This window comes from Haloechinothrix alba, from assembly GCF_900188115.1.
In the GTDB taxonomy this organism is placed as follows: Bacteria; Actinomycetota; Actinomycetes; order Mycobacteriales; family Pseudonocardiaceae; genus Haloechinothrix; species Haloechinothrix alba.
On sequence record NZ_FZNW01000005.1, the window covers coordinates 1 to 57,671 of the forward strand.

Here is a 57,671-nt window from a genome sequence, read left to right on the forward strand (position 1 = left end):
GAGATCTACGCCAACCTGCCGAAGCCAACCGCAGACCAGCCACGGCTGACACGCGTTCAAGATGCGGCTTGACGAACATAGGAGCATCGAACGCTACCAACACACCCTCGCCCGCGAGTGGGCATACCAGCGAGCCTGGTCCAGCAACGCCGAACGCGCCACCGCCCTCCCAGCATTCGTCGACCGCTACAACTACGCTCGACCCCACACCGCGCTCAACGGCAGACCCCCGGCCAGTCGCCTACCCGCCACCGTCACCAACCTCGCGGCATAGAACACCTAGTTGCGTCGCGGGCCGACAGCGAGCACGACCTGCCGCACCGCGTCGAGCACGAACAGCGCGCTCCCGGTCGCCAGCGCGACAGCGAACCCGATCCAGTTTCCGTGGTAGCGGGTGACGGTGCCGTCCGCGCCCGTGATCGGTGCGGTCTCCATCACCGCCACACCCCGTGACCAGGCAGCCCACGCCGCCCACAGCAGCGCCGCGGCGAGCAGCACCTCAAGCACGGCGACCAGCGCGCGTCGCGGCCGGTGCACCCCGGCGGTGCCGCTTCGCCCCGGTGCGACCCGGGTATCCACTCGCTGCGTTGCCGTATCGCCCACGTGCTCACCCTACTCAACCGGGAGGCTCACCGGGACAGGACGTCACGCAGCGCGGACTCCAGCCGGGCAGCGTCCCTGGCCCAGGCCAGCACGAGCGTGCCGTCGTCGAGGCGGAGCAACAACTCCTCGTACTTGCGTGGCGGCGTCATACCGCCGCCGAGCACCCGGGTACCTGCCGGGCCGAGGCTGGGACGCTCGCCGCTGTCCGCATCGGCGCCTGCCTCGATCCGGTCGATCCGGTCAACGGGCACACGCTCGTCCGCCTGGCACAGCTCAGCGGCGGTCAGCCGCACCTGGAGGAACCGGCGTCGTGCGTATACCCACAGCGCGGTGAACAGCATCAGGACCGCGCCCGCGAGCGTCCATCCCATGACGTGCGGGCGCAGACCGAGCAACAGGTCGAAACCCATCCCGGCGACCGCGAGGCCCGGAGCCCAGACGAGCGGCCACCAGGTCGCGCCGATCTCCTCGTAGAGCACCGTCCCGCTGCGGTCGGCCGCCCCCGGGGTCCCCTCGCTCACGGCGTGTCCCGCCATCGCCGGACCGTCCGCGGCAGCTTCGGGAAGTAGTCCCCGACGCCCGGCAGGAAGGTCAGCACGATCGCCACGCACGCGAGCACGACCGCGAGCGTGGTGACGGGGTTGACGAACGGGTCGAGCGGAAGGATGTGGAATGCGACCATCACCAGGGTCAGCGCGATGAGCACCGACCGCGCCGAGCGGGTTCCCTCCCGCATCTTGTACGCGAAGAGCAGCGACAGCACCCCGAAGGCCACCCCTGCCATCGCGAACATCCACAGCACGGTGGGTAGCCCAGCGGCGATGTCCTCCGCGCTCGCCCCGCCCGGGTCGGCCTCGACGAGCTCGGCGACGATCTCGTCCTGCCGCGCGGGCAGCAGCAGGAAACCGACGATCAGTCCGGCCGAGGCGGCCACCCAGATCCAGAACGACAGCCGCACCTGCGCCGGCGGACCGCTCTCCGGGGTACGTCGCGCACCCGAACGGGGCGAGAAGCCCGCCGCCTCGCGCTCGAGCTCCGACTCGTTCTCGGGTTCGTCCTGTTCCGACACGCCACCGCTCCCGGGGTCAGTCGAGCCAGCCGGCCGCGTCGGCCGCCCAGTACGTCAGCACCATGTCCGCCCCGGCCCGGCGCAACGCGGTCAGCGACTCCAGGACGGTGCGCTCACGCTCCAGCCAGCCATTGGCCACGGCGGCCTCGATCATCGCGTACTCACCGGAGACCTGGTACGCCGCGACCGGCACACTGGACAGCTCCGCCGCGTCGGAGAGCACGTCGAGGTACGACATCGCCGGCTTGATCATCACCGCGTCGGCGCCCTCGGCGATGTCGAGCTCGATCTCGCGCAGCGCCTCTCGCGCGTTTCCCGGGTCCTGCTGGTAGCTCTTGCGGTCGCCGGACAGCTGCGAGTCGACGGCCTCCCGGAACGGGCCGTAGAACGCGCTCGCGTACTTGGCCGAGTAGGCCAGGATCCCGACGTCGGTCCGGCGCGCCTCGTCCAGCGCCTCGCGGATGGCGCCCACCTGGCCGTCCATCATGCCGCTCGGGCCGAGCACGTGCGCGCCGGCGTCGGCCTGGGCGACGGCCATCTCCGCGTACCTGCTCAGCGTGGCGTCGTTGTCCACGTTGCCCCGCGCGTCGAGCACACCGCAGTGTCCGTGATCGGTGAACTCGTCCAGGCAGGTATCGGCCATCAGGACCGTGTCGTCGCCGACCTCCGCGCGCAGATCGCGCAGCGCGGAGTTGAGTACACCGTCGGGATCGGTCGCGCCGGACCCGTGCGCGTCGTGCACGCGGGGGACGCCGAAGAGCATCAACCCCCCGACGCCGGCCTGCACCGCCGCCACGGCTGCCTTGCGTAGCGAGTCCCGTGTGTGCTGCACGACTCCGGGCATGCTCGAGATCGCGCGGGGCTCGGTGTTGCCTTCGGCGACGAACATCGGCAGCACGAGGTGCCGCGGCCGCAGCGTGGTCTCACTGACAAGGCGGCGAAGCGCGGGCGTACCGCGCAACCGGCGTGGTCGGTGCTCGGGAAACACGCCACTGACGGTACTCGGACGGCGGTGGTGGACACGAGAGCCCCCCACCGCCGTCCGGGTCGGCGTGTCAGGACGAAGTCGAGCTGCGGCGGGTGCGCTTGGCCTTGCGCGGCGGCGGCAGGGCGCCCTCGGCACGCAGCTTCGCCGCGTGCTCGGCGAGCTCGTCGACGAGCACGGTCGCCAGCTGCTTGGAGGCCTGCACGTCGACGCGCAGGCCGAACTCCGCGGCGGTCTCCGCGGTCTTCGGCCCGATGCAGGCCACCAGCGTGCGCTGGTGCGGCTTACCCGCGATACCCACCAGGTTGCGCACGGTCGATGCCGAGGTGAAGCACACCGCGTCGAAACCGCCTGTCTTGATCATCTCGCGGGTCTCGGCCGGTGGCGGCGCGGCACGCACCGTGCGGTACGCCGTGACGTCGTCGACTTCCCAGCCACGTTCGGTCAGGCCTGCCGAGAGCGTCTCGGTCGCGATGTCGGCCCGCGGCAACAACACCCTGTTGACCGGGTCGAACACGTCGTCGTAGGGGTCGAACTCCGCCAGCAGGCCCTCGCTGGACTGGTCACCGGAGGGCACGAGGTCCGGGACGATCCCGAACGCGCGCACCTTCGCGGCCGTGGCCTCCCCCACGCAGGCGATCTTCACTCCGGAGAACGCGCGAGCGTCCAGCCCGAACTCGCTGAACTTCTCCCACACCGCACGCACGGCGTTGGCCGAGGTGAACACCACCCACTGGTAGCGACCGTCGACGAGTCCCTTGACGGAACGCTCCATCTGGGCGGGGCTGCGCGGCGGCTCCACCGAGATCGTCGGCACCTCGTGCGGGGTGGATCCGTGCCCGACCAGGCGGTCCGTCATGTCGCGTGCCTGCTCCTTGGTACGCGGGACCAGCACCTTCCACCCGTACAGGGCACGCGACTCCCACCACGACAGGTGCGCGCGGTCGCCTGCGACCTCGCCGATGGTGACCACCAGCGGGCCGACCGTCTCACCCACGTCCGCGGCGAGCGCGGACAGCGTCGTGTCGATGGTGCGTTGCGTGTTGATGGTCCCGTTCGCGGTCACCGCGACCGGCGTCTCCGGCTTGCGCCCGTACTCGGTGAGCGCGGAGGCCACCTCGGCCAGGTGGGCCGAGGTTCCGTGCAGCACAAGGGTGCCCGGCGCGCTCGCGAGCGCGGCCCAGTCGACCTCGTTGCGCAGGTCGATCTCGGTGTAGTCGCCGCCGAGGGCGATGCCCGCGTAGGCAGGCACCGCCACGCCGGGTGAGACGCCGGGGACGATGTCGAACACCGCGTCGGTGCGCGCGACGGCGTGCGCCTCGCCGACCACGGCCTGCTGCGTCAGCGGGTCGCCCGCCACAAGGCGGATCACGAGCCTCCCCGCGTCCGCCTCGTTGGCGAGGTCCTTGGCGACCTCGCCTGGCTCGCCCACGGCAGGCCGCACCTCGGACTCGTCGCCGGCATAGGCGAGGGCCGTCGACGGCACGTCCGGGTTCGTCACGACCAGATCGGCCGAGCCGAGCAGCTCCTTGGCCCGCACCGTCAGCAGCCCGGAGTCACCCGGCCCGGAGCCCACGAATGCGACACGCCCTGGGGACTTCTCTGCGGGGGTCATCGTCTGCGCTACTCCTTGATTTCTCGTTCTCGCTTGCGCGCGGCCGGGCTTCGCGCGGGCACGGCGCGAGCGTCTCCGCTCGCGTACCCGCGTCGTCCTCCTACCGCTCGGTCACACCGGTTATTCGGTCACATGCCCAGGGACTTCGACGCTCCCGCGCCGAGATCGAGCAGCTCCGCGGCCACCTTCTTGCCGAGGAACTCGGCCTCGGACAGGTCCCCCGTCGCGGACGCCCGCAACACCTCGCCGCCGTCCGACTCGCCGGACGCCGCCACACCGCGCAGCAGGATACGCATCACCGTGTGCGCCACACCGTCCGTATCGTCGATATCGGACACCACGTCGGCCAGTGCCCCGACCGGCGCACTACAGCCGGCCTCGAGCGTGGCCAGCACAGCGCGCTCGGCGACCACCGCGGCACGCGCCGAGGAGTCCTCGGCGCTGTCCCGCAGCAGCTGCTCCAGCTCGACATCGGCCGAGCGACACTCGACTGCCAGCGCCCCCTGAGCCGGGGCGGGCAGCATCTGTATCGGGTCGATCGTCTCCGTCGCCTCGTCGAGCCTGCCCACCCGTGCCAGTCCGGCACGCGCGAGCACGACCCCGTCCATCTCCCCGTCAGCGACCTTGCGCATCCGGGTGTCGATGTTGCCGCGTATCCCGGTCACCTCGAGGCCGAGCCCCAGTGCCCGGAGCTGGCATGCCCTGCGCGGCGACCCGGTGCCGACGACGGCACCGGCGGGCAGCTCGCCCAGGGTCAACCCGTCCCTGGCGACCAGCACGTCCCTGGGGTCCTCCCGCTCCGGGACGGCGGCGACGACCAGGCCCGGTTCCTCGGCCGTCGGCAGGTCCTTGTACGAGTGCACCGCGACATCGATGTCCCCGGCGTGCAAGGCCTCGCGCAGCGCGGAGGTGAACACGCCGACGCCGATCTCGGTGACCGGTGCGCCGGACCGGTCACCCGAGGTGGAGATCCGCACGGTCTCAACGGTATGGCCCGCGCTCTCGAGCTTGTCGGCGATCGTGCGAGCCTGCGCCAGCGCGAGCGTGCTCGCCCTGGTCCCGATCCTGATCGTGCCTGTCACCGTGCAGACCCCCCTTCGGGGTCCGCCGTCCCGTCCTGCTCGACGCGGTCGTGCTCGCCGAGCGGCCGGCTCGGTCGGCTGAGCGTGGCAGGGGCCGCGGGATCGAGTCCGAACAGCTCGCGCAACGCCCCGGCGTAGTCGGTGCTGCTCTCGGTGTCCTCGGAGGCCAGTTGCTTGACCCGCACGGTCGGCGCGTGCAGCAGCTTGTCCACGACGCGACGCACCGTCCGCGTCACCTCGTCCTTTGTCTGCTCGTCCATCCCGGGCAGCCGCCTGTCCAGCCGCAGCAACTCGGCATCGACGACCTCGGAGGCCTGCCTGCGCAGCGCGGTAACCGTGGGCGTGACCGCGGCGCTGCGCTGGCCGGCCAGGTACTCGCGGACCTCGGCACGCACGATCTCCGCGGCATGCTCGGTGTGCGCCCGCACGCTGTGCTCGTCGACCTGGTGTCGCACTGTCTCCAGGTCCACGATGCGCACGCCTGCGACGTCGCCCACAGCCGGGTCGACGTCGCGCGGCAACCCGAGGTCACAGATCACCAGTCCGTCCTCGCGGGTGCGTTCCGGCAGCACGTCGGCGGTGAGTACCGTGTCCTGCGCACCGGTGCAGCACACCACGAGGTCCGCGCCTGCCAGGATGTCCGGAAGCTCACCGAGCCCCACCGCCCGGGACGGGATGCCGTGCTCGGTGAACGAGGAGACCAGCCGCGAGGCGTTGTCCACGGTCCTGTTGGCGACGGTGACGTCGGCGACGCCGTGCTCGCGTAGCTGCGCCGCGGCGAGGGCGCCCATCGATCCCGCTCCGATGATCACCGCGGAGCGGCCCGCCAACGCCGCGGTGCCGCCCACGGCCGCCTCGAGTGCCTCGGACACGACGGACGCGCCGAGCGCGCCGAGCTCGGTCTCGGTGTGCACGCGCTTGCCTGCTCGCAAGGTGCTCTGGATGAGATCGTGCAGCGTGCTGCCGACCGTGCCCGCCTCCCGGGCCGCCGCGTAGGCCGCCCGGACCTGTCCGAGGATCTGGGTCTCGCCGACCACCATCGAGTCGAGGCCGCACGCGACGGTGAACAGGTGCTCGGCCGCGGCACCGGCATAGTGCACGTACATGCTGTCGTACAGGCCGGCCACGTCCACGCCCGCCATCCGGGCGAGCACCGACGACACCCCGGACAGGCCTCCGTGGAAGCTCTCCACCACCGCGTAGATCTCCACGCGGTTACACGTCGACACCAGCATGACCTCGCTGACGTCCTGCGCGTTCTGCAGCTCGTGCAAGGCCTTGGGTACCTCGTCCTGCGGTACCGTGACTCGCTCGAGGGTGCGCAGTTCAGCGGTGCGGTGCGACAGCCCGACAGCCAGCACGCTCACTCATACCACCTCACCATTGGATGATGCCCGGGAAAGCACGCCCGTACCAGCGGATGTGACTGAGACCGGTCCGTCGTCTGCCGGATTCCCGGCGTCGCGGGACGCCACATGGAACGACAGCATCTGCAGTTCCACGGCGAGGTCGACCTTACGCACCTGGACGTGATCCGGGGCGTGCAGGACCACAGGCGCGAAGTTGAGGATGCACTCCACCCCACCGGCGACCAGCCGGTCACACACCACCTGCGCCGCCCCTGGCGGGGTCGCGATGACGCCGATCGAGACCTGCCGCTCGGCACACACCGCGGGGATGTCGTCCAGGTGGGAGACGGCGATACCGCCCACCGGGACACCGATCAGGTCGGGGTCGACGTCGAACAGGGCGGCGACGGGGAAGCCGCGCCCCGGGAAGCCCCCGTAGTTGGCCAGCGCGTGCCCGAGGTTCCCGATCCCGGCCACGGCCACCTTGTGCTGGCGGGTGAGCCCCAGGATCCGCTCGATCTCCTCGGTGAGCACCCCGACCTCGTAGCCCACCCCGCGGACGCCGTAGGAGCCCAGGTACGACAGGTCCTTGCGGAGCTTCGCCGAGTTGACCCCCGCCGCAGCCGAGAGCTCCTCGCTGGAGACGGTCACCGCGCCCTGCTCGGCCATGGTGGTCAGCACGCGCAGGTACACGGCCAGCCGCGCCACCGCCGCTTCGGGAACGGCGCGCGCCTTGCCTGCCTCCCCGTCCGGCGCCGAACCATCCGGCCCGGACCCGTTGTCGGTCACCGCAGGCATCTCCGCCGTAGGCGCGCTGTCCGCATCGGCGGCGCGACGTGCGCGCTTCGGCCGCGCGCGCCGTGCCGCCGGTGCGTCGCCGTTGTTGCCCGCGGATCCGGTGGACTTGGCTGTGGCCTGATTGCCGGCCCGGCTACCGGTACCGCCGTCTCGGCTCCGCCGTCCGACCACGCTGCTTCTCCTTGCAGATAACTCAACTCACACGAGGGATACACACCAACGCTTGACGCACTGCCCGCCACGGTGTTGAATGCATCTTCCGCGAGCGGTGTAGGGCTAACGGTAACCGCTTGTGAAGGTGTGCACAAAATCCTCGATTGCTCAGGAGCTTGCTCCGGGCCTGCGCGCGGTCGGGACCGCCTCGCAGGGGTCCGGCAACCGCCTACCCGACCGGCCGTCCAGGCAGCTGCCTCCCGGCCTGCCGTCAGCCGCGCAACGCGCCGCGCAACCGGTCCTCCTCCACGGCCCAGTACCCGTGCTCCTGCCCGTCCACCAGGAAAACCGGAACCCGGTCGCCGTACTCGGCGCGCAGCTCCGGATCGCTGTCGACATCGGTAACCGACCAGCTCGCGCCCAGCTCGGTGCAGATCCGCTCGACCGCGCGCTCACCCTCGGCGCACAACGTGCAACTCTGCCTGCTCAGAACCGTGACATGACCCATAAACACCCATCATGCCCGCGTCCGCCCGCAGCGGGACCCGCAGGGCGTGCAGCACACCCGTATACACGGTGAACGCGGTTTGACGTACGGCTACTCATCACACCTTGGAGTGACTCGCGTCATAGACCGAACGGATGGGCGTCTCCGAATTGCAACCCGGGAAAGACTACCTACTGACGGGTAATACGACGTATGCTTCCCTAGCCCGGGTTATAGCGGCCAGAACGCTGCGACTTGGAGTGACGGACGCCAGCACGACGAGGAGACCCCGTGTCATACCGCCTCGCCGATCGATCCGGCGACAGCATCGCCGCTGGTGTTCGTCGGCACACCGGTACCCGTGCGCCGCGCGCGTACACCGGCGAGCTCCCAGGAGGGCTGCTTGGATGACCTTGCACCTCGCCTTCTCCGCTACGGCTCCGCCCGCCGGCGCTCCCGCCGAACGGGCCGGATCCCGCCCATCGGGCACCGCGTCGAGCCCCGTCGCTCCGGTGGCGCGGGACGCCCCCGCCATCCATGCCCCTGAGGGGGACCGGCCGGGCACCCGCGACGACGCGCGTACCGCCCACGGCGAGGCTCGCGCGGACACCCAGAAGGACCAGGACACCCAGGACATCAAGGACACCCAGGACGCTGCCGCCGCGGCGGCCACAGCCGAGGCATGGGAGCTGGTGCACGCGGCCCAGGCAGGCGACACGGACGCGTTCGGCAGGCTCTACGACAGCTACGTCGACACGGTCTTCCGTTACGTGCTGTTCCGTGTCGGCGACCGCGAGCTGGCCGAGGACGTGACCAGCGAGACCTTCCTGCGCGCGCTCCGCAGGATCTCGTCGGTCAGCTATCAGGGCCGCGACGTCGGCGCGTGGTTCATCACCATCGCCAGGAACCTCGTTCTCGATCACGTGAAGTCGAGCAGGGCGAAGCGCGAGGTCGTGACCTCGGAGCTGGCGGAGTCGGGACCCGTCGCGTTCGTCGGCACCGACCGTGCCGAGGACTCCGGACCCGAACAGCAGGTCCTGGCTTCGGCGACCAAGAGCGAGCTGTTCCGGTGCATCGACACGCTCGGCGGTGACCAGCGCGACTGCATCGTGCTGCGCTTCATCCAGGGCCTGTCCGTAGCGGAGACGGCACAGATCATGCAGCGCAACGAGGGCGCCATCAAGGCCCTCCAGCACCGCGCGGTGCGCAGGCTCGCGCACCTCCTTCCCCCCGGGTTCCACTGAGCGCACCGACCGGCAGGCGTAGCCGCCTTCATACGTTTGTGCGTATTACCCGCTGCGCCGTAACCCTCGAGGTCACGAGTCGTTACTCCGGGAACGAAGCACTACTCGTCAACGACGTCGAGTACGTGCCGCTCCGCGCGGCACTTCAGCGGCGGTCGACGCACTTGGAGGCGAAGCAAGCGGTGAACCAGCCCGTGTGGTACCGGCGCAGCCGGGAAAGGAGCGAACGCTTCGCCCGGGCGATCGACGACGATGACCACACCGGGACCCAGGAGTTCACCAGGGAGCTGGCCGTGGTGTCCGCTCTACGCACACTGGGAACCGAGGAAGGCGTCGACCGGCATACCCGCCTGCGTATGCGGGAACGCGTACTCGAGGCCGATGCGCAGCCCGGGACCGTCGCGGGCGCGACGGCCGGCTCACCGGGCGCCGGCACGAGCCGGCCCCGGCGCCCGCGCGTGAGCACGATGCTCGCCGCCGCGGTCGCCGCCGTCTTCGCGCTCGCGTTCGTCGGAGCCGACGTCGCAGAGGACGCGTTGCCTGGCGAGATGCTCTACGAGGTCAAGCGCAGCACGGAGGCCCTCGAACTCGAGACAGCGGTGGGCGACGCCGCGCGCGGCGCCAAGCACCTGGAGCTGGCCTCGACCCGCGTCGCCGAGCTCGAATCGCTTGCCGAGGACCGCGACACCGGCCGGGCGCACTCCGTCCACCGGGACCTACTCACCAACCTCGAGACCCACGCTGCGGCCGGCTCGCAGCTGGTCACCACCACGGCCACGCGGTCAGGGGGCGACCGTCTCGAAGCCCTCGGCGACTGGGCCGCCGAGCACGCCGACCGGATGCGCGACGTCGAGGCCGCCGTACCCATGGAGGTGCGCACGCGGGCACGGGCCGGTGTCGAGCTGCTCACCGCGATCGAGGACCGCGCGAACGCGCTCGCCGAGCGCATGACCTGTTACCCGATCACAACGGGCCGCACGGACGAGCTCGGGGCCATCCCGGCGACGGGCTCCTGTGCGAGCTCCGCGGCAGCGAGCACGGGCCTGCAGCAGGGTGGGCCGGACGCGGGTTCCGCGTCGCCGGGCGGGCGGACGGCGTCCGGCCCCGAGTCCGGCGCTGCGTCCGGCCCCGAGTCCGGCCCCGAGTCCGGCCCTGCGTCCGGCCCTGCGTCCGGCCCTGCGTCCGGCACCGCTGCAGACCCCGCGGAGGCAGGCACCCCGTCCGGCACCCCCCACGTACAGGAACCCGTCGACACGCCTGGCGCACCGGCAGCGACCGACGAGCCGCCTGCGCCGGGCACCGGGGTGGACGTGCCCGATTCACCACAGGCCCCCTCGCCGGAGACGAGCGCCGAGGCAGGCATCTCGGACGGTACCGAGCTGACCGACTCCGAGCTCGACGAGCTCGACGATGCCGACCTCACGGACGGGTCCGGCTGACCGGGCCCCCGACTCTCGCGCCTGGACCCGGTAGCCCGCTCGCCGCCGGGCAGGCCACCGGAGAGGGTTCCTCCCGCGCGGGAGGGAGGGAACCTTGTCACGCCGCGGGCGGAGCAACAGCGACAGCGCTACGCGAGCGCGCAGGCGTAATGGCTACGCTGTGGCCCAGCACTCCATTCATATCCGTGACGGGAGGCGGTGCGCGTGTCGCTGTGGCGCCGGAAGGCCAAACGCCACGAGCTGGAACGGCTGGCCACGCTGGCTGGGGAGGCCTCGGCCGAGGCAGCCAGCAGGATGGATCTCGCCGCGCAGCGCGAGGGCGACGAGCCGGAAGGCCACGCCGAGCGTTCCGCGACGGCCGGGCCACCCGCTCCGCCGGATCTCACCGCGGCGGCCTTCTTCGACGTCGACAACACGATGATGATGGGCGCGTCGATCTTCCACTTCGCCCGGGGGCTGGCCGCGCGCAAGTACTTCACCACATCGGATCTCGCCGGGTTCGCGTGGCGGCAGGCGAGGTTCCGGATCGGCGGCAAGGAGACCAAGGACACGGTCTCCTCGAGCAGGGAGCAGGCACTGTCGTTCGTGGCGGGACGCAGCGTCGAGGAGCTCAACACGGTCGGCGAGGAGATCTACGACGAGCTGATGGCCGACAAGATCTGGTCGGGCACACGCGCCCTCGCCCAGATGCACCTGGACGCCGGTCAACGCGTCTGGCTGGTCACGGCGACCCCTGTAGAGCTCGCCGCGATCATCGCACGCCGGTTGGGCCTGACGGGTGCGCTCGGGACCGTAGCCGAGACCGATGACGGGGTGTACACCGGCAAGCTCGTCGGCGACCTGCTGCACGGGCGGGCGAAGGCGCACGCGGTGCGCGCGCTGGCGGCGAAGGAGGGCCTGAACCTCAAGCGGTGCACGGCGTACTCGGACTCGCAGAACGACGTACCGATGCTGTCGGTGACCGGAACCGCGGTGGCGATCAACCCGGACGCGGGCCTGCGCGAGGTCGCCCGCCAACGCCAGTGGGAGATCCGCGACTTCCGTACCGGCCGCAAGGCCGCGAAGATCGGGGTACCCTCGGTGCTCGGTGCAGGCGCGCTCGCAGGCGCCGTGGCAGCGGGCGTCGCCTTCCGCAAGCGTTAGAGCTTGCCTGCCGCGCCCGGGAGCCCCGGGTGCGGGGAACACCTACCCGCCGAACACTCCGCGGCGCCGCTCCAGGCGCTGGTAGAGCATCTGCTGGATCGCCTCACGCACCTGGTCGGTGAGGTTGAACGCCTCCATCGGGTCACCGTCGCTCGCGCAGCCGTCCACCGCGATCGGCTCGCCGAACTCGATGGTCCACTTGGTCGGCAACGGGACGGCGCCGAGCGGTCCGAGCAGCGGGAAGAACGGTGTCACCGGGAAGTACGGCAGGCCGAGCAGCCGCGCGAGCGGCTTGATGTCCCCGAGCTTGGGGTAGATCTCCTCGGCGCCGACGATCGCGCACGGGACGATCGGCACCCCGGCGCGTATCGCAGCCGAAGCGAAGCCTCCCCTGCCGAATCGTTGCAGCTTGTAACGGGCGGAGAAGGGCTTGCCGACGCCTTTGAATCCCTCCGGGAAGACCCCGACGAACTCGCCTCGGCCGAGCAGGCGCTCGGCGTCGGACGAGCAGGCCAGCGTCTGCCCGGTCTTCCTGGCGAGCGAACCGAGCACCGGAATCTGGAACACGAGGTCGGCGCCGAGAATGCGCAGGAAACGGTCTCCGGGGTGGTTGTCGTGTACCGCGAGCGCGGTCATCGCGGCGTCCAGCGGCAACGTTCCCGAATGATTGGCCACCAGTAGGGCCCCGCCCCGCTCCGGGAGGTGTTCGGCGCCGCGCACATCGACCCTGAACCACTTCTCGTACAGCACGCGCAGCGCGGGCGCGATCACCTGCTCGGTCAGGTCGGCATCGAACCCGAACTCGTCGACGGTGTACTCACCGGTGAGCCGGTTCGCCAGGAACGCGACGGCCTCGGCGAGCGCATCCGGCAGGCCGTCGGGCAGGGTCTCGGCCCTGCCGTCCGGGCCGGCGTGGGTTCCGCTCTCCTCGGCAGCGGCGGCACCGGGAAAGCGCACGACAGCCGCGCCGTCCGACCGCGGGGGCTTCCCGGTCCGGGAGTGCTCACCGGACCCGCCGCGCGGCGTCGTCGTGCCGGGCTCCACGCCGGTGCCGGTCCCGCGCGAACGGTCGTGGCTGTCCGGATCGCCTGCCGAATCCGGTTCCCCGGCAGGCCCCCGTTCCGGCCGGGGCAACCGCAGGACCGTGGCCTGCTCGGGAATCAGCGGCCCCTTGGCCACGCCGTCCCGGCGTCCGCGACCGTTTCCGGAGAGACGGGCGCCGTTGACATGATCCCTGTCGGTCATGGTGATGTCCCTCCGTTGTCCTCACCGTGTCTGGAGGTGGGCAATGCCGTGTCACCGCCGTGTCACCGCCGTGTCACCGCCGTGTCACCGCAGTGTCCCCGCCTGGGTCACCGGGGTTGTGCTCGTCCGGATGTCTGGCCCGACACGGCCGATGTCGCGACCTTCCCGGCAAGGGCCGCCAACGACTCCCTGTCCACCACCGGGCCGAGAGCCCTGCCGCGAACGTAGTCGTCGAAGGCCTCGCGCGTCGTCCACCGCGGCGCGTAGCCGAACTCCTGCTCGAGCTTGGTCGTGTCGACCACGCGGCCGTAGGTGAGTAGCTGGATCTGGTCGGGTGAGAAGTCGACGAGCTTCGCACCGCGCAGGATCGGGGCGACCGTCGGTAACGCCGAGCTCGGAACCGGCAGCTCCACTCGTCCGGCGAGTCTGATCGCCTGCGACAGCATGATGACGCCGTCAGCGGCCACGTTGAACGTTCCGGGAATGTCGCGCATCGTGGCCTGCTCCAGCACGGCCAGCGCGTCGGCCGAGTGCACGAACTGCATGCGCGCGTCGTAACCGAAGATCGTCGGCACGACTGGTAGCGCGAAGTACCTGGTCAGCACCGTGTCCACTGCCGGCCCCATCAGGTTGGCAAAACGGGCCGTCGTCACGGTCAGATCCGGCCGCCTGCGCCGCAACCCCCGGATATAGCCTTCCATATCGATCGCGTCGGAGACATAACCGCGGGAGGATGCCGGTTTGAGCGGGGAGTCCTCGGTGAACACGGCCTGCGATCGCGGCCCCGCTCCGTACACCGCGGCGGTCGACTTGACCACGAGCTTGCGCACCCGCGGCGAGCGTTGGCACGCGGCGAACAGCCGCATCGTCCCGATGATGTTGGTGTCCTTGACCGCCACCCGCGGCTCGGGCCCCGCCGGGTGCGCGGTCATCGAGGCGTGCACCACGGTGTCCACGCCTGCGTCGGCGATGATCCGTTCGATGAGCGGGTTACGAATATCGGCCCGCACGAACTCCGCCCGACCCATACGGTCGACCAACCACTGGGACGGTGGCACGGTATCGACACCGATCACTCGCTCCAGCTGCTCGTTGGAACCCAGCCGCGCGAGGAGCTTCCCGCCCAGCTCGCCCCCGACGCCGGTCACGAGCACTACATTCGACGGCATCGATACCCCTCATGGATACATTCAGTCTGCGTGTGTACCGCAGCGCGGTCGATCGTCCCGGCGAAGACGGTCACACGCTTGGTGGTGGCGATACTATCGCGGCCCGCGCGCCAGGAGATAGACGTATGGACGGGCGTTCACCTGGTGGTAACAGGCTCGACCACCCGCAGGCGATCCGCAGTCCCGAGCAGCCTCGGCGTGTGGGCCGGTGGTGTCGAGCCTACTTGCAGCCTACTTGCAGCCTACTTACCCTGCCTGCGTTGCATCCGGGTGCGGCGCAACAACTTGCGGTGCTTCTTCTTCGACATGCGCTTACGGCGCTTCTTGACCACGGAGCCCACGGACGTCACCTCACGTTCACCGGTGCCGGCACGGGCCACGTCCACCACCTCACGCGCCCGGGTCCCGCGCGTGGCACCCGTGGCCGCGCGGGCTCACCACGCATCCTGCGTTGCGCTGCCTCGCGCGGCCACGGTGCCCGAGCGCGCCACCGCACCATCACCCCGCGTCGAAGTAGGCGCCCTCGAGGTAATCGTGCACGGACTTCTCCGGCACCCGGAAAGACTTGCCGACCCGGACCGCAGGCAGCTCGCCGGAGTGCACGAGGCGGTACACGGTCATCTTCGACACCCGCATCAGCGTCGCGACCTCGGCCACCGTCAGGAATTGCACCTGCTTGTGCGACGGCGAGTCATCCTTCTTCGGCGGCATACGTCACCGTGCCCTTCGCGCCAGCCGGTCGGCTGACGACATTGACACCATTCTCAACGGGTCCTGTTCACCTGTCCGGCCACCAGCTGCCCGCGGGCACACCTGCCGTGTCCGTCCACGGCCAGCATCCTCACGACCGAGCCTAGCGGTACAGGCGAGGCTCATGCGACACCTGCGACCAAGTTGCAACGATCGTAGGCGTGTCGATACCGAACAGACGCAGCCATTCGTGTTAATAAGCCTTACCCACGGCTGTGTCGTGTGCGCCTGTGGGTGACTTGACTCCGTATCGATACGGCAGCGCGTTATGCGCGGTCAGGAGTCTTCATGAGCTTTGCCCAGTTCCACCGAGCGGTCCCGCGCCGCCTCGATCGCCGAGAGGAACGCGGCACGCACCCCGTGGTTCTCCAGCTCCCGGATCGCGTTGATCGTGGTACCGCCCGGCGATGTGACAGCCTCCCGCAAGGTGACCGGGTGCTCTCCGGTCTCGGCGAGCATCTTCGTCGCCCCGTAGGTGGACTGGATGATCAGCTTCTCCGCCACGTTGCGCGGCAGGCCCAGCAGGATTCCCGCGTCGATCATGGCCTCGACCAGGAAGAACACGTAGGCGGGGCCGGACCCGGACAGGGCCGTCACCGCGTCCTGCTTCTCCTCGGGGATCGAGACCACCTCGCCGACGCTGGAGAGCAACTGCTCGACCAGCTTCACATGCGCGTCCGTTGCGTGGCTGCCCGGCGAGATGGCGCACATCGCCTCGCCGATGACCATCGGGGTGTTCGGCATGACACGCACGACCGGGCACGCACCACCGAGGCGACGCTCGAACAACGAGGTCGGCAACCCCGCGCACAGCGACACCAGCAGTGTCCGGCCGTCGATGAGGCCTGCCAGCCTCTCCAGCAGCGGGTCGATGTCCTGCGGCTTGACCGCGACCACGAGAACGTCGGCGGTGGCTGCGGCCTCGTCGAGCTCGACGTGCCGTGCGGCGAGCCTCTCGGCCAGCTCGGCCGCCCGTTCCGGATGGCGTTCGGTGAACAGCAGCTCCTCGGGCCGGTACCCGCTGTGCAGCAGTCCGGACATCAACGCCTCGCCGATCTTGCCTGCCCCCAGCACAGCAACGACGGGGTTCGCCGGGGCGGAGGATGTGCCGGCCTCGGGCACGGAGTCACGGTCGGTCATGCCCTAAGCCTGCCAGAACCGGTGCGGGCACCGCGTAGGACGGTCGGCTGTCCGCCGGTCGGGCTGCTCACCACAGCCCCCCGCTGCGCACAACGGCTTACAACACGGCTTGCAACGCCGCAGTCACCGGGTACGTCACAGCAGGCCCGGCCCGTTCCGCGGTTACGCCGGGCCCGGGGTGATGGCCAGCTGCCGCGACTGGCAGATCAGCTGCCCCGCCGAGTCCAGCACGGTGGCGCTGGAGTCGAACCAGTTGCCGTACACCGCCTCGCAGTCCACCTGGATCCGCATCCATCCCGGCGCCGGTGTGGTGCGCAGGTAGGAGGTCATCTGCACGGTCGGTGACCACCCCTTGCGTCCCAGGTTGAACGGGACCGGTGGGTTGATGTCGCCTGCGAGCAGCGCGAAGTACACATCCACGTCCGCGCTGCGCGGCCGCGCCCACAGCCGCATGCGCAGCGACGAGCTCGGGTCGGCGCTCCCGGCCGGTCGCCCCTTCTTGCCCGTCAGGAACCCCGCGGTGCTGGCGTCGATGCGCACCTCGCAGTCCTGAGCGAGCCGGAACACGCCATCGCCGAGATGGTCGGCCAGCGTGATCGCGTTCGCGGGGGGCTCGGCAGGAAGGACGGGTAGCTCCGCCGAGGTCGCGCGCTGCTCGGGCAACCGTCCCAGCAGCACGTGCGCCTCGACACAGCTGCGCCCTCGCTGCTCGAGGCGCACTCCCACGACGGTCGTCCGCCGTCCCACCTTGCGCAGCTCGGTGCGCAGCAGTACCGGCCCGAGCTCGGTGGCGCGCAGGAACTCGGCACTGACGGCGAGCGGGTCACCGCCGAGCTCGTTGTGTCCCGACAGCACGGACGTCGCCGTCCTGGCAAGCAGCGCCGTGATGAAACCCCCGTGCGGATGCCCTCCGATGGACCACTCGGACCGCAGGGTGGCGGTGAACGTGCCGTCCCCCAGCGAGCGCGGGTGGCGCGCCTCGGCGAACGCAACCGGGGTGTCTGCGGTGGTCATGTGGCACAGCCCCGTTCGTCGTCACGCGGTGTTCTCGGCCGGTCCACCGCATCAGCGGTGGCACGTGAGGTCAGCAGGGACACGGGAGAACCCTACGTGGCAGCTCGGGCGTGGCGACACACGGTTCGTGTCAGTCCCGCTCCGTTCCGGTAACCACAGGGCCGTGAGCACCCGGCGGGCAGTGTCGCTACCACCGGGTCCATCGCGCCGACCGCGGCGCACGACGCCGTTGGCAGCGGCGGCTACTGGCCGAGGTACAACCGGGCGAACAGGAGCGCCTCCGTCAACTCGCTCACACGGCGCGCCTGGCTCCGGGCCGCGCGCGTGTTCAGCTCGATCACCACCTGACCGTCGAAGCCGGTAGCGGCCAGCTTCTCCAGCATCTCCGCGCACGGTTGCGACCCGCGGCCCGGCATCAGGTGCTCGTCCTTGGGCTGCCCCGTCCCGTCGGCCAGGTGCAGGTGGGTCAACCCGGTACCCATCCGGTCGGCCAGCGCGAAGGCATCCATCCCGGCCGCGGCCGTGTGCGACAGGTCAAGCGTGTAGTGCGCATGGCCCACGTCGGTGGGGTCGACCGAGGGGCGGAACGCCGACACTCGCCGTTCCTTACCCCCAGGAGGCCGAACCTTGAACATGTTCTCGACGGCGATCTCGACACCGCTGGACTCCTCGAGTTCGGCGACCAGCTCGCCGAAGCCATCGGCGTAGCGGCGCTGCCAGCGAAAGGGCGGATGCACCACGACCGTGCGCGCCCCGAGCTCCAGCGCGGCGTCCACCGTCCTGCGCAGCCGCTCCTCCGGGTCCGGTGACCAGATGCGTTGCGTGATGAGCAAGGAAGGCGAATGGACGGACAGCACCGGAACGCCGGTGCTCTGGGACAGCCATTTCAGCGCGGAGACATCCTGGCTGATCGGATCGGGCCAGACCATCACCTCGACCCCGTCGTAGCCGATATCCGCAGCCAGCTCGAACGCGGTGTTCGCGCGCGACGGCCACACCGACGCGGTGGACAGCCCTACCGGTATGTGCCCGGCACCGCGCCCGGTGGCAGCGGAACCGGCATACCTGCCCGCTTCGTGATGTCCAGCACGACCTGCACTATCACCGACGTTCTCAGCGTGGTTCACCCAACGGTCCTATCGGGAAAGCAACAGCATCGCGGCGGGGGACACGGTCACCATGAGCCCAACCAGCACCGCGAGCACGGTGGTCTGCATATCCTCTGCCCGACGAATCTTACGCACCAGCCACACGAGGCCGACGATCACCGCGAGCGCGGCTATCAGAGCGGCGGCCGGGGTCTGTATCCACAGCCAGTTGAACGACAACCACACGGCGGCTCCGCCGAGCACGCCGAGCACGAGCTGACCGGCCATGACGAGCCACTGCCTGACGGGCGAGCGCTCCTCGAGCTCGCCGTCGGGATACGCGTCGGCGTACTCGCTGTCGCCGGCATCACCGTCCCCACCGAGAAGATCCGCGTCCGCGTACGAGCCGTCGCCTGCCACGCCGGTTCCGTCGTAGTCAGGGGCGTAGGCGGGTGCGTCGACGTCGACGTCCGGCTCCTCGACGGCGATGCCCGCCTGGTGCACATCCTCCTCGTGCCCGGGCAGCTCACCGGCATTCTGGTCGGCGACGTCGCCGGAGCCGCCGGGGGCGACATCGGCCTGCGGGCCCACACCCGGCTGCCGGCCGGGGGCCTCGCCTGCGATCCGGGCGAACTCGTCGGTATCGGCCTCGCGCGACGGCTCGGTACGCACGGTCGTCGCGGCCTGCCACGGGTCCGGGTACGCGTCCCCGCCCCACGCCTGGGCGAGGTCCTCGTCCTGCGCTGGGTGCTGCCCGCCGCGCGGATCGGCATCCGTGCCTGCGGCAGGCTCCCCGTCCAGTTGCCTGCGATGTTGCTGGACCGACTGCGAGTAGCCCGACCCGGGGTGTGCCTGCCTGGGCGGCGGCGGGTAGGGAGCCGCCGAACGCGGTGCCTGTGCCGGTCGAGGGGGCTGCTGCGGTTGCCCCGCGTGTCGCGGCTCGGCAGGATCCACGTGGTTCGGCCGTGAGTCGGCCGTCCCGTGCCTGGCCCCCTCGGAGGGGGCGGTTCCGCCCCCGGGCGGCGGGGGTCCGCCCGACCCGTTCACCGACTCGTGCCGCGGCGTCGCGTGCGGGTGCCCGTTACGGCCTTCCCCCTCGGTGCCGCCGGTCTCGGAACGGATCCGCTCGATGATCGCCTGTGGCGCCGTCGTCGCGATATCGGCCTCGGCGGGCGCGCCGTCATCGCCGTCGTCGTCCGCACGACGGCGATGACGGCGGCGCGAACCACTCTCCACGCTCCCGCCGTGCTGTGCCAGCAGCTCAGCTACCGTGCGCTGAGACTGTTGACTATCACGATTTCGGCTCATCTCTGTCACCGTGCCCGAGCTCAGCCAACCAAGTCCAGTTCACATCGGTCCTGCCCCTCAGGACAGGATCTCAACCCCGCGCCGAGCCTGTGTCAGCGGCTCGACGTGATGGTCGCCGTTCGTATGATCCAGGCGCCGCAGGATGACTCCCTCCCGCAACGCCCACGGGCAAATCTCCACCTCAGAGCAGGACAGCGCCCGCATCGACGCCTGCGCGACAAGTGCGCCGCCCACCAGCTGGTGGGCCCTGCTCGCCGTGACTCCCTCGAGCTCGGCGAGATCGGCCGCGGTCATCCGTGTGATGAACGACAGCAGCTGACGCAGTCCGGTATCGGTCAGCGTCCTGCGCACGCGCGGACCGGCCGAGGACGGAGCCGCGCCGGTGAGCCGCGCGAGCGAGCGGAACGTCTTCGAGGTGGCCACGACCCGATCGGGGCTGCCGAACATCTCCAGCTCCCGTGGCAGGTCGGACAGCTCGTGCTCGAGCCACGCCGCGGTGTCGACCACCTCGGAGCGTGTCGGCGGGTCGTGGGAGAAACGCGTCCGCGTGACACGGCCCGCTCCGAGGGGAAAGGACTCGGCCAGGTCAGGAGCCTCATCGATCCCCATGGCGAGCTCGAGAGAACCACCACCGATGTCGAGCACCAGCAACCGCCCCGCCGACCAGCCGAACCACCGGCGAGCGGCAAGGAAGGTGAGCCGTGCTTCCTCGTCACCGGAGAGCACGTGGAGCTCCACCCCGGTGTGCTCGGCCACGGTGCGCAACACATCGCTCGCGTTTCCTGCCTCCCGCACAGCCGAGGTCGCGAACGCGAGCATCTCCTCGCACTGCAACCGCGCCGCGGAGTCCTTCGCCGCCTGCACAGCACGGATCAGATCCTCGGTGCCGACGTCACTGAGATCACCCGAAGGGGTCAGCCGTTCCGCCAGCTTCAGGGACGTCTTCTCCTTGTGCATCGGCGTCGGGTGCCCGCCGCGGTACGCATCCACCACAAGCAGGTGCGTTGTGTTGGATCCCACGTCAAGCACTCCGAGTCGCACAGTCGCTCACGGTACCCGCTTTGTCGTCCCACTGTGCAGTATCGAGAGACGAGACACGTCCGTGCCGCGCCGGGCGGTCCCGCACGACGCAGGGAGTCCCCGCCTCGCAGGACCGGTCGGCATGCGCGGCTGATACGGCTCGCGCGGTTCGTCCCGGCCTGTCCGCCCTCCGGCGCGGTGCCCGTTACGTCTCGAACTTGTACCCGAGGCCCCGCACCGTCACGAGGTACTGCGGTGCTGCGGGGTCGTTCTCGATCTTCGCGCGCAGCCGCTTGATGTGCACGTCCAGGGTCTTGGTGTCGCCGACGTAGTCGGCTCCCCACACCCTGTCGATCAGCTGTGCCCTTGTGAGCACCTTGCCCACATTGCGCAGCAAGTACTCGAGCAGGTCGAACTCCTTGAGCGGCAAGGTGGCTTCGGCCCCGTCCACGGTGACCACGTGCCGTTCCACATCCATCCGCACCGGCCCCGCGGCGAGCACCGGCTGCTCCTCACCGTCCGGGGCCGGGTCGCCCCGCCGCCGCAGCACGGCACGCACGCGCGCGATCAGCTCACGCGCGGAGTACGGCTTGGTCACGTAGTCGTCCGCGCCGATCTCCAGACCGACCACCTTGTCGATCTCGCTGTCCCGCGCCGTCACCATGATCACCGGTACGGCGGCACGCTGCCGCAGCTGCTTGCACACGTCCGTGCCGCTCATCCCTGGCAGCATCAGGTCGAGCAGCACGATATCCGCGCCGTTGCGGTCGAACTCGTCCAGCGCCTGCTTGCCTTCCGTCGCGACGGCCGCGGTGAAACCTTCCTTCCGCAGCATGAACGCCAGCGGTTCGGCGAAGGACTCCTCGTCTTCGACGATCAGTACCCTTGTCACGCGGCTCCTCCAAGCCTTGTCAACTATCCGAACCGGACTCGCCAGTATCGTTCGGACGACTGTCTCCTCCGGTCACGCCTCGCTGGGACCGGCGCTGGACGATCGCGTCCTGGTCTTCCTCCTGCGCCGTCCGGTGTTCACCCGCGCCCTCCCCCTGCTGGCCTGCCGGCAGGCACAGGGTGAACGTGGAGCCGGTACCCGGGCGGCTCCACAACCGCACCTCACCACCGTGATTGGCAGCGACGTGCTTGACGATGGCCAGCCCGAGGCCGGTGCCACCGGTCATCCGGGAGCGGGCCTTGTCGACCCGGTAGAACCGCTCGAACACGCGCTGCTTGTCCTCCTCCGCTATGCCGATCCCCCGATCGGTCACGCCGATCTCGACGGTGTCGCCCACGCGCCTGCGCGAGACCGACACCGGGCTACCGGCAGGCGAGTACGCGATGGCGTTGGTCAGCAGGTTCGCCAGAGCGGTCACGAGCAGCATGTGATCGCCCTGCACGACCAGACCGCTGTCGGCGTCGGTGTTGACGGTGCTCTCCTCTGCCTCGGCGGCGTGACTCACCCGGCTGAGGGCGTCGTTGACGACCGCGTCGACCTCAACGGCGGTCGGCTCGGGCAGCTTCTCGGCACCCTGCAGGCGGGACAGCGCGATCAGCTCGGTGACAAGCGCGCCCAGCCTCGTGGACTCGTGCAGCAACTTCTCGCCGAAACGGCGCACCTCATCGGGGTCGTCCGCTGCATCGAGCAGCGTTTCCGCGAGCAGGGCCATCGCCCCGACCGGTGTCTTGAGCTCGTGGCTGACGTTGGCCACGAAATCGCGTCGGGTGGCCTCGAGCCGGACGGCCTCGGAGTGATCGACGGCCTGGATCACCGTGTAGCCGTTACCGAGCGGTGCCACCTCACCGACCACGGCTTCCGGCTGCCGACCGCGTGCCTCGAGCGGGGACAGATCGATCTCCACACGTTCACCGGTGTTCGCCACCCGCCCCGCTGCCTGCCGGGCGCGGGGGTCGGCCTGGTTGTTCCGCACCAGCCCCAGCTCGGCCGCCCGCGGGTTGTGCACCACCGTATCGCCGCCCGGGCCGAGTACCACGATGCCGTTGTGCGAGTTGTGCACCAGGCGCATCAGCAGGTCGACGATCGCGGGGCCGGCCCGGCTGACGCCGCCCCGGCGCCGGCGCACGCCTGTGGCCGCGTAGCCGAGCAGCAGCCCGGCGATCAGCGCGCCTGCGGCCAGTGCGAGCGTTCCGAGCAGGGTCACGAGCGCATGGTAAGCACGTACGTAGCGTGTCGGCCTAGTGTTATCCGCACATCCGTGACGCCCGTGACACTATCCCGCCACCCGTTTCCTCCCCGTTCACCTGCACGACAAGTTCCGCTTGCCGGTGCCTCACTCGCATGTCGGGTTACCCACCGTGGCGATCTCCCGCGCGGTGCACGCGTTACCCAAAAGGGTTCACACCCGTCGCCGCTTCCACACGAAGTGTCGCTCAGCGACCCTGGCCGGCGACCGCGGCGGCCGCCTCGAACGCGGCGTCCGGATCAAGGTAGACACCGCCCGGCGTCACCGGGGCGAGCCGCTCGTCCAGGTCGTACCGCAGCGGGATGCCCGTGGGGATGTTCAGGCCCACGATGTCGGCGTCGGAGATACCGTCCAGATGCTTCACCAAGGCACGCAACGAGTTGCCGTGCGCGGCGGCCAGCACGGTCCTACCGGCGCGCAGGTCCGGCACGATCGCGGACTCCCAGTACGGCACCAGCCGTGCGACCACGTCGGCCAGGCACTCGGTCAGCGGCGCATCATCGCCGATACCGGCATAACGCGGGTCGGTGTCCTGGCTGAACTCGCTGCCCTTCTCGATCGGCGGCGGCGGAGTGTCGTACGAACGGCGCCAGAGCATGAACTGCTCCTCGCCGAACTCGTCGAGTGTCTGCTTCTTGTTCTTCCCCTGAAGCGCCCCGTAATGACGCTCGTTGAGCCGCCAGTCGCGGCGCACGTCGATCCAGTGTCGACCTGCGACGTCGAGAGCGATGTTCGCCGTGGAGATCGCCCGGCGTAGCAGCGAGGTGTGCACCACGTCCGGCAGCAACCCGGTCTCGACGAGCAGCTCGCCGCCCCTGCGGGCCTCGCCCTCACCCCGTTCCGAGAGCGGGACATCCACCCACCCGGTGAACAGGTTCTCGGCGTTCCACGTGCTCTCCCCGTGCCGCAGCAGCACCAGCGTCCCGAAATCGCCCATGCACTCCAGCTTGCCAGAACGCCGTGCGGACCGGGCGCCGGGTCGCGCTTCCGGCGGCGCGCGTCCGGGCGGCGCACCGTGCCGCCGTCGCTCTACCCAGAGTGTTCCTCCACCGGTGCGTGCCACTCCTGAACAGAGCGTTCACTGATTAGAGCCGCACAGACCGCCGGGAAGTAACTGCGCTGCGTGCGCAATACTCACCGAATACACACGATCGGAGGCCTGCAGGGGGTTGTGCGATACGGCATACATCTGACAAGTTGTCAATCAGCCCGCCACGTCGGTCTCCACGCACTCCCCGGTTCGTGGCGGGAAAGACGCAGCTCGTCTCCCCTGCCGAGCTGCGCCCGCCAGATCCCGATGACACCCCCTCGTCACCGGGTCATCACGGCGGGAAACTCGCGCGGGGTGGCTCGAGTTTTCGCGACTCCCCCTCCCTCGAGCCGCCTCGCGCCTATTACTCGTGTCTTCGTCTCACCGCCTCCGCGACAGGACCACGGCGTTTTCACCGCGCCGTCTCCGCGACACGATCACGGCGTTCACGCCGTGCCGCCGCTGCACCACCACTGCACCACGACCGCTGCGGCCCCGCCACTCGGCGCGTCACCCGTCGGTGTCGATGAGGTGTTTGAACGGCTCCAGGTTGGCCAGAGACTCGCCGCGGGAGACGCGCCATTCCCACTCGCGCCTGATCGAGCTCGCGAACCCGAGCTCGAGCAAGGTGTTGAAGTCGCCGTCCGCGGCCTGCAGGACCTGGCCGAGCAGCTTGTCCAGCTCCGGCTCCGTCACCGAGTCGAGGCCGGTCCTGCCGACCAGGTAGATGTCGCCGACCGGATCGATCGCGTAGTGCACCCCGTAGAGCTTCGTGTTGCGGCGCAGCAGGTAGGAGTACACCTCGGCATGAGCCTCATCGGGGCGGCGGCACACGAACGCCTCGATCGTGAACGCGTTGTCGCCGACGATGAGCCAGCAGTTCGTCTGGAGCTTCTTGGTGCCGGGCAGGGTGACGAAGTAACGCCCCTCACCGTGCGCGGCATAGGACAGCCCCATCCCGTCCAGCGAGGCGACGACCACCTCCTCCACGGCAGGGCTCATACAGCAACCTCCGCTCTCCTCGCTTGCCGCTGACGTGCCTCGCCGACGGCGGAGGCATACACCGACAGTAGTGCGTCCGTGGTGCGCTGCCAGGAGAACCGGCGCGCGTGGTCGGCGGCATTGCCGGCCATCTCGGCGCGGCGGGCCGGGTTCAGTGCCACCGACCCGAGCGCGTCCGCCCAGTCGCCGGTGCGGTGTGTCGGTACGAGCAACCCCGACACCCCGTGCCGGACGGCCACCGGCAGGCCCCCGACCCGGGCGGCGACGACGGGAGTTCCGCAGGCCTGCGCCTCCAGCGCGACCAGTCCGAACGACTCGTTGTGGCTCGGCACGGCGACCACATCGGCCGCGCGGAACACCCGGACCAGGTCAGGCCGTGGTTGTGGTGGCAGGAAGCGCATCAGGTCGTCGATACCGAGCGAGCGTGCCACCTCGCGCAGCGACTCCGGCTGTTCGAGCCCTGAGCCCGACGGCCCGCCCGCGACAAGTACGACAAGGCGCTCCCGCAGCCGGGGATCGCGGCGGACCAGCTCAGCGGCCGCGTGCAGGAGCACCTCCGGCGCCTTCAACGGCTGGATGCGTCCGGCGAAGGCCAGCACGATCGCGTCGGAAGGCAACCCCAGCTCGGCACGGGCGGTCTCGGCAGGGCCAGGGGTGAAGCTGCCCAGATCCACGCCGGGCGCGACGGTGCTCAACACTCCGGGGTCGGCGCCGTAGAGATCCACGAGGTGCTCCGCCTCCACCTCGGTGTTGGCCACGAGCCGGTCGGCCTCGTCGACGATCTGCTGCTCACCGAAGACCCTCGTACGCGGTTCCGGCGTGTCCCCGTCGGCCAGCGCGGCGTTCTTGACCTTGGCCAGCGTATGCGCCGTGTGGATCAGCGGTACGCCCCACCGTTCCGCGGTCAGCCACCCGACCTGACCGGACAGCCAGTAGTGCGAGTGCACGACGTCGTAGTAGCCGGGCGGGTGAAACGCCTCGGTGCGCAGCACGCCTGCGCTGAACGCGCACAGCTGCGACGGCAGCTCGCTGCGGTCCAGGGCCTCGTAGGGGCCCGCCGGCACGTGCCGGACGAGCACGCCCGGTGACAGCTCGGCCACCGGCGGCTGGTCGGACGACGTCGCCCTGGTGAAGATCTCCACGTTCACGCCCTTGCGGGCCATCGCCTCGGCCGTCTGCGTGATGTAGACATTCATGCCCCCGGCGTCACCCGTCCCCGGTTGTTCCAGGGGGGAGGTGTGCATCGACATGACCGCGACTCGGCGGGGCAACCGCGCGACCCGCCCCGCATATGTGTGCGGGATCACATTTTCCGTTGGTCCAGCGATTCGTGCGGGCGACACCGCTTCCGTCTGCTCGTCGTCCGGCAGATCACTGCCCACTGCCCTCATTAACCTGCGACTCCTCGCATCCGCGTTACATCCGACGCCGCGTCGGGACCGGAGCACGCCCGCGGCGGTCCGCGACGAACTCTCCAACCGGCCAACACCGCAACACCTCACCGTCTTCCCGATCGCCGTGCGGTACCCGTTGGGGTGACAGCCGTCATAGTCCCGCCGCACGCGCCCGGGCTACGGCGCTCGTGCCGGGCAACGGGCTCAGAGCGAACAGTTGATCAGCAATGGCTCGGGGTGCAGCACGACACCGAACCGCGCCGCCACCCCGTCACGCACCTCCCTGGCGAGGTCGAGCAGGTCCGCTGTCGATGCCGTCCCCCGGTTGGTCAGCGCGAGCGTGTGCTTGCCGGACAGGCTGACCCGCCCACCGGGTCCGCGGTAGCCCTTACCGAACCCTGCCCGCTCGATCAGCCAGGCGGCGGACAGCTTCACCCCCGTGTCCACGGGGAACTGCGGAACCGCCACGTCCGCGCCCACGGCCTCGGCCACCCGTTCCAGCACAGCCGGGAGCTCCGCCTCGCCAACGATCGGGTTGGTGAAGAACGATCCCGCGCTCCACGTGTCCCTGTCCTCGGCGTCGAGCACCATGCCCTTGGAACGGCGCAGCTCCAGTACGGCAGCCCGCACGTCGGCGCCCGGCACCCGAGTGCCCGGCTGCGCTCCGAGCGCGCGAGCCAGCTCCCCGTACCGGACGGGCTGGCTGAGCCCGTCGGTGTGCAGGGCGAAGCACACGCTCAGTACGACCGACGTGTCCGTGCCCTTGAGGTTGCTGGTGCGGTACGCGAGCTCCAGGTCGTCGGGCAGCAAGGTCACCGTCTCGCCGCGCCGCCGGTCGTAGAGACGGACCCACCGCAGGAACTGCGCGACCTCCCAGCCGTAGGCACCCACGTTCTGGATCGGGGTGGCCCCGACCTTGCCCGGGATACCGGAGAGGCACTCCAGCCCCCCGTATCCCGCCTCGACCGTGCGGGCGACGAACTCGTCCCAGTCCTGCCCCGCAGCCGCCTCGACATGCACCTCGGAACGTTCCGGGTCCGAGCCGACGACCGCGTCGCCTCGCGTGGCGACGTGCACGACCGTGCCGGGAAAGCCCGCGTCGGAGATCACGAGATTGGAGCCACCGCCCAGCACCAGAACCTGCGCCCCTGTCTCATCCCGCTCCCGTACAGCCGAGATCAGCTTTTCCTCGTCGTCCGCGGTGACCATGCCGGCAGCGGGACCGCCGAGGCGCAATGTGGTGTACTCGCCGAGCCGGATCGCGACGCCGTCCATGACCGCCACGGTAGTGTGCCCGCCATGGGCGCGCGCATCGAGCACACCGCGAGCTTCGGGTGGCCGGTCGAGCTGGTCCTCGACAGACTCACCTCGGAGGACGCCCTGCGTGAGCAGCTCGCGGAGATCGGCGGGAAGGACGCCGAGTTGCTCGCCTACTCCTCGAGTGGCTCCGGTGTGTCCTATCACATGCGCCAGGGAGTTCCTGCCGAGAAGGTCCCGCGCGCGGTGCGGGATGTGCTGCGTGGCGACCTCGTCGTGCACCGGGAGCAGGAATGGGGCACGCGCACGGCAGGCGGGACCGTGCGGGGTTCGGCTCGCGCCACCGTTTCGGGCGTGCCGGGCGAGGTCGAAGCCGTGACCGAGCTCACAGCATCCGACGAGGGCAGCCTGCTGCGCGTCACGGGGGAAGCCACCGTCCGCATACCCCTTGTCGGCGGGAAGTTCGAACGCATGATCGCCGAGCACGTGTGCGCGTTGCTCGATACCGAGGCGCGGTACACCGCCGAACGGTTGTCCCCGCACGGCCCGTAGCCGGTCAGGAAGCCGGCTTGCCGAGCCCCTCGATGACCTCCGCGTTCGGTAGCCCGGCCAGGAACTCGCCGGTGACTAGGAGCTTGCTGCCGCGCAGTCCACTGCCGACGACGAGCTCGGCGGCTCCGGCTACGGCGCTGTCCAGCAGTACGGGCCACCCTTCCGGGAGCCCGATCGGGGTGATTCCGCCGTAAGCCATCCCGGTCAGCTCGACCGCTTCCTCGCTGCCGAGGAACGAAGCCTTGCGCACGTCCAGCCTGCGCCGGATGGCCGTGTTGACGTCGGCACGTGTCGTGGCGAGCACGAGCGCAGCCGCGTACCGGGTCTCGCCGGAACGCTTGCCTGCCACGACGACACAGTTCGCCGAGGCTTCCAGGGGTGAGGAGTACGCCGCGCAGAACTCCGCGGTGTCGGCCAGGTCGGGGTCGATCTCGACGACGCCGATGTCGCTACCGCCGCGCAGCCACCGCAGCGCGGCGGAGACCGGCTCGGCGATGAGGTCGGGACGCTCGTCGACGCGCTCGACGGTCAGGCTCCCAGCGATGGTCCAGCTCGTCATCAACGCTCGGCCTCAGCCCTTCCCCTGCACCTCGGCCAGGCTCGGGCGCACGTCCACGATGTAGACGAGCACGGCGACCAGGGAGGCGAGCCAGAAGAGGGTGCCCGGTCCGTAGAACGAGAACACGGGCAGCACCAGCACGAACCCGGCCGCTCCGGTGATGCCGAGCCAGGCAGGCTTGGTCATCCGGTTCGCGGCGGTGTACGCGTCGGCCCGCTGCATCAGAGCGTGCACGAACGCGAAGATACCCAGCGGTATCCCCGCCAGGTTGATCGCGTAAATGATCAGCGTGTCGATCCCAGGCACACGTATAGCGTACGGCGAGCCCACTGAGTTTTCACACCCGGCCACCGTGCCTGCCGCGTATCAGCGGCCTGAGCTGCGGGCAGACCTCTGGTGCCTGCGGCCTGCCCGCAGCTCAGCCCGGGGAGAGCTAGCCGGGGCTCAGCTCTCGTCCTTGGATGTGGACTTCTTCGTCGAGTTCGCGGAGGACGCGGAGGACCCGGTCGAGTTCGACGAGGAGGTCGACTTGGACTTGCTCGCGGAGGGCCTGGCGGCCCCACCGCTGCCACTGCCGCTGCCACTGCCGCTGCTACCGCTGCGGGTACCGTTCGCGGTGCGCGGGGCGGTCTTGTTCGCCGCCTTACGGGAGGCGCTGCGGGTCTCGGAAGCGAGCTCATCGCCGGCCGACTCCACCTTCTTCGCGCCGGTCTCGCTGGCACTCTCCACAGCGTTGGCGGCCTTCTCACCCACCGAGCGGGTGCGCTTGGTGACCTTGCCGAACGCGTCCTCGACCCGCTCACGGGCCTCGCCGGTCACGTCGTCCACACGCTCCTGCGCGAGGCGGGTCGTCTCCTCCAGCTGCTCGAACGCGCGCTTGACCTGGGGCTGCGCCATGATCTGGTCCAGCGTCTCCTCGCCGGACTCGGCGAGCTTGTCGTACAGCTTGCGAGCGGCCTCGGTGTAGTCGTCGATCAGCTTGCGCAGCTCGGCCGGGTCGAGCTTCTCGCGCAGCTCCTCGACGTCGGAGGGCAGTTCCTCGAAGTTCTTGCGGGCAGTCTCGCTACGCTCGGTGACCCGCTCCCGCGCCTTCTGCACGGCGTCCACGACGGACTGGCTGGCGACACTACCGGCTCCGAGCACCGCTAGCAGCGGTGTGCGGAAGTTCTCCCGCACGGTGCGGGCATTCTCCTCGTTCGAACGAGCCATTTTCGTTCACTCCTCGATATCGTATGTACTGTTGAAAAGCATGGCGCCCATATTCGTATGTCGAGCTGGTCGCCGCGGCACCGTTGCCTACGACTCGGGCCTTCGACACCCCGGCGGTGCGATCCACCGGTTCGCGAACAGTCTCCCGAAAGGCGCGCATCCGCGGGTCCGCGCTCGGGTAACGGGCCGCCCTGTCACCTCGCCCGCATTCCTGGCTCAACCATCACGATCGCCGGGGTCTCCCCCGGGGTGCTGCCCGGAGTGCGCCGACCAGGATGTGCGGCTTCCGTCCAGGTCCGGCCTCCCGGGGACTGGAGAATCCACTTGCGACGCCCGGTCACCGTTTCCCGCTTCGTGGCCCGGAATCTCGGACGTACCCTGCGACGCCGAGTTCTCCCGCCGGAACGACTCGTAGACGTCGAGCAGGACCTGCTTCTGCCGTTCGGACAGCTCCTGATCCGCGCGAATCGCGTCGGACACGGCGCCGCCTTCCGGCACGTCCAAGATCCCCGCCTGCACGTAAAGCGCCTCCGCCGAGATGCGCAGTCCCTTGGCGATCTGCTGCAGGATCTCCGCGCTCGGTTTCCGCACTCCCCGTTCGATCTGGCTCAGGTAGGGATTCGACACCCCCGCCATCTTGGAGAGCTCACGCAATGAAATTTTGGCGTTGCTGCGCTGTTGCCGGATATAGGAACCAATATCGCGACCGATATCGGCGACTTTGCCGATCGGCTTTCCCTGCGGACCATCGGCCACACCCTGACCGTCGGCATCCGTTCCGGAACCGGTCTGCATGTCCATAGCTGGTCCACCTCCTCGCGATACTACCTACTGTACGCTGCGATGCTAGCTATAGCAAGCACTCTGCTTGCATCAATCGGATGTGATTCGCGGCACCGGCACGCCTACTCGAGAGGCGGGATTCGTACCCCGGCAGGGCGCCCGGTTCACCACTCACCCGCGCTCGCCGGAGCGGCCGTGTGTGTGGGGTCCGTGTCCCGCCTACGGCCAGCAGGCAGCCCGCCTGCCGATTGACCGCCCGGTGACGGCACGCTCATGCTGGCGGACAGCCCGCGTCTGACCATCCGACCTTCGCAGCTACAGCCACGGACGCCATATGAAGCTCAAACTCGATCTGCACGACATCTACAACCGGGGCACCGACATCGACAAGGCCCTGCACGACATCATCAACGAGGCCGTGGCCAAGAAGGCACCGCTGGTCGAGATCATCCCGGGCAAGGGGACCGGGCAACTGAAGAAGCGCGTGCTGCGGTTCCTCGACCGCAAGGACATCAAGGCGATGTACCACCGTGTGGACAAGGACTCGAAGAACCACGGCCGGATCTTCGTGCGGTTCCGGCACTGACACGCCGGGCGGCCGGCAACGCGAGCCGGGCGCCTCCGGCGTCGCCGGTTCGCGTCACCACACGAGACAGAAGGGGTGCCCGGCCGGGTCGGCGTACACCCGGAACCTCTCCGGATTGCCGTCCAGCAGCCGCGCACCGAGCGCCAGTACGCGCTCGTGTTCGGCAGCTATGTCGGTGACCTCGAAATCCAGGTGCAGCATCTGCGCGCGCTCGTTCGACGGCCAGGTCGGCGCCTGGTACTCCGGATCCAACTGGAAGCAGATATCGGCTCCCCCGTCCGGATTGCTCAGCGTCACCCAGCTGTCGTCCGGCTCGCTGTCGGAGTGGATCTCCCAACCGAGTACGCCCGCGTAGAACGACGCGAGCTCGTACGGGTCGGAACAGTCGAGCGCGACACACTCGAAACGTACGGCGGCAGTCATGATCAACCTCGATCGACGGTGTGATGTCGTTCTGCCCGTACAGGATGCGGCCGACCCCCGACAGTCCCGGGACGACCGTCACCCGAGCAGCGGGAAGCGGTGCGCGCGCCAGCCGAGGGCATGGCGCTGCTCTGCGGTCAGCGATCGGCGACCGGTACCGATACGCGCGTAGGTCTCGTTCTCGACCGGGAACGGGAGCGGCTCGCCGAGCAGGCCGTCGAGCGTGCCGCGCACCACCCGTAACGCGTCCTCCGAGGGACCCGGCCGGTCGAGCACGACGACGAGATCGAGATGGTGGATCGCTGCCTCCACGATCAATGTCGTGATCAGATCCTCGACGAGCAGCACGCATCCCTGGGTGCGTACCGTCCGGCGGGCTCCGCTCGACCGCGCGGCGTGCACCGCGGCCGTCGCGGTCTCGTCGAACGCGGCGAACAGCGGCTCGAACGTGGGATACACGCTCGCGCTGATCCGGGTCATCCGCAGGTTGTGCTGCGTGGGGTCGGTACTCGACCGCTGCGCCCGCCAGTAGGAGATCGCGTCGGTGTCGGGTTCGCCCCCGGCCGGGGTGTTCAGGGCGACGAGCGCGCGCTCGGCGTCGCGCATCAGGTGGAACAGCACGTCGCGCACGCACCACCCGGTGCAGCCGGTCGGCAGCCACGCCTGCCCCTCGGAGATGCCTCGCAACGCGTCGACCACGCCGGAGTAGGCGGACAGCAGCACCTGGTGACCGGCACGTTCTTCGGTGGTCATGCCCCAAGATTCCGCCACAGCACGCACGGTACGCAACCGCTGCACGGACAGTTGGGGGTCAGAACAGCAGTTGCGAGACCGCGTGGATGACGATGCCGACCAGCGCGCCGACGAGGGTGCCGTTGATCCGGATGAACTGCAGGTCCCGGCCCACCTGGAGCTCGATCCTGCGCGAGGTGTCCGCGGCGTCCCAGCGCTCCACGGTGTCGGTGATCAACGAGGTGATCTGCGTGGAGTAGTTCGTGACGAGGTAACTCGCCGCGCCCTCGACCCAGCCGTCCACCTTGTCGCGCAACGCCTCGTCGGACGACATCCGGATGCCGAAGCCACGGATGCCGTCGCGCACCCTGCTCCGCAGCTCGCTCGACGGGTCCTCCGCGGCATTGAGCAGCATCTCCTTGGCCGTCGACCATGCCGAGCCGATCAACTTGCCGACCTCGGGATGCTCGACGACGCGCCGCTTGATCTCCTCGGCGCGCGCCATCGTCTCCGGATCGTCGCGCAGGTCGCGGGCGAACTCGGTGAGGAAGGTGTCCACGGCCATCCGCATCGGGTGGTTGACGTCGACCTTGACCGCCCACGCGAAGGACAGCACCTCCCCGTACACCTTGTCGGCCACCAGGTCGTCGACGAACCGCGGGGACCAGCTCGGTGCCCGCTCGGACACGACCCGCAGCACCGTGGCGTGGTTGTCCCGCACCCACTCGTACGCCCGGTCGCACACGAGGTCGACCAGCTGGTGATGCGCGCCGTCCACGCAGACCTGCTCGAGCACACGGCCGAGCGCGGGCGCCCACGGCGTGTCCACGGCGCGCGCTGTGACGGCACGCTCGAGCATGGCCTGCACGTCGGCGTCGCGCAGCACGGTGACGGCGCCGCGGGTGACCGACGCCAGCTCCGCGGTCACCCGCTGGGCGTTGGCCTCCTGTGCCAGCCACTCGCCGATGGTGCGCGCGACCTCCATCCTGCGCAGCTTGTCGTGCACGACCTCCTCGGAGAGGAAGTTCCTGTCGATGAACTCGCCCAGGCTCGCACCGAACTGGTCCTTGCGCTTCGGGATGATCGCCGTGTGCGGGATCTTGAGCCCGAGCGGATGGCGGAACAGCACCGTGATCGCGAACCAGTCGGCGATCCCGCCGATCATGCCGGCCTCGGCTGCTGCCCGGAGGTAGCTGACCCAGCCGGGCCAGCCCCGCGACTCGGCCCAGCTGGCCAGCAAGAACACGGCGGCCGCACCGGCGAGGAACGCCAGAGAGACCGCTTTCATCCTGTTCAGGTCGCGCCGCTTGACCTCGTCAGCGACCGAGGCACCCTGCGGCGGGACGGGCGCTGTCGCCGGCGCCCCTGCGCCGGGGCGGACCCGTTCACCGGCGGTTAGTTGTTTCACAGCGACCATTGTGGGCCACGAGCCGCGCCGTGCCCGCGACCACGGCGTGCAGCGCCTGCGCGCCCGGCGGTCGGTGCCCCGGTAGCACCGCGGCTGCCCGGGCAGGATTGCGCTCGACCCCGCGGGTCGGCGAGGATCACACATTGTGCGTGAACCCGCCCTCGTCCCCGCCCTGCGACCGTTCGCCTCCACGATCTTCGCCGAGATGACCGCGCTCGCCACGCGCACCTCCGCGGTGAACCTCGGGCAGGGTTTCCCGGACACCGACGGTCCGGCCGGCATGCTGGACGCGGTCCACGACGCGATCGACAACGGCGCGAACCAGTACCCGCCCGGCCCCGGAAGGCCCGAGCTGCGCGCGGCGGTCTCGGAGCACCGCAAACGCTTCGGGGTGGAGTACGACCCGGATACCGAGGTGCTGGTCACCACCGGTGCCACCGAGGCGATCGCGGCATCGTTGCTCGCGCTGACCAGCCGGGGCGATGACGTGCTCGTGATCGAGCCCTACTACGACTCCTACGTGGCGGCCGTGGCGATGGCCGGCGCGCGCAGGCGTGTCGTACCGCTGCACCTCGACGAGAACTCCGGGCGCTTCGAGCTGGACGTGGCCGCGCTCGAGGCCGCGATCACCGACTCCACGCGCGCGATCATCGTCAACTCGCCGCACAATCCCACCGGCACCGTGTTCACCCATGCAGAGCTCGCCGCGCTCGCCGAGTTGTGCGTGCGGCACGACCTCATCGCCATCAGCGACGAGGTGTACGAGCATCTCGTCTTCGACGACACCGAACACGTCCCGGTGGCGACGCTGCCCGGCATGGCCGGGCGCACCGTCACCATCTCCAGCGCGGGCAAGATCTTCAACTGCACCGGATGGAAGATCGGATGGGCCTGCGGCAACCGGGACCTCATCGCCGCGGTGCGCGCCGCCAAGCAATTCCTGACGTTCGTCTCGGGAGGTCCGTTCCAGCCTGCCGTCGCGCACGCGCTGCGCGCCGAGCTCGACTGGGTCGAACAGTCGCGCGCCGCGCTCGGTGACAAGCGGGACCGGCTCTCGGCCGGGCTCGCCGAGGCCGGGTTCTCCGTGCTGCCCTGCTCCGGCACCTACTTCGTGTGCGCCGACGTGCGCCCGCTCGGTTACTCCGACGCCACCGACCTGGCCTGGGCCCTACCGGAACGCGTCGGCGTCGCCGCGGTCCCGGTCAGCGTGTTCACCGAGAACGGCGCGGGGAACACCCACCTGCTGCGGTTCGCCTTCTGCAAGCGGGACGACGTGCTGGACACCGCGATCGAACGGCTGCACCGGCTGACCGGAACGTGACCGACCCATCCGTCTCACCCGTGCGGGTCGCCGACGCCTTCCGCGGCCAGGATCCTGCGTAGCTTGCGCAGGCACCGCGCCCGGAGCGGGCCGACGCTGCTCTCCTGCACGCCGAGTCGCCGGGCGAGCTGGGCGTAGGTCAGCTCCGGTTCGTTGGCGATCGCCGAGGCGAGCTCGCGGTCCCGCGGATCGAGCCGGTGGGTCGCACGGACCACGGCGCGCGCCTCGTCCGCCCGGAGCACCTGGGCTTCCGGCGTGTAGCGGTCGAGCGCCCGGACAGCCGGATCGTGGCACCGCCCGTCCGGCTCCTCCCTCCGCCGCAGGCGCACCACCCGCAGGGCCTCCCGCTGTGTCGTGGTGCGCAACCAGCCTGCGATCCGCTCGGGCTCCCGGATGGTGCCCGCGTGCTGCCAGAACAGCAACCACACCTCCTGCAGGACATCCGTGACGTCCGCGTGGCTGAGCCGGTACCGCCACGCGATCGAGCGCATCGCGGGCGAGTAGCGCGCGACGAGTGTCTCGACCGCGGTTCGATCACCCGCGGCGGCGCGCCGCACGACAGCGGCCTCATCCCCCACGATCCCGCGTCGCACGACGTTCGTGTCGTATTCCTCCGTGAACTCCATACCGCCCCACCCGCGCTGTCGATCCGTACCAACACCACGGCTGGGACGTGTGCCCGGACCTGCGCGGATCCGCTCGACGGCCGCCGATCACCCCGTCGAGCGCCGAGTCGCGTAGTTTCCCGCACAGGGCCGCACGGGCATGTACTCAGTCCGGCCGAGTAGCATCCTGGACACGCGTAGTCACGATCGCCCGTGGTAACCCGCCGGGGGCGGTTGCGCTGATCGGCCGTATGGGGTGGATCGAGCCGGCGCTGGGTGCAACACTCGAGCACGGTGTGAGAATGACGTGCCGGGAATGCGGCCGCATTACCGATCGGGCCCGGAGCCATCGGACGGATTGGGGTGACAGCCGTGCTGGCCGTGACCGGTCAAGCCGCCCTCGCGGTACGGCGTGCCCTCCTCCGTGTCCTCGTCGTCGCAGGCCTGGTGGCCGCGGGCTGGATGGTTCTCGTGCTCGCTGCCGGTGCGCCTGCCGGGGCGTCCGAGCCGGATGCCGGCGTCGACTCGAACACGTCCACTACCGACACCTCCGCGGACACCGATGACTCCTCCGGTAGTGGCCTGCTCGGCGCCGCCGACTCGGTGTCCGGCGGCGCGCTCGACACGACACGAGCGGTGACCGGCTCGGCGACGGAGGTCGTCGACGACACCGTCTCGACGGCCACCGGCGCCGCCAACGACGTCACCGAGGCAGCCGATCGGGTCGTCCCCGGCGAGCCGGAGCGGGTCGAGCCTCCGGCACCCGGTGACGATGCGGGAGAGAGCAGGCCACCCGCCCCGGAGCCGCAGCCGGAAGGCTCGCTCGGCAACGATCATCAGCGTACCGCGCACGACCGGTCAGGCCCCTCGGAATCGGCCGAACAGCCGCCGGAGACCGGACGTCCCACCACGGAGACAGCCACCGGCGACGCGCTCGGTGGGCTCGGCGACGTTCCCGGGCGCGCGCTCGGCCCGTCCGGTTCCCCGCACGTCGACGGGACCCCGAACGTGCTGCGGACGAGCACGCAGCCATTGCCGGGCGGCACCAGCGCGGGGGCGGCCTGCGACGCAGGGGGCAGCGCCAAGCCCCATCAGGCCCATCTCGACCTCGCTCCTGCGATGACCGGATACGCACCTCTCGGACAGGCGGAGCGCGACGCCGCGCAGGACACGGCCACGGAAGCCGCCCTGCCGTGCACATCGCCTGACTGACGCCGCTACCCCGGGCCCACCTCTGCCCTGACGACGGTTCCGACCGGGGTTTCCCACCGCAGACGAGCCCGGAGCCGCCCGGGAGCGCTGCCGCGTCTTACTCCGGTTTCCCCGTGACACCCGAACCCGTTTACAGGCAACCCGATCGGCCGACCGCGCCCGGCCGACTCGGGCGAGGAGCTCCGGCGCCGCGATGCCCCCGCGGCGCCGGAGCCCGATCCGGTGCGCGAGGAGTGGTCGTGTTTCACCGCGCCAATACACGACCCTCCGGCCGCGCACCTGTTGGGCGGGGGGCTTTCTCGGCACGCTGAGGGGCTGTGCCAGGAAGTCCCCCGCCCCCAATACCTACCGCGATCGCCGGCGCGGCCGAATACCAGGGACGGCCCCTGCGATCGGACCGGAGCTCGAGGTGTGTCACCAGTTTGCCCCGACCGTGGCGCGCCACCTCCCCGTCGCCCTGCCGCGCTGTGCGGTGTCCCGCATTGCCGTTGCGGATTGGCTTCCTCCGAACAACAATGTACTGTCAACCGAACAGGTGAGATTGGCAAGCCGAAATTTGTTACCTGAACAGGGAGTTCACCGATCGTGGATGCGGGCAGCTACGCGGAACACCGGCGGGAGCGACAACGCGAGAGGCGGCGCGAGGCTGCCCTCGCCGGGGCGCTGGCGCTCGTGGTGGTCCTGCTCGCCGCCGGCATCATCGGGTATGCGCTGCGATCCGGCGCCGCTGCCGGGGAGGGTGAGGACCGGCTCCGGGTCATCGCCACGACCAACTTCCTTGCCGACACGGTGGACCGCGTCGGCGGCGACGACGTGACGACCACCCGCCTCATGGGGCCGGGTGTCGATCCGCACCTGTACCAGGCTCGCGCGAGCGACCTCGACGAGATGCGCGCGGCGGACGCGGTGTTCGCCGTCGGGCTGTTCCTGGAAGGGTCGCTACGCCCCACACTCACCGAGCTCGCCCGCACGAAACCGGTCGCGCTCGTCGGGGAGCAGCTCGACGAGGACCGGCTGCTCGAGCCCGAGGCGGGTGCGCCGGAGGGGACCGAGCACGACCCGCACATCTGGCTGGACCCCCGGCTGTGGGCGGACGTCGTCGACGTGATCGCCACCGAGCTCGCCGAGCTCGACCCCGGCAACGCCGATGCGTACCGGGACAGGGCGCAGGACTACCGCGCGGACGTACTGGCCCTGCACGAGGAGATGGCGCACGAGCTGGAGACCATCCCCGAGCGGCATCGCACCCTGGTCACCTCGCACGACGCCTTCCAGTACTTCGGGAGGGCGTTCGACATGGACGTAGCAGCCATCCAGGGCATCTCCACCGAGGAGGAAGCCACGACCGCCAACATCTCCGAGGTGACCGAGCTCGTCACGGATGCCGGGGTACCGACGGTGTTCATGGAGTCCAGCGTCCCGCGCAACACCCTGGACGCCGTGGTCGCCGCCGCCGAGCAGCGGGGCCACGAGGTCACAGTCGGCGCGGAGCTGTACGGCGACGCCGCGGGGGACGACGGCACCCCGGAAGGTACCTACATCGGCATGCTCCGCGCGAACGCGGAACGCATCGCGGCAGGACTGGCAGGAACGGAACAGTGACCATGGCACACCCGCAGCAGCACGAGGACGCCGTCGCCCTGAGCCTGCGCGACCTCCGTGCTGGCTACAACGGCCGCACCGTGCTCCGCGGCGTCGACCTCGACGTACCGCACGGGACGTTCGGTGCGGTGGTCGGCCCGAACGGCTCAGGAAAGTCCACACTGGTCAAAGCCGCGCTCGGGCTGCTGGCAGCCACGCGCGGTTCCGCCCGTTTCTTCGGGAGCCCGCTGGCCAGGGTACGTAGCCGGGTCGCGTACGTGCCGCAGCAGGACGCGGTGGCCGAGGACTTTCCCATCACCGCCGTGCAGGTCGTCGAGATGGGCAGGTACCCGCATCGCGGGTGGTTCCGCAGGCTCACCGCCGGCGACGACGTCGCCGTCGCCGAGGCCATGGAGGCCACCGGCGTGCAGGGCCTGGCGAACACCCCGCTCGACGAGCTGTCCGGGGGACAGCGGCAGCGGGTCTTCCTCGCCCGCGCACTCGCGCAGCGCGCCGACCTGCTGATCCTCGACGAACCGTTCACCGCCGTCGACGCGCGGACCGAAGCCGACCTGCTCTCCCTTCTGGAGCGGCTGTGCGCCACGGGCGTCACCGTCCTCGCGGTCCACCACGACCTGCGCACCGTACGGGACCGCTTCGTGTACGCGGTACTGCTGGCTGGAACCGTCGTCGCGGAGGGGCCGGTCGGCGATGCGCTGTCGGCGGACAACCTCGAACGCGCGTACGGCATCGCTCCGCTGGCTCAGCCTGCGACGACGGTGGAGGCGTAGGCGTCGCCATGCTCAACTGGCTGCTGAACTCGCTGCCACTGCCCTACCCCGACGCGGTCGTCGTGGTCGGCACGGCGGCACTCGGCTTCGTCGCGGGCGCGCTCGGACCGCTGCTCGTGCTGCGCAGGCGCGCGATGTTCGGTGACGCGATGAGCCACGCGACGCTGCCCGGCGTGGCGATCGCGTTCCTGCTGGCCGGCACGGCCTCTCCCGGGTACCTGCTGCTCGGGGCCGCTGCATCGGCCTCGGCCGCGGCGCTTGCGATGACCGCGATGGTTCGCTCGGCGCGCATCGCGCCGGACGCCGCCATCGGGGTGGTGCTCTCCGTCTCGCTCACGCTCGGCCTCGTCCTGCTGACCCATATCGCGAGCACAGGCGACAGCCAGCAGGCAGGGCTGAACGCCTACCTGCTCGGTCAGGCCGCCGGAATGGTCGAGCAGGACATCGCGCTGACCCTCACCCTGGGGACGATCGCGCTCGGCTGCCTGCTGGTGTGGTTCCGCCTGTTGCGCTCGGCAAGCTTCGACCCCGGGTTCAGCGCGGTCATCGGGGCGCGACCGTGGATCGTGGACGCCGCGAGCACGGGGCTGCTCGCCGTGGCGATCGTGCTCGGAGTGCGCACCGTGGGGGCCATCCTGATGGTCGCGCTACTGGTCGCCCCCTGCGTTGCGGCACGACAGCTGACGACGACCCTGGCGCGGCTGGTGCCACTTGCCGGGTTGATCGGCGCGGCCGCGGGCGTGACCGGTGGCGTGGTCTCGGGCAAGGCCGAGCTGCCTGCAGGGCCGGTGATCGTGCTCATCGCGACCACCGTGGCTGTGCTTGCCGTGCTGTTCGCCCCGCGCCGGGGTGTCGTCGCACGGAGCCGCACGGCCGTGCCGGCCACGCGGGATGCGGAGGGGGCGCGATGAGCACCGACGCGCTGATGATCATCGTGATCGCGGGCCTGCTGTCCACGGCCTGCGCCGTGCTCGGGAGCTTCCTCGTGCTCCGCAGGCAAGCGCTGCTGCCGGACGCGGTCAGCCACGCCGTGCTCCCCGGGATCGTGCTGATCTTCGTGCTGACCGGGCAGCGTGGCAGCATGCTCACGGTGCTCGGCGCGACGGCCTTCGGCCTGATCTGTGTCGCGGGGTTCGAGTGGCTGCGCCGCACCGGGTTGGTGGCGCCGGACGCCGCGCTCGCGCTGGTGTTTCCCGCGCTGTTCTCCCTCGGCGTGCTGGGGATCGGTACGTACGCCTCGGGCGCGCACATCGACGTCGACTCGGCGATCTACGGCGACCTCACCTTTGCGCCGCTGCGCACCGTGGAGCTCGCGGGGCAGGCCGTGCCACGGTCGTTGCTGATCACCGGCGGCGCCACGGTCGCCGTGGCGATCCTGGTCGTGGTGCTGTGGCGCCCGCTGAAGGCGAGCACGTTCGACCCGGGTTTCGCCCAGTCGGCAGGCCTGCGTGGCCGTGTCGTCAGCACCGTGCTGCTGCTCGCGGTGACCGTGGTCGCAGTCGTCGCGTTCGACAGCGTGGGAGCGATCCTGGTGATCACGTTCTTCGTCGTTCCCGCCGCGGCGGCGCACCAGGTGGCGACCCGGCTGAGCTCGATGCTGCTGACGGCTGTCGGCATCGGCTGGGCGAGCTCGCTGCTCGGCTACCGGCTCGCCGAGCAGCTGGACTCGTCGATCCCCGGATCGATCGGCCTGGCCAGTGTCATGCTGTTCGCGCTGGCGTGGCTGGCCGGACGAGGACGCGGCCGGCTTGGCCGGTTCCTGCATCGGGGGTCGTCCCGTGACACGACAACCAGGACCACGATCCCCGTGCAGCAAGCACGCCCATCAGAGTCACACGCCACCGCAGCACCCTCTCGGGACCGGTGAGCCGCGCGTCACACGGAACGGGGTGGCGCGGTCGTGCCACGCACCACCAGGCTCGGTTCGAGCACGAACTCCCTGGGATCCGATCCGGGCTCCTCGATGCGCTCGACGACGGCTCGCACGGCGCGCTGCGCGATGCCTTCCACGTCCTGATGCACTGTCGTGAGGTCGATATACGACAGCGTGGCCACGTGGCTGTCGTCGTAACCGACCACCGAGGCATCGTCCGGAACCCGCACGCCCGCCCTCCGGAGCGCGTCCAGCAGTCCCAGCGCGCACCGGTCGTTACTGGCCAGCACCGCCGTCGGTAGCTCGCCCTCACTCAGCATCAGTTCCGCACCCCGGACACCGGCCTGCTCCGTATGGTCTCCAGGAATCACCCGCGCGCACTCGGCGAGGTTGTGCTTGCGCATCGCTGCCCGGTAGGCGCGGCGGCGCTCGGTCGACCCTGCGCCGTCCCCGCCATCGATATGGACGATCTTCTTGTGGCCGAGTGTGATCAGATGGTCCAGGGCCTGCCGCACTCCCTTGGCCTCCGCCGAGTGGACCAGGTCCACACCGGCCCCGGTCGCGCGCGTACTGACCGCCACCGCGGGAACCTTCTTCCCCACAGTGGTCAGGTAGTGCTCGTCGACCTCTGCCAGCAGGATCACGCCTTCGCACCGGTGGTCGAGCAGCGCATCGATCGCCCGGTGCTCGCTGTGCGTCGGCGCCACCGCGGACAGCAGGATCTCGTACCCCAGCTCCTCCGCCACCGGGTAGATCCGTTCCACGATCTCGGCGTGGAACGGGTGACGCAGCGTGATCGTAACGCCGAGCACCTTCGTCCTGCTGCTCGCCAGCAAGCGCGCCGCACTGTCGGGGCGGTATCCGATCTCCTCGGCAACCTGGAACACCCGTTCCCGGGTCTGTTCGCTCGCCCCCGGTGCATTGCGGAAGACCAGGGACACCAGGGCGCGCGACACTCCGGCCCTGGCCGCGACGTCGGCCATCGTCGGGCGACGCTCGGACCGCTGACCGCCGTCACCGCCCGGTCGCTGTGCTGGCTTCTCCTGCATACCTCATCCGTTCCGGTCGGCCACCAGGCTCGCACACCACCGCGGACGGCTTCGGTAATGGCCGGATAACGCTCCCTTGACATGTCCTGTGACTGCCATCATAGTACTGGGTACTAGAGCGCGCTAGTAGAGCGCTCTAGATCAGCAACCCAGCGAGTGAGGAGGTGCGTCGGTGGCAGCCAGCACGGGCGGCGTCAACACCCCACACCCCGCGCGGTTCGACGTGCTCACGATGGGCAGGGTGGGTGTGGACATCTACCCGCAGCAGGTGGGTGTCGGGCTGGCGGATGTGACCAGCTTCGGGAAATACCTGGGCGGGAGCCCGACCAACGTCGCGGTGGCCGCCGCTCGTTACGGGCAGGACTCCGCGGTCATCACGCGCACCGGGCAGGACCCGTTCGGCACGTTCGTCCACAAGGCCCTGCGGGGCTACGGCGTGGACGACCGTTTCGTGACCGCGGTTCCCGGCCTGCCGACGCCGGTGACCTTCTGCGAGATCTTCCCGCCCGACGACTTCCCGCTGTACTTCTACCGCGAACCCAAGGCCCCCGACCTGGAGATCTCCGCCGACGAGCTGGACTTCGACACGATCGCAGGGGCAGGCATCTTCTGGGCCACGGTGACGGGGCTGTGCACCGAGCCGTCCCGGTCCGCCACGCTCGCCGCGCTGCAGGCTCGTGGTCGGAGGGGGATCACGATCCTGGACCTGGACTACCGGCCGATGTTCTGGGACTCCGCCGAACAGGCCCGCGCGGTGATCGATTCCGCTCTGGAGCACGTCACCGTGGCCGTCGGAAACATCGCGGAGTGCGAGACGGCGATCGGCCTGACCGAGCCGGTCGCGATCACCCGCGCGCTACGCGAGCGCGGCATCGAGCTCGCGGTGGTCAAGCAGGGACCGCGCGGGGTGCTGGCCGACGACGGGACCGGCCCTGTGGAGGTGCCGCCCGCCCCTGTGGAGGTCGTCAACGGGCTGGGCGCAGGCGATGCCTTCGGCGGGGCACTGTGCCACGGGTTGCTGTCCGGTTGGGACACCGAAAGCACGATCGCGTTCGCCAACGCGGCGGGTGCGCTGGTCGCCGGGCAGTTCGCGTGTTCGGACGCGATGCCCACAGAGGCCGAGGTGCGCCGCAAGCTCGGGGAGGTGTCCCGTGCCTGAACACCACAGCGCGGGCTCCTACCGGCTGCCGGACGCGCAGATCAGCCAGATCGTGCGTACCCGGGTGCACGAACCCGCCGCGATCGCCGAGGCCGCGGCCCGGCGCGCGGCCGCGAAGTCCCCGGTCGGCTCCGGCGACCGAGCGATGATCATCGCGGCCGACCACCCGGCGCGCGGGGCCAACGCGGTGGGCTCCGACCCGCAGGCCATGGCCGACCGGGCCGAGCTGCTCGGCAGGCTGCGCGTCGCCCTGGACCGCCCGGGCGTGACCGGCATCCTCGGAACCGCCGACATCATCGATGACCTGCTACTGCTCGGCGCGCTCGACGGCAAGGTCGTGATCGGGTCGATGAACCGCTCCGGGCTCGCCGGATCGAGCTTCGAGATCGACGACCGGTTCACCGGGTACGACGCCGAGTCGCTGTCGGCGGCGGGCTTCGACGGCGGGAAGGTGCTCACCCGCATCGCGCTGGACGACCCCAGCACCCCGTCGGTGCTGGAAGGCACCGCGCGGGCGGTCGACGAGCTGGCCGACCGCAATCTCATGGCGATGATCGAGCCGTTCATCTCGTACTGGACGGACGGCGCACTGCGCAACGACCTCTCCCCCGACGCGGTGATCCGCTCGATCACCATCGCCGCAGGCCTCGGACGCACCTCGGCGCATACCTGGCTGAAACTGCCCGCTGTGGACGACGTGGAGCGCGTCATGACCTCGTCCACCCTGCCTGCGCTGCTACTCGGCGGGGAGGTCACCGACCGCGACTCCACCTTTGCCAGCTGGTCCCGGGCACTCGCGGTGCCCACTGTGTACGGACTGATCGTGGGGCGCTCCCTGCTGTACCCGCACGACGACGACGTTGCCGGAGCCGTAGACGAGGCGGTGAGCTTGCTGTGAACTCGAAGTACCACCTGCGTGCTGGATCGACCACGGAGGGGCCGTACGCGGTAGCCGTCACCCCGGAGTCCGCGGGCTGGGGATACTCCGGCCTCCGGGTCCTCACCCTGGCTCCCGGTGGCAGCCACCGGGTCACGACCGGAACCGACGAGATGCTCGTGCTGCCGCTGTCCGGGAGCTGCTCGGTGGAGTGCGCCGGGCAGTCGTTCGCGCTGGACGGCCGGTCGGACGTGTTCTCCGGCCCCACCGACTTCGCCTACCTCCCGAGGGACACGGCAGCCGTGATCACCAGCGAGACCGGCGGCCGGTTCGCGCTGCCCTCATCCCGCTGCGAGCACGCGTTGGCCCCGCGCTACCAACCGGCCGCGAGCACCCGTCCCGAGCTGCGCGGAGCGGGCAACTGCAGCAGGCAGGTCAACAACTACTGCCTGCCGCACACCTTCGACGCGGACCGCATCCTGGTCTGCGAGGTGCTCACCCCGTCAGGCAACTGGTCGTCCTACCCGCCGCACAAGCACGACGAGCAGCGTGAGGGCGAGAGCCGGCTGGAAGAGATCTACTACTTCGAGGTCGGGTCCGGCCCGCGCGGGCCGGGAATGGCCTACCAGCGGGTGTACGGCTCGGACGCGGGCCCGATCGACGTGTGCGCCGAGGTCGCCTCCGGCGATGTGGTGCTGATCCCGCACGGGTGGCACGGCCCGTCGATGGCCGTGCCCGGGTACGACCTGTACTACCTCAACGTCATGGCAGGCCCCGGCGAGGAGCGTGCCTGGCGCATCTGCGACGACCCGGCGCACGGGTGGATCCGTGCGGAGTGGCAGCAGCAGGAGATCGACCCCCGGCTGCCGTTCGGCCCCGACAGCGACGGGAGGGCGTGAGCGCCGATGAGCGAGACCATCCGGCTGACGACCGGCCAGGCCGTGGTGCGTTTCCTGGCCGCCCAGTTCAGCGAGCGCGACGGCGCCGAGCAGCGGCTGATCCCGGGCATGTGGGGGATCTTCGGGCACGGCAATGTCGCCGGAGTCGGTCAGGCCCTGCTGCAGGCCGCACACACCGGTGAAGCGGACCTGCCCTACTACCTGGCCCGTAACGAGCAGGCGATGGTGCACACCTCCGCCGCGTTCGCCAAGATGCGCGACCGGCTGGCCACCTTCGCCTGCACCGCATCCACCGGCCCCGGCTCCACCAACATGATCACCGGCGCCGCGCTGGCCACCACCAACCGGCTGCCGGTGCTGCTGTTGCCGAGCGACATGTTCGCCACCCGCTACCCCGACCCGGTGCTGCAACAGCTGGAGGACACCCGAGGCGGGGACGTCACCGTCAACGACGCGTTCCGGCCGGTGTCGAAGTACTTCGACCGCATCACCCGTCCCGAGCAGCTCATCCCAGCCGCGCTGGCGGCGATGCGGGTGCTGACCGACCCTGCCGAGACGGGCGCTGTCACCCTGTGCCTGCCGCAGGACGTGCAGGCCGAGGCTTTCGACTGGCCGGTCGAGTTCTTCCGGCACCGGGTGTGGCACGTTCCCCGCCCGGCGCCGGAGCCTGCAGCGGTCGCCCGCGCCGCCGAGGTCCTGCGCACCGCGCACAGGCCGCTGGTCGTCGCGGGTGGCGGGGCGGTCTACTCCGGAGCCGGGAACGAGCTGGCCGCGCTCGCGGACGCGACGGGCGTGCCGGTGGCCGACACACACGCCGGTAAGGGTGCGCTGCCGGCCGACCACCCGTGTGCGGTCGGCGGGATCGGCTCCACCGGCACCGCCGCCGCGAACGCGCTGGCTGCCGATGCCGATGTCGTGCTCGGTATCGGCACCCGATACTCCGACTTCACCACCGCCAGCCACACGGTGTTCGGCAACCCCGAGGTGACGTTCGTGAACCTCAACGTGGCCCGGCTGGACGCGGTCAAGCACTCCGCGGTGGCCGTGACCGCGGACGCGCGGGAGGGCCTGCGAGCACTGCTCGCCGAGCTCGACGGGTGGCGGGTCGACGACTCCTACCGCGACCGTGCCGGGCAGCTCGCCGCCGAGTGGCGCCGGGTGACCGAGGAGTGCTACTCGCGTGGCCACGGCCCGCTACCCGCGCAGACCGAGGTCATCGGGGCGGTCAGCGAGGCAGCAGGCGAACGCGGCGTCGTCATCAACGCCGCCGGGTCCATGCCGGGCGACCTGCAGATGCTGTGGCGCGCCCGCGACCCCAAGGCCTACAACGTCGAGTACGCCTACTCGTGCATGGGATACGAGGTCGCAGCCGGGGTGGGCACGAAGATGGCCGCCGCCGACCGCGAGGTGTTCGTACTCGTCGGCGACGGCTCGTACCTGATGCTGAGCTCGGAGCTGGTCACCATGATCTCCGAGGGCATCAAGGTCGTCATCGTGCTCGTGCAGAACCACGGGTTCGCCTCCATCGGCTCGCTGTCCGAGGAGCTGGGTTCCCAGCGGTTCGGCACCGCCTACCGGTACCGCTCAGGCGAGTCCGGCCTGCTCGACGGGGAGGCGCTGCCGGTGGACCTGGCCGCCAATGCCGCAAGCCTCGGCGCCACCGTCCTGCGGGCGGGCTCCGTCGCGGAGCTGCGCGACGCCCTTGCCGAGGCCAGGGCGAACACCACGACGACCGTCGTGCACGTCGACGCCGACCTGTTCGGCCCCGGCCCGCCCGGATCCGGGTGGTGGGACGTCCCGGTGGCCGAGGTGTCCGAACTGACCAGCACGTCCAAGGCCTACGAGAACTACGCGGCCAACAAGCAGAACCAGCGCCACTACCTCTAGGAGAGCAACACCGTGACGAGCATTCAGCACTGGATCAACGGGGCAGGAACCCCGGGGGTGGCGAGCCGGACAGGGCCGGTGTTCAACCCCGCGACCGGCACGCAGCAAGCCGACGTCGTCCTCGCCGACCCCGCCGACGTCGACACCGCGGTGACCGCGGCAGCCAAGGCCTTCGAGTCATGGGGCGACTCCTCACTGACGCAGCGGCAACGGGTCATGTTCGCCTTCCGCGAGCTGCTCGTCCGCCACGAGGACGAGCTCGCCAGGTTGATCTCGGCCGAGCACGGCAAGGTCATCGACGACGCCAGGGGCGAGATCGTGCGCGGCCGCGAGGTCGTCGAGTACGCCTGCGGTATCGCCGAGGCACTCAAGGGCAGCTTCTCCGACCAAGTCTCCAGCGGCGTGGACGTGCACAGTCTCCGGCAGCCACTCGGGGTCTGCGCCGGGATCACCCCGTTCAACTTCCCCATCATGGTGCCGCTGTGGATGCACCCGATGGCGATCGCCACCGGCAACACCTTCGTACTCAAGCCGAGCGAGCGGGACCCGTCGGCATCGAACTTCGTCGCCGAGCTCTACGCCGAGGCGGGGCTCCCGGACGGGGTGTTCAACGTCGTGCACGGCGACAGGACCGCCGTCGACGCCATCCTGGACCATCCCGGCGTCGCGGCCGTCTCGTTCGTCGGCTCCACCCCCATCGCCCGCTACGTCCACGAACGCGGCACGGCGAGCGGCAAGCGCGTACAGGCGCTCGGCGGCGCGAAGAACCACGCGGTCGTACTGCCGGACGCCGATCTCGAGTTCGCGGCCGACCACCTGACCGCGGCCGCCTACGGGTCGGCCGGGCAACGCTGCATGGCCGTCTCCGTCGGGGTGGCCGTCGGCGACGCGGGCGACGACCTGGTCGACGTGCTCGCCCGCAAGGCGAACGAGATCACCGTCGGTCCCGGCGACGCCCCGGGTACGGACATGGGGCCGGTCGTGACCGCCGAGGCCCGCAGGCGCGTGATCGATGCCGTGCGCTCCGGCGCGGAGCAAGGGGCAGACGTCGTCGTCGACGGCCGCGAGCTGACCGTGCCCGGCCACGAGGACGGCTTCTTCGTCGGACCGTCCCTTCTGGACAAGGTCACCCCCGAGATGGACGCCTACCAGCAGGAGATCTTCGGGCCCGTGCTGTCCGTTGCGCGCACCGGCACCGTCGACGAGGCCATCGAGCTGATCAACAACAATCCCTACGGCAACGGCACGGCCATCTTCACCGGCGACGGCCACGCGGCACGGCGCTTCGGGCGCGAGGTGAGCGTCGGAATGATCGGCGTGAACGTGCCGATCCCCGTGCCGATGTCCTACTACTCCTTCGGCGGGTGGAAGGACTCCCTCATCGGCGACTCCCCTATCCACGGCCCGGAAGGCGTGCGCTTCTACACCCGCAACAAGGTCATCACCAGCCGCTGGCCGCACACCTCGCGCACGTCCGGGGCGGCCTTCCACTTCCCCACCACCAGCTGACCGGCCAAGGAGCATCCGTTGAGCACCGCATCCCTGCCCCCCACCGCACGCGCGGTGATCAAGAACCTGTGCCTGGGTTCCGCACCCGACTCCTGGGGTGTGTGGTTCCCCTCCGACGAGCACCAGGTCCCGTACACCCGGTTCCTCGACGAGCTGGCCGAGGCCGGCTACACCTGGCTGGAGATCGGGCCGTACGGCTACCTGCCCACCGACCCGGACCGACTTGCCGAGGAGGTGGGACGGCGCGGACTGAAGGTGTCCGGCGGAACGACCTTCGGCGCGCTGCACCGGCCCGAGCAGTGGGACGAGATGCTCGCCACCACCCGCGCGGTCGCCGGGCTGACCGCGGCACTCGGCGCGCAGCACCTGGTGTACATCCCCACGATGTACCGCGACGAGAAGACCGGCGGTTACACCGAGGAGCCCACCCTGACCGCCGAGCAGTGGGCGCAGTACGGCAAGGCAGCCAGTGAGCTCGGCAAGATCCTGCTGGAGGAGTACGGCGTGCGGCTGTGCCTGCACCCGCACGCGGACAGCCACATCCAGACCCAGGAGGAGATCGAGCGCTACCTCAACGAGAGCGACTCCCGCTACGCGAACCTCTGCCTGGACACCGGGCACGTGGCCTACGGCGGCGGCGACAACATCGACCTGATCCGCCGGTATGCCGAGCGCGTCGAGTACGTGCACATCAAACAGATGGACGGCGACGTGGTACGACAGGTCTGGGACGAAGGCCTGTCGTTCGGTGAAGCCGTCAAGCGCGGCGTATGCGTCGAACCGCCTGCCGGAATCCCGGACCCGGCGACCATCATCGACGAACTGTCCACACAGGATGCAGATCGCTTCGTCATCGTCGAGCAGGACCTGTACCCCTGCGCGCCCGACGTCCCCCTGCCGATCGCCATCCGCACCCGGCAGTACCTGAACTCGTGCGGCCTGTCCGGAACCACGAGGCCGCGACCGACCACCCGCAGCACGGACCAGACCTGACCACACCATCCCACCGGCCGGTACCGCCGGCCGCACCACCGCACAGAGAGGTGCCGACCATGACACACACGATCCGTAGAGCAGGCCTCGCCGCGACCCTCGCCGGGGCGCTCGCCGTCGCCACCGCGTGCAGCTCCGAAGGCGGCCAGCAGGCGCAGGAGCAGGCCGTGGAGAAGCCCGAACTGGACGTCGCCCTGATCACCCACGCCGTGCCCGGTGACACGTTCTGGGACATCGTCCGCGCCGGTGCCGAGGACGCGGCAGCCAAGAGCAACATCAATCTCCAGTACCACGGTGACCCGGAGGTCCGCGAGCAGGCGAACCTCGTGGACAACGCGATCGACCAGGGTGTCGACGGGATCGCCCTGACCCTGGCGACCCCGGAGGGTCTCGAGGACGCCGTGCAACGCGCCAACGACGCCGGCATCCCGGTCGTCGGCCTCAACTCCGGTATCGAGGACTGGGAAGAGCTCGGCGTACTGCAGTACTTCGGCACCGACGAGGCCCTCGCGGGCACGGCATTCGGTGAGCGTCTCAGCGAGGAGACCGACGCCGAGAAGACGCTGTGCGTGATCCAGGAGCAGGGTCACGTGGCCCTGGAGACACGGTGCGGCTCGCTGGCCGACGCCTTCGACGGTGACACCGAGAAGCTGTATGTGGACGGGTCCGACATGCCCTCGGTGCAGTCCGGGATCCAGGCCAAACTGCAGGAGGACTCCGAGATCGACTACGTGGTGACGCTGGGCGCGCCGTACGCCATGACCGCGCTGGACTCGGTCAACGGCGCCGGGAGCGATGCCACCGTGGCGACCTTCGACCTCAACACCGAAGCCGCCGAGGCGATCAAGGACGGCGACATCGAGTTCGCCGTGGACCAGCAGCCCTACCTGCAGGGCTACCTGGCGATCGACTCGTTCTGGCTGTACGCGCACAACGGCAACTACAGCGGCGGCGGGGAGGAGCCGGTGCTGACCGGTCCCGCGTTCGTCGACTCGGAGAACATCGACGAGATCGCCGAGTTCGCCGCGGAAGGGACCCGGTGATCGTCCATGACGCGTACCGCTAGTCCCCCCGAACCTTCCAACCCGCAGGGGACGGCTCCGGCTACCGAGCCGGCTGCCGCCGCCCCGGCCCGGATCACACAACGCTCGCTGGGTAGACGGTTCCTGTCCCGGCCCGAGGTGGGCTCGCTGATGGGTGCGGTGGCGGTGTTCGTGCTGTTCTTCGTCATCTCCGACACGTTCCGCAGCGCGGACGCCATCACCACTGTGCTGTATGCCAGCTCCACGATCGGCATCATGGCCGTCGGCGTCTCGCTGCTGATGATCGGCGGCGAGTTCGACCTCTCCGCCGGTGTCGGCGTGATCACCTCGGCGCTGGCTGCGGGGATGTTCGCCTTCCAGTTCTCCACCAACGTCTGGGTCGGGGTGGTCTTCGCCCTCGCCGTCTCCCTGACGATCGGCTACATCAACGGGCTGCTGGTGATCAAGACCAAGCTACCCAGCTTCCTGATCACCCTGTCGATGTTCATGATGCTCCAGGGTCTCAACCTGGCCGTCACCAGAGCCGTAACCGGAAGTGTCTCCACCCAGTCGATCTCGAACATGGACGGGTTCTCCTCGGCACAGTCGGTGTTCGCGACCTCGTTCACCCTCGGCCCGATCTCGGTGCGCATCACCGTGCTGTGGTGGATCGTGTTCGTGGCCCTGGCCACCTGGGTTCTGCTGCGGTCCAGGGTGGGGAACTGGATCTACGCCGCGGGCGGCAATGCCGACGCCGCTCGCGCGGTCGGCGTTCCGGTCAACTACACCAAGATCGGCCTGTTCATGACGGTCGGGTTCATGGCCTGGTTCGTCGGCATGCACCAGCTCTTCCGCTTCAACACGGTCCAGTCCGGCGAGGGTGTGGGCATGGAGCTGCTCTACATCGCCGCATGCGTCATCGGCGGCTGCGCCCTGATGGGCGGTTGGGGCACTGCCATCGGAGCCGCCATCGGCGCGTTCATCTTCGGCATGGCCAAGATGGGCATCGTCTACGCCGGCTGGAACGCCGACCTGTTCATGTTCTTCATCGGCGCCACGCTGCTGCTGGCCACCCTGCTCAATCTGTGGGTGCGGCTGCGCACCGCCAGGAGGTAACCGACATGTCCGACAACGACCCCTCAAGCCCCCTCGTCGAGCTCGCGGGCGTCGGCAAGAACTTCGGCAACATCATCGCGTTGAGCGACGTCAGCTTCGCGGTGCGACCGGCCGAGGTGAGCTGCATTCTCGGTGACAACGGCGCGGGCAAGTCCACGCTGATCAAGATCATCTCAGGGCTGCACCAGCACAGCACGGGCAGCTACCGGGTGGACGGCGAACCCGTGAAGTTCACCTCGCCCCGCGACGCCCTCGACCGCGGGATCGCCACCGTGTACCAGGACCTGGCGCTGGTGCCGCTGATGCCGGTCTGGCGGAACTTCTTCCTCGGTTCCGAGCTGACCAGCGGTGTCTGGCCGTTCCGGCAGATCAGGGCCGAGGAGATGCGGGCAACCGCCGATGCCGAGCTCAAGGCGATGGGCATCGAGGTCCCGGACATCAACCAGCCGGTGAACACCCTCTCCGGAGGGCAACGTCAGGTGCTGGCGATCGCACGCGCGATCCACTTCGGGGCACGCGTGCTCATCCTCGACGAGCCCACGGCCGCTCTCGGCGTGAAGCAGGCAGGTGTGGTGCTGAAGTACATCTCCTCGGCACGCGAGGCGGGCCTCGGAGTCATCCTCATCAGCCACAACCCGCATCACGCGTACTTGGTCGGGGACCACTTCACCGTCCTGAAGCAGGGCACGGTGGACCTGTCCGCGCCCCGCTCCGAGCTCGCACTCGACGAGCTCACCCACTACATGGCCGGCGGGGCCGAGCTCGAGACCCTGCAGCACGAGCTTCGACGCATGGACCCCCCGGACGTCGGTGCTGTTCACGAGCTGAGCGAGTCGAGGTAGGGAGCGTCGGAGTATGACCGTCCAGGTTGGTGTTATCGGCACCGGGATGATCGGGCAGGAACACATCCGCAGGCTGACCGATACCGTGGCAGGCGCGCGGGTGAGCACTGTGTCCGACGTGGATACCGAACGTGCCAAGGAGGTTGCCTCGGGCGTGGACGCCAGCGCGGTGGACACCGGGCAGGAGGTGATCGACGACCCCGCTGTCGACGCCGTACTCGTCGCGTCATGGGGACCGACCCATGCCGAGTACGTACTTGCGGCGATCGAGGCCGGCAAGTACGTCTTCTGCGAGAAGCCCCTGGCCACCACGGCGGAGGACTGCAGGCGCATCGTGGACGCCGAGATGGCAGGGGGCCGCAGGCTCGTACAGGTCGGGTTCATGCGCCGGTACGACACCGGGTACCGGGCGATGAAGGACGCCATCGACTCGGGCTCCATCGGCGCGGCGCTGCTGATGCACTGCGCGCACCGCAACGCCACCGTCCCGGAGGCCTACCACTCGGAGATGGCCACGCACGACACCGCGATCCACGAGATCGACACCGTGCGCTGGCTGCTGAACGAGGAGATCCGTTCCGCGCAGGTGCTCAAGCCGCGCACCACGAGCCTGCGGTTCGAGCACCTGCAGGACCCGCAGGTACTGCTGTTCGAGACGGCAAGCGGCGTGCGGGTGGATGTTGAGGTGTTCGTCAACTGCCAGTACGGCTACGACATCCGCTGCGAGACGGTGGGTGAGCGCGGCACGCTCACCTTGCCCGACCCGCACCAGATGGTGCTGCGCAGCGACTTCCAGGTTCGCACGCATGTGCACCAGCACTGGAAGACCCGGTTCGCGGAGGCGTTCGATGTGGAGTTGCAGGAGTGGGTCGGCTCCGTCCTGGACGGCGAGATGGCAGGCCCCGGCTCCTGGGACGGTTACGCGGCAGCGGTGACCGCCGACGCCACCGTCCAGGCGCTCCATTCCGGACGGGTCGTCGATGTCCCGCTGCCGGAGCGCCCGGCGTTCTACGCGTGACCCGGCGCACCACCGGAGCCGACCCCACCGACGCCATTCGAACGGAGAGTGCCATGAAAATCGCGGTCGACCCCTTCATGCTCCGCGACCTGTCGCTGACGGACATGGTCCGCACCGTCGCAGACCTCGGCTACTCCTACATCGAGCTCTCGCCCCGCGAGGACTTCCTCCCGTTCTTCGTGCATCCCAGGGCCGACGACGACCGGGTAGCCGAGCTCAGGACCGCCCTGCGCGAGACAGGTGTGCAGCTCGCCTCCGTGCTGCCGCTGTATCGCTGGTCGGGCCCTGACGAGGACGAGCGGCAGGCGGCCGTGCGGTACTGGAAGCGCGCCATCGAGGTCACGAGCGAGCTCGGCTGCGAGCTGATGAACTCCGAGTTCAACGGGCGCCCGGAACGGCCCGCCGAGAGCGAGGCCCAGTTCTGGCGCTCGATGGAGGAGTTGCTTCCCGTCTTCGAGCGGGAAGGTATCGCGCTGAACCTGGAACCACACCCGGATGACTTCTGCGAGCGCAACGCCGCCGGGGTCGACCTGGTACGCGCGATCAACAAGCCGTGGGTGAACTACCTGTACTGCGCCCCGCACACCTTCCACCTGTCCGACGGGGCAGGGGACGTAGCGGGGATGATGCGCTACGCCGGGTCGAAGCTGCGGCACGTGCACATCTCGGACTCCTTCAACCACAAGGGCTCGTCGGGGTTGCGCTACATCACCAACCCGCCCGGCAGCCCGGCACGCATCCACCAGCACCTCGACATCGGGCAGGGTGAGGTGGACTGGGACACGTTCTTCGCCACGCTGCGCGATGTCGGGTTCGACGGTGTCGCCACGGTGTGCGTGTTCGCCTGGGAGGAGCGGGCACGGGAGTCGCTGGCCTACAACCTGGAGCGGGTCGGCAAGGAACTCGCTGCCTGACCCCTGTCTGCGAAGGAGCTACCCGTGAAAGCCGTCGTCCTCACATCCCGGCGCCGCCATGAACTGTGCGACATGCCCGATCCGGAACCCGGCCATGACGAGGTGCTCGTGCGCTCGCACTACTGCGGGATCTGCGGCAGCGACCTGCACGGCCCCGAGATCGAGGATCTCTTCCGTTCGGATGTGATCTCCGGTCACGAGTTCGCAGGCGAGATCGTCGCCGTCGGGCAGGGAGTCAGGGACTGGGCCGTCGGCCAGCGGGTCACCGCCAACCCGAACGGCAACGTGTGTCACCGGTGCCGGTACTGCCGCGACGGCCGGTACAACCTGTGCACGGTCGGAACCTGGGACAACCCGCTCGGCGTGGCGCGACACGGCGGCATGGCGGAGTATGTCGCCCTGCACACCTCGTACCTGCACGAGCTGCCGGACAGCGTGGACACCCGGCGGGGCGCGTGGACCGAACCGCTCGCTGTCGCATTGCGAGCGGTTCGCACCTCGCCGGTTCGCATCGGTGACAGCGTTGCGGTGCTCGGCGGCGGTCCGGTCGGACAGCTCGTCCTCCAGGTGCTGCGGCGGGCAGGTGCCGCACGCGTCGTTGTGATCGAGCCTTCCCCGTTCCGCAGGGAGGTGGCAACCAGGCTCGGCGCGGACGAGACCCTGACGCCCGACGAGGCCACCGACCGTATGAGTACGGGGGAGCTCACCGAGGTCGATCACGTGATGGAGTGCTCGGGTCACGTCAATGCGGTGCAGACCGGGCTGGACATGGTGGCGGCCGGTGGCAGTATCCGGCTGGTCGGCATGGCGCCGGAACCGCCGTCGTTCGACTCTGTTCGTGCCATCACCAAGGAGGTGCGGATCCTGGGCGGCTTCATCTACGTCGAGGAGTTCGCCCAGGCCATCGACCTGCTCGCTGCCGGTGCCGTGGATGTGGATGCGCTGACCACCACGGTGACGCCGCTCGAGGAGTTCTCGCAGGCGTTCGCGGCGCTCCGGGAACCGGAAACAACCATGAAAGTTCTCATCGATACAGGGAGCGGGTGATGGCAAAAGCTGTCCGGATAGGACTCGTCGGCTACGGTAAGGGCGGGCGCTTCTTCCACGCACCGCTGCTGACGGGCGCCGACGGCTGCACGCTGGCCGGTGTCGTTACCCGCTCGGCCGAGCGGCGCGCGGAACTTGCCGGGGACCATCCCGGTGTCCCTGCCTATGACACGCTCGCCGCGCTGGTCGCTTCCGGTATCGATGCTGTCGCGATCACCACGCCGCTCGAGTCGCATATGCCGCTGGTACACGAGGCGATCTCGCTGGGTGTGCCTGTCGTGTGCGACAAGCCGTTCGCTCCGGACGCCGCGAGCGCACGGGAGGCGGTCGCCGTCGCCGAGCAGGCGGGGGTACTGCTGACCGTGTACCAGAACCGGCGCTGGGACGCGGACTTCAGCACCGTGGCCAGGCTCGTGGACTCCGGTGAGCTGGGAACGGTCGCCCGGTTCGAGTCGCGGATGGAACAGTACCGGCCGGCGGCCGGGTTCAGCCCGGTTTCCGGCGGTCTCCTGCGGGACTTCGGCAGTCACGTGGTCGACCAGGCCATGCGACTGTTCGGGCCGGTGAGCTCGGTGTACGCCGAGAAGGACGCACGCCCCGATCTCGACGGGCTGGACACCTGGTTCTTCGCCTCCCTGCACCACCGCGACGGCGTGACGTCCCACCTGTGGGGCGACCTCGACCTGCAAGGCGGGCCGGGCTGGCGGTTCCGCGTCACCGGCAGCGGCGGCACGTTCGCGGTGAACAGCGACGACGGCCAGGCCGACCAGCTGCTCGCGGGCCGCACACCTGCCTCCGAGGGCCCGGCGTGGGGATCGGTGCCGGAGGAACGGTGGGGCCGGCTCTACCGTGACGGGACCGGCGACACCGTCCCCTCCGAGCAGGGCGACTGGACCCGCTTCTACGCGGGCCTGGCCGCCGCGGTTCGCGGCGACGGGCCGCTCCCTGTCGACCCGTGGGACTCGGTGGCCACGCTGGAAGTACTCGACGCCGCCCGCACCAGCGCCGAGAAGGGCCAGGTGGTCGAGATCGGCCGCTGAGGCGGACCGGTAGACGTCCCGCGGAAAGACGTCACAGCGCGCGGAGGAACTCCCGCCAGCACTCACCGGGCACGGTCAGCGCGCCTTCGGTTGCCGGACCAACCGGCTGGCGGAAGTGATGCTACGGCTCCGCCGATCGAACCGTGAGGGTGTTGCCTATCGAACATAGGTTCGATATACTGGTGGCGTGTCGGAGTTCGTGCAGGTGGCTGGCCCGGCCGGGGTGATGTACCTCCCGGCCGAGCAAGCGCCTGCGGTCGCGTTCACGCCCGCCGAGCAGGCCGAGATCCGGTGCCGCACCTTCTCCGGCGAGCAGGTCGCCGAGCTGAGTGCCGAGCAGGTGATCGAGACGCTGGCCGCGGCACGCCGCATCCGGGCGCACACCGACGCGATCGAGGCCCACGCCCTGGCCCGCCTCGACCAGCTACGCGGTAGTGACCGGTATGTGGCCGACGAGGCCGCCCTCGAACTGCGCGTCTCCCGGCACACAGCAGCGCTGCGGCTACATCGGTCCCGCCAGCTCACCCAGCGCATGCCGCGGGTGTTGGCGGCGATGGAAGCCGGACAGATCGAGGCGACTGCCGCCGGCCGGGTGGTCGAGGCGACCGACATGCTCGACGACCAGCAGGCCCGCCAGGTGGACGAGCAGCTCGCCGACAAGCTCGCATCCGGGCGGGTGAGTCCCACCAGCCCGGCCAACCTCGCCCGCGCCGCCCGCAGGCTCGTCGAACAGGCCGACCCCGACGGGCAGGCCACCCGCGCCCGCCGGGCCCGTGCAGGCCGGAAAGTGGAGCTACTGCCCGGCGAGGACGGGTTATCCACCCTCGCCGCCGACCTACCCGCCGAAGTCGCCGCCTCCGCCTACGCTCGCATCGACGCCATGGCCCGCAAGCAACGTCACCGGGGCGATGCGCGCACGCTGGACCAACTCCGCGCCGACATCCACGCCAACCTCCTCCTCGGCCACGACCCCGACGTGAGTGTGCCGGAGGCGGCGGCGACGGTGTTCCTGCACATGCCGGTCAACACCGCACTGGGCATCAGCGACACCGGCTGCGAACTCTCCGGCTACGGACCGCTAC

58 protein-coding genes and 1 pseudogene (1 of these 59 running past the window's edge) are annotated in these 57,671 nt (G+C 69.8%); 26 read left to right on the top strand and 33 right to left on the bottom strand.

The window, feature by feature from the left end:
• Positions 1–61: 61 nt before the first annotated feature.
• Positions 62–274 (top strand): integrase core domain-containing protein, encoded by a 213-nt coding sequence (locus CHB84_RS23985; RefSeq protein ID WP_217898473.1) that lies wholly within the window; start codon positions 62–64, stop codon positions 272–274.
• 5 nt (positions 275–279) lie between these two features.
• On the opposite strand, the gene CHB84_RS05150 is transcribed toward CHB84_RS23985, so the two are convergent.
• The 9 genes from CHB84_RS05150 to CHB84_RS05190 form a co-directional block, all read right to left on the bottom strand.
• Positions 280–603 (bottom strand): hypothetical protein, encoded by a 324-nt coding sequence (locus CHB84_RS05150; protein WP_141134574.1) that lies wholly within the window; start codon positions 601–603, stop codon positions 280–282.
• A gap of 26 nt (positions 604–629) precedes the next feature.
• Complete coding sequence (locus CHB84_RS05155) at positions 630–1,139, bottom strand: hypothetical protein (RefSeq protein ID WP_089300354.1); 510 nt, start codon at positions 1,137–1,139, stop codon at positions 630–632.
• The gene (locus tag CHB84_RS05160) at positions 1,121–1,672 is read right to left on the bottom strand and encodes a hypothetical protein (protein WP_089300355.1); all 552 of its coding nucleotides are present in this window, start codon (positions 1,670–1,672) and stop codon (positions 1,121–1,123) included. The genes CHB84_RS05155 and CHB84_RS05160 overlap by 19 nt, the downstream gene beginning before the upstream one ends.
• Before the next feature lie 16 nt (positions 1,673–1,688).
• Complete coding sequence (gene hemB, locus CHB84_RS05165; RefSeq protein WP_089300356.1) at positions 1,689–2,660, bottom strand: porphobilinogen synthase; 972 nt, start codon at positions 2,658–2,660, stop codon at positions 1,689–1,691.
• Positions 2,661–2,727: 67 nt separating this feature from the next.
• Positions 2,728–4,272, bottom strand: coding sequence for a bifunctional uroporphyrinogen-III C-methyltransferase/uroporphyrinogen-III synthase (locus CHB84_RS05170; protein WP_089300357.1), 1,545 nt, complete (start codon positions 4,270–4,272; stop codon positions 2,728–2,730).
• A gap of 128 nt (positions 4,273–4,400) precedes the next feature.
• Positions 4,401–5,354: a hydroxymethylbilane synthase gene (gene hemC, locus CHB84_RS05175; protein WP_089300358.1), complete on the bottom strand. Its 954-nt coding sequence runs from the start codon at positions 5,352–5,354 to the stop codon at positions 4,401–4,403.
• Positions 5,351–6,721: a glutamyl-tRNA reductase gene (locus CHB84_RS05180; RefSeq protein ID WP_089300359.1), complete on the bottom strand. Its 1,371-nt coding sequence runs from the start codon at positions 6,719–6,721 to the stop codon at positions 5,351–5,353. Before CHB84_RS05180 ends, hemC begins: the two co-directional genes overlap by 4 nt.
• Entirely contained in the window at positions 6,722–7,501 is a 780-nt protein-coding gene (locus CHB84_RS05185) for a redox-sensing transcriptional repressor Rex (protein WP_089300573.1), read from the bottom strand.
• Between the two features lie 424 nt (positions 7,502–7,925).
• Positions 7,926–8,162 carry a glutaredoxin family protein gene (locus tag CHB84_RS05190; protein ID WP_089300360.1) on the bottom strand — a complete coding sequence of 79 codons (237 nt, stop codon included), beginning with the start codon at positions 8,160–8,162 and terminating at the stop codon, positions 7,926–7,928.
• A 386-nt stretch (positions 8,163–8,548) separates the two neighbouring features.
• On the opposite strand from CHB84_RS05190, the gene CHB84_RS05195 reads away from it, so the two are divergent.
• From CHB84_RS05195 to CHB84_RS05205, 3 genes are all read left to right on the top strand, one after another.
• A complete protein-coding gene (locus tag CHB84_RS05195; RefSeq protein WP_089300361.1) occupies positions 8,549–9,385 on the top strand; it encodes a sigma-70 family RNA polymerase sigma factor in 837 nt (278 codons plus the stop codon).
• Between the two features lie 182 nt (positions 9,386–9,567).
• Positions 9,568–10,824 carry a DUF5667 domain-containing protein gene (locus CHB84_RS22280; RefSeq protein WP_141134575.1) on the top strand — a complete coding sequence of 419 codons (1,257 nt, stop codon included), beginning with the start codon at positions 9,568–9,570 and terminating at the stop codon, positions 10,822–10,824.
• A 204-nt stretch (positions 10,825–11,028) separates the two neighbouring features.
• Positions 11,029–11,967, top strand: coding sequence for an HAD family hydrolase (locus tag CHB84_RS05205; protein WP_089300362.1), 939 nt, complete (start codon positions 11,029–11,031; stop codon positions 11,965–11,967).
• A gap of 42 nt (positions 11,968–12,009) precedes the next feature.
• Here CHB84_RS05205 and CHB84_RS05210 read toward each other — a convergent pair whose 3' ends face one another.
• The 15 genes from CHB84_RS05210 to CHB84_RS05280 form a co-directional block, all read right to left on the bottom strand.
• Positions 12,010–13,212, bottom strand: coding sequence for a lysophospholipid acyltransferase family protein (locus tag CHB84_RS05210; protein ID WP_176439787.1), 1,203 nt, complete (start codon positions 13,210–13,212; stop codon positions 12,010–12,012).
• Positions 13,213–13,319: 107 nt separating this feature from the next.
• Positions 13,320–14,381: an NAD-dependent epimerase/dehydratase family protein gene (locus tag CHB84_RS05215; protein ID WP_089300363.1), complete on the bottom strand. Its 1,062-nt coding sequence runs from the start codon at positions 14,379–14,381 to the stop codon at positions 13,320–13,322.
• Positions 14,382–14,623: 242 nt separating this feature from the next.
• Complete coding sequence (locus CHB84_RS05220; protein ID WP_089300574.1) at positions 14,624–14,722, bottom strand: 30S ribosomal protein bS22; 99 nt, start codon at positions 14,720–14,722, stop codon at positions 14,624–14,626.
• Between the two features lie 157 nt (positions 14,723–14,879).
• Positions 14,880–15,092, bottom strand: coding sequence for a helix-turn-helix domain-containing protein (locus CHB84_RS05225; protein ID WP_089300364.1), 213 nt, complete (start codon positions 15,090–15,092; stop codon positions 14,880–14,882).
• Positions 15,093–15,407: 315 nt separating this feature from the next.
• Complete coding sequence (proC, locus tag CHB84_RS05230) at positions 15,408–16,271, bottom strand: pyrroline-5-carboxylate reductase (protein ID WP_089300365.1); 864 nt, start codon at positions 16,269–16,271, stop codon at positions 15,408–15,410.
• 162 nt (positions 16,272–16,433) lie between these two features.
• Entirely contained in the window at positions 16,434–17,285 is an 852-nt protein-coding gene (locus CHB84_RS05235; RefSeq protein WP_089300366.1) for a thioesterase family protein, read from the bottom strand.
• Between the two features lie 242 nt (positions 17,286–17,527).
• A complete protein-coding gene (locus CHB84_RS05240; protein ID WP_176439811.1) occupies positions 17,528–18,298 on the bottom strand; it encodes a sugar phosphate isomerase/epimerase family protein in 771 nt (256 codons plus the stop codon).
• Positions 18,299–18,421: 123 nt separating this feature from the next.
• A complete protein-coding gene (locus CHB84_RS05245; protein ID WP_141134576.1) occupies positions 18,422–19,681 on the bottom strand; it encodes a hypothetical protein in 1,260 nt (419 codons plus the stop codon).
• Positions 19,682–19,738: 57 nt separating this feature from the next.
• Positions 19,739–20,722 (bottom strand): Ppx/GppA family phosphatase, encoded by a 984-nt coding sequence (locus CHB84_RS05250; protein ID WP_089300368.1) that lies wholly within the window; start codon positions 20,720–20,722, stop codon positions 19,739–19,741.
• Between the two features lie 184 nt (positions 20,723–20,906).
• A complete protein-coding gene (locus CHB84_RS05255; protein WP_089300369.1) occupies positions 20,907–21,593 on the bottom strand; it encodes a response regulator transcription factor in 687 nt (228 codons plus the stop codon).
• 19 nt (positions 21,594–21,612) lie between these two features.
• Entirely contained in the window at positions 21,613–22,857 is a 1,245-nt protein-coding gene (locus tag CHB84_RS05260; protein ID WP_089300370.1) for a sensor histidine kinase, read from the bottom strand.
• Positions 22,858–23,086: 229 nt separating this feature from the next.
• Positions 23,087–23,836, bottom strand: coding sequence for a phosphoglyceromutase (locus CHB84_RS05265; protein ID WP_089300371.1), 750 nt, complete (start codon positions 23,834–23,836; stop codon positions 23,087–23,089).
• 603 nt (positions 23,837–24,439) lie between these two features.
• Positions 24,440–24,931: a type III secretion system chaperone family protein gene (locus tag CHB84_RS05270; RefSeq protein WP_089300372.1), complete on the bottom strand. Its 492-nt coding sequence runs from the start codon at positions 24,929–24,931 to the stop codon at positions 24,440–24,442.
• Positions 24,928–26,181, bottom strand: coding sequence for a D-inositol-3-phosphate glycosyltransferase (gene mshA / locus CHB84_RS05275; RefSeq protein WP_245818571.1), 1,254 nt, complete (start codon positions 26,179–26,181; stop codon positions 24,928–24,930). The genes CHB84_RS05270 and mshA overlap by 4 nt, the downstream gene beginning before the upstream one ends.
• A gap of 348 nt (positions 26,182–26,529) precedes the next feature.
• On the bottom strand, positions 26,530–27,600 hold the full coding sequence (locus tag CHB84_RS05280; protein ID WP_089300374.1) for a UDP-N-acetylmuramate dehydrogenase: 1,071 nt from the start codon (positions 27,598–27,600) through the stop codon (positions 26,530–26,532).
• Positions 27,601–27,624: 24 nt separating this feature from the next.
• Here CHB84_RS05280 and CHB84_RS05285 point away from each other — a divergent pair, with 24 nt between their 5' ends.
• Positions 27,625–28,134, top strand: coding sequence for a DUF2505 domain-containing protein (locus CHB84_RS05285; protein WP_089300375.1), 510 nt, complete (start codon positions 27,625–27,627; stop codon positions 28,132–28,134).
• Positions 28,135–28,138: 4 nt separating this feature from the next.
• Here the strand turns inward: CHB84_RS05285 and CHB84_RS05290 are convergent, their stop codons facing one another.
• From CHB84_RS05290 to CHB84_RS05305, 4 genes and pseudogenes are all read right to left on the bottom strand, one after another.
• Entirely contained in the window at positions 28,139–28,693 is a 555-nt protein-coding gene (locus CHB84_RS05290; protein ID WP_089300376.1) for a YbaK/EbsC family protein, read from the bottom strand.
• 12 nt (positions 28,694–28,705) lie between these two features.
• Positions 28,706–28,999: a DUF2516 family protein gene (locus CHB84_RS05295; protein ID WP_089300576.1), complete on the bottom strand. Its 294-nt coding sequence runs from the start codon at positions 28,997–28,999 to the stop codon at positions 28,706–28,708.
• A 138-nt stretch (positions 29,000–29,137) separates the two neighbouring features.
• Positions 29,138–29,902 carry a hypothetical protein gene (locus CHB84_RS05300; RefSeq protein ID WP_176439788.1) on the bottom strand — a complete coding sequence of 255 codons (765 nt, stop codon included), beginning with the start codon at positions 29,900–29,902 and terminating at the stop codon, positions 29,138–29,140.
• Positions 29,903–30,280: 378 nt separating this feature from the next.
• Positions 30,281–30,631, bottom strand: a pseudogene (locus CHB84_RS05305) (helix-turn-helix domain-containing protein); the annotation flags it as partial.
• A gap of 388 nt (positions 30,632–31,019) precedes the next feature.
• On the opposite strand from CHB84_RS05305, the gene CHB84_RS05310 reads away from it, so the two are divergent.
• A complete protein-coding gene (locus CHB84_RS05310; protein WP_089300377.1) occupies positions 31,020–31,271 on the top strand; it encodes a Smr/MutS family protein in 252 nt (83 codons plus the stop codon).
• Between the two features lie 54 nt (positions 31,272–31,325).
• On the opposite strand, the gene CHB84_RS05315 is transcribed toward CHB84_RS05310, so the two are convergent.
• From CHB84_RS05315 to CHB84_RS05325, 3 genes are all read right to left on the bottom strand, one after another.
• The gene (locus CHB84_RS05315; RefSeq protein WP_089300378.1) at positions 31,326–31,694 is read right to left on the bottom strand and encodes a VOC family protein; all 369 of its coding nucleotides are present in this window, start codon (positions 31,692–31,694) and stop codon (positions 31,326–31,328) included.
• A 78-nt stretch (positions 31,695–31,772) separates the two neighbouring features.
• On the bottom strand, positions 31,773–32,447 hold the full coding sequence (locus CHB84_RS05320) for a maleylpyruvate isomerase N-terminal domain-containing protein (RefSeq protein ID WP_089300379.1): 675 nt from the start codon (positions 32,445–32,447) through the stop codon (positions 31,773–31,775).
• A gap of 58 nt (positions 32,448–32,505) precedes the next feature.
• The gene (locus tag CHB84_RS05325; protein WP_245818572.1) at positions 32,506–33,834 is read right to left on the bottom strand and encodes a DUF445 domain-containing protein; all 1,329 of its coding nucleotides are present in this window, start codon (positions 33,832–33,834) and stop codon (positions 32,506–32,508) included.
• Positions 33,835–33,979: 145 nt separating this feature from the next.
• On the opposite strand from CHB84_RS05325, the gene CHB84_RS05330 reads away from it, so the two are divergent.
• Entirely contained in the window at positions 33,980–35,155 is a 1,176-nt protein-coding gene (locus CHB84_RS05330) for a pyridoxal phosphate-dependent aminotransferase (RefSeq protein ID WP_089300381.1), read from the top strand.
• A 14-nt stretch (positions 35,156–35,169) separates the two neighbouring features.
• On the opposite strand, the gene CHB84_RS05335 is transcribed toward CHB84_RS05330, so the two are convergent.
• Positions 35,170–35,781, bottom strand: coding sequence for an RNA polymerase sigma factor (locus CHB84_RS05335; protein ID WP_089300382.1), 612 nt, complete (start codon positions 35,779–35,781; stop codon positions 35,170–35,172).
• A 351-nt stretch (positions 35,782–36,132) separates the two neighbouring features.
• Between CHB84_RS05335 and CHB84_RS05340 the strand changes: the two genes are divergently transcribed.
• The 5 genes from CHB84_RS05340 (at position 36,133) to CHB84_RS05360 (ending at position 41,211) form a co-directional block, all read left to right on the top strand.
• The gene (locus CHB84_RS05340) at positions 36,133–36,972 is read left to right on the top strand and encodes a hypothetical protein (RefSeq protein ID WP_141134577.1); all 840 of its coding nucleotides are present in this window, start codon (positions 36,133–36,135) and stop codon (positions 36,970–36,972) included.
• Between the two features lie 585 nt (positions 36,973–37,557).
• Entirely contained in the window at positions 37,558–38,574 is a 1,017-nt protein-coding gene (locus CHB84_RS05345; protein ID WP_089300384.1) for a metal ABC transporter solute-binding protein, Zn/Mn family, read from the top strand.
• Positions 38,575–38,576: 2 nt separating this feature from the next.
• Positions 38,577–39,344: a metal ABC transporter ATP-binding protein gene (locus tag CHB84_RS05350; protein WP_089300385.1), complete on the top strand. Its 768-nt coding sequence runs from the start codon at positions 38,577–38,579 to the stop codon at positions 39,342–39,344.
• 8 nt (positions 39,345–39,352) lie between these two features.
• Positions 39,353–40,255 (top strand): metal ABC transporter permease, encoded by a 903-nt coding sequence (locus CHB84_RS05355; protein ID WP_089300386.1) that lies wholly within the window; start codon positions 39,353–39,355, stop codon positions 40,253–40,255.
• Positions 40,252–41,211, top strand: coding sequence for a metal ABC transporter permease (locus CHB84_RS05360; RefSeq protein WP_089300387.1), 960 nt, complete (start codon positions 40,252–40,254; stop codon positions 41,209–41,211). The genes CHB84_RS05355 and CHB84_RS05360 overlap by 4 nt, the downstream gene beginning before the upstream one ends.
• 8 nt (positions 41,212–41,219) lie before the next feature.
• On the opposite strand, the gene CHB84_RS05365 is transcribed toward CHB84_RS05360, so the two are convergent.
• Entirely contained in the window at positions 41,220–42,266 is a 1,047-nt protein-coding gene (locus CHB84_RS05365) for a LacI family DNA-binding transcriptional regulator (protein ID WP_245818573.1), read from the bottom strand.
• Positions 42,267–42,438: 172 nt separating this feature from the next.
• Between CHB84_RS05365 and iolC the strand changes: the two genes are divergently transcribed.
• The 14 genes from iolC to CHB84_RS05435 all read left to right on the top strand — a co-directional run.
• Positions 42,439–43,425 carry a 5-dehydro-2-deoxygluconokinase gene (gene iolC / locus CHB84_RS05370; RefSeq protein WP_281251733.1) on the top strand — a complete coding sequence of 329 codons (987 nt, stop codon included), beginning with the start codon at positions 42,439–42,441 and terminating at the stop codon, positions 43,423–43,425.
• A gap of 25 nt (positions 43,426–43,450) precedes the next feature.
• The gene (locus CHB84_RS05375) at positions 43,451–44,323 is read left to right on the top strand and encodes a Cgl0159 family (beta/alpha)8-fold protein (protein WP_089300580.1); all 873 of its coding nucleotides are present in this window, start codon (positions 43,451–43,453) and stop codon (positions 44,321–44,323) included.
• Complete coding sequence (iolB, locus tag CHB84_RS05380; RefSeq protein ID WP_089300388.1) at positions 44,320–45,201, top strand: 5-deoxy-glucuronate isomerase; 882 nt, start codon at positions 44,320–44,322, stop codon at positions 45,199–45,201. The genes CHB84_RS05375 and iolB overlap by 4 nt, the downstream gene beginning before the upstream one ends.
• A 6-nt stretch (positions 45,202–45,207) precedes the next feature.
• A complete protein-coding gene (gene iolD / locus CHB84_RS05385) occupies positions 45,208–47,088 on the top strand; it encodes a 3D-(3,5/4)-trihydroxycyclohexane-1,2-dione acylhydrolase (decyclizing) (RefSeq protein WP_089300389.1) in 1,881 nt (626 codons plus the stop codon).
• A 12-nt stretch (positions 47,089–47,100) separates the two neighbouring features.
• On the top strand, positions 47,101–48,597 hold the full coding sequence (locus CHB84_RS05390) for a CoA-acylating methylmalonate-semialdehyde dehydrogenase (RefSeq protein ID WP_089300390.1): 1,497 nt from the start codon (positions 47,101–47,103) through the stop codon (positions 48,595–48,597).
• An 18-nt stretch (positions 48,598–48,615) separates the two neighbouring features.
• Positions 48,616–49,590, top strand: coding sequence for a TIM barrel protein (locus CHB84_RS05395; RefSeq protein WP_089300391.1), 975 nt, complete (start codon positions 48,616–48,618; stop codon positions 49,588–49,590).
• 59 nt (positions 49,591–49,649) lie between these two features.
• On the top strand, positions 49,650–50,633 hold the full coding sequence (locus CHB84_RS05400; protein WP_089300392.1) for a substrate-binding domain-containing protein: 984 nt from the start codon (positions 49,650–49,652) through the stop codon (positions 50,631–50,633).
• Positions 50,634–50,639: 6 nt separating this feature from the next.
• A complete protein-coding gene (locus CHB84_RS05405) occupies positions 50,640–51,728 on the top strand; it encodes an ABC transporter permease (protein WP_089300393.1) in 1,089 nt (362 codons plus the stop codon).
• Between the two features lie 5 nt (positions 51,729–51,733).
• On the top strand, positions 51,734–52,570 hold the full coding sequence (locus CHB84_RS05410) for an ATP-binding cassette domain-containing protein (protein WP_089300394.1): 837 nt from the start codon (positions 51,734–51,736) through the stop codon (positions 52,568–52,570).
• Between the two features lie 13 nt (positions 52,571–52,583).
• The gene (locus CHB84_RS05415) at positions 52,584–53,588 is read left to right on the top strand and encodes a Gfo/Idh/MocA family protein (RefSeq protein WP_089300395.1); all 1,005 of its coding nucleotides are present in this window, start codon (positions 52,584–52,586) and stop codon (positions 53,586–53,588) included.
• A gap of 53 nt (positions 53,589–53,641) precedes the next feature.
• On the top strand, positions 53,642–54,502 hold the full coding sequence (locus CHB84_RS05420) for a sugar phosphate isomerase/epimerase family protein (RefSeq protein ID WP_089300581.1): 861 nt from the start codon (positions 53,642–53,644) through the stop codon (positions 54,500–54,502).
• A 24-nt stretch (positions 54,503–54,526) separates the two neighbouring features.
• Positions 54,527–55,549 carry a zinc-dependent alcohol dehydrogenase gene (locus tag CHB84_RS05425; protein ID WP_089300396.1) on the top strand — a complete coding sequence of 341 codons (1,023 nt, stop codon included), beginning with the start codon at positions 54,527–54,529 and terminating at the stop codon, positions 55,547–55,549.
• Entirely contained in the window at positions 55,549–56,589 is a 1,041-nt protein-coding gene (locus CHB84_RS05430) for a Gfo/Idh/MocA family protein (RefSeq protein ID WP_089300397.1), read from the top strand. Before CHB84_RS05425 ends, CHB84_RS05430 begins: the two co-directional genes overlap by 1 nt.
• 187 nt (positions 56,590–56,776) lie before the next feature.
• A protein-coding gene (locus tag CHB84_RS05435; RefSeq protein WP_089300398.1) for an HNH endonuclease signature motif containing protein crosses the window boundary here: on the top strand, positions 56,777–57,671 show its 5' portion. It continues 470 nt past the right edge of the window; 895 of the gene's 1,365 nt are visible here — the first part of the coding sequence; the start codon lies at positions 56,777–56,779; its stop codon lies off the right edge, out of view.

Coding starts and splice junctions, on each gene's coding strand:
- CHB84_RS23985 (WP_217898473.1), top strand. CDS start 62: ATGCGGCTTGACGAACATAGGAGCATCGAACGCTACCAACACACCCTC.
- CHB84_RS05155 (WP_089300354.1), bottom strand. CDS start 1,139: ATGGCGGGACACGCCGTGAGCGAGGGGACCCCGGGGGCGGCCGACCGC.
- CHB84_RS05170 (WP_089300357.1), bottom strand. CDS start 4,272: ATGACCCCCGCAGAGAAGTCCCCAGGGCGTGTCGCATTCGTGGGCTCC.
- CHB84_RS05185 (WP_089300573.1), bottom strand. CDS start 7,501: ATGCCTGCGGTGACCGACAACGGGTCCGGGCCGGATGGTTCGGCGCCG.
- CHB84_RS05190 (WP_089300360.1), bottom strand. CDS start 8,162: ATGGGTCATGTCACGGTTCTGAGCAGGCAGAGTTGCACGTTGTGCGCC.
- CHB84_RS05195 (WP_089300361.1), top strand. CDS start 8,549: ATGACCTTGCACCTCGCCTTCTCCGCTACGGCTCCGCCCGCCGGCGCT.
- CHB84_RS05210 (WP_176439787.1), bottom strand. CDS start 13,212: ATGACCGACAGGGATCATGTCAACGGCGCCCGTCTCTCCGGAAACGGT.
- CHB84_RS05215 (WP_089300363.1), bottom strand. CDS start 14,381: ATGCCGTCGAATGTAGTGCTCGTGACCGGCGTCGGGGGCGAGCTGGGC.
- CHB84_RS05225 (WP_089300364.1), bottom strand. CDS start 15,092: ATGCCGCCGAAGAAGGATGACTCGCCGTCGCACAAGCAGGTGCAATTC.
- proC (WP_089300365.1), bottom strand. CDS start 16,271: ATGACCGACCGTGACTCCGTGCCCGAGGCCGGCACATCCTCCGCCCCG.
- CHB84_RS05235 (WP_089300366.1), bottom strand. CDS start 17,285: ATGACCACCGCAGACACCCCGGTTGCGTTCGCCGAGGCGCGCCACCCG.
- CHB84_RS05245 (WP_141134576.1), bottom strand. CDS start 19,681: ATGAGCCGAAATCGTGATAGTCAACAGTCTCAGCGCACGGTAGCTGAG.
- CHB84_RS05265 (WP_089300371.1), bottom strand. CDS start 23,836: ATGGGCGATTTCGGGACGCTGGTGCTGCTGCGGCACGGGGAGAGCACG.
- CHB84_RS05270 (WP_089300372.1), bottom strand. CDS start 24,931: ATGAGCCCTGCCGTGGAGGAGGTGGTCGTCGCCTCGCTGGACGGGATG.
- mshA (WP_245818571.1), bottom strand. CDS start 26,181: ATGTCGATGCACACCTCCCCCCTGGAACAACCGGGGACGGGTGACGCC.
- CHB84_RS05280 (WP_089300374.1), bottom strand. CDS start 27,600: ATGGACGGCGTCGCGATCCGGCTCGGCGAGTACACCACATTGCGCCTC.
- CHB84_RS05285 (WP_089300375.1), top strand. CDS start 27,625: ATGGGCGCGCGCATCGAGCACACCGCGAGCTTCGGGTGGCCGGTCGAG.
- CHB84_RS05290 (WP_089300376.1), bottom strand. CDS start 28,693: ATGACGAGCTGGACCATCGCTGGGAGCCTGACCGTCGAGCGCGTCGAC.
- CHB84_RS05300 (WP_176439788.1), bottom strand. CDS start 29,902: ATGGCTCGTTCGAACGAGGAGAATGCCCGCACCGTGCGGGAGAACTTC.
- CHB84_RS05310 (WP_089300377.1), top strand. CDS start 31,020: ATGAAGCTCAAACTCGATCTGCACGACATCTACAACCGGGGCACCGAC.
- CHB84_RS05315 (WP_089300378.1), bottom strand. CDS start 31,694: ATGACTGCCGCCGTACGTTTCGAGTGTGTCGCGCTCGACTGTTCCGAC.
- CHB84_RS05320 (WP_089300379.1), bottom strand. CDS start 32,447: ATGACCACCGAAGAACGTGCCGGTCACCAGGTGCTGCTGTCCGCCTAC.
- CHB84_RS05335 (WP_089300382.1), bottom strand. CDS start 35,781: ATGGAGTTCACGGAGGAATACGACACGAACGTCGTGCGACGCGGGATC.
- CHB84_RS05350 (WP_089300385.1), top strand. CDS start 38,577: ATGGCACACCCGCAGCAGCACGAGGACGCCGTCGCCCTGAGCCTGCGC.
- CHB84_RS05355 (WP_089300386.1), top strand. CDS start 39,353: ATGCTCAACTGGCTGCTGAACTCGCTGCCACTGCCCTACCCCGACGCG.
- CHB84_RS05360 (WP_089300387.1), top strand. CDS start 40,252: ATGAGCACCGACGCGCTGATGATCATCGTGATCGCGGGCCTGCTGTCC.
- CHB84_RS05365 (WP_245818573.1), bottom strand. CDS start 42,266: ATGCAGGAGAAGCCAGCACAGCGACCGGGCGGTGACGGCGGTCAGCGG.
- iolD (WP_089300389.1), top strand. CDS start 45,208: ATGAGCGAGACCATCCGGCTGACGACCGGCCAGGCCGTGGTGCGTTTC.
- CHB84_RS05400 (WP_089300392.1), top strand. CDS start 49,650: ATGACACACACGATCCGTAGAGCAGGCCTCGCCGCGACCCTCGCCGGG.
- CHB84_RS05405 (WP_089300393.1), top strand. CDS start 50,640: ATGACGCGTACCGCTAGTCCCCCCGAACCTTCCAACCCGCAGGGGACG.
- CHB84_RS05410 (WP_089300394.1), top strand. CDS start 51,734: ATGTCCGACAACGACCCCTCAAGCCCCCTCGTCGAGCTCGCGGGCGTC.
- CHB84_RS05415 (WP_089300395.1), top strand. CDS start 52,584: ATGACCGTCCAGGTTGGTGTTATCGGCACCGGGATGATCGGGCAGGAA.
- CHB84_RS05420 (WP_089300581.1), top strand. CDS start 53,642: ATGAAAATCGCGGTCGACCCCTTCATGCTCCGCGACCTGTCGCTGACG.
- CHB84_RS05430 (WP_089300397.1), top strand. CDS start 55,549: ATGGCAAAAGCTGTCCGGATAGGACTCGTCGGCTACGGTAAGGGCGGG.